At 55.1% G+C, this 57671-nt stretch carries 43 protein-coding genes (1 of these 43 only partly in view); 20 read left to right on the forward strand and 23 right to left on the reverse strand.

All coding sequences use genetic code 11. From position 1 onward, the window contains the following. A protein-coding gene (locus FF011L_RS11170) for a hypothetical protein (protein WP_145351748.1) crosses the window boundary here: on the reverse strand, positions 1-1805 show its 5' portion. It extends 487 nt beyond the left edge of the window; 1805 of the gene's 2292 nt are visible here — the first part of the coding sequence; it begins with the start codon at positions 1803-1805; the stop codon falls past the left edge of the window. Between the two features lie 716 nt (positions 1806-2521). On the opposite strand from FF011L_RS11170, the gene mscL reads away from it, so the two are divergent. Beyond that, positions 2522-2968 (forward strand): large-conductance mechanosensitive channel protein MscL, encoded by a 447-nt coding sequence (gene mscL, locus FF011L_RS11180; protein WP_218933141.1) that lies wholly within the window; start codon positions 2522-2524, stop codon positions 2966-2968. A gap of 3 nt (positions 2969-2971) precedes the next feature. Here the strand turns inward: mscL and FF011L_RS11185 are convergent, their stop codons facing one another. Beyond that, entirely contained in the window at positions 2972-3991 is a 1020-nt protein-coding gene (locus FF011L_RS11185) for a TIGR00266 family protein (RefSeq protein ID WP_145351750.1), read from the reverse strand. A 35-nt stretch (positions 3992-4026) separates the two neighbouring features. On the opposite strand from FF011L_RS11185, the gene FF011L_RS11190 reads away from it, so the two are divergent. After that, a complete protein-coding gene (locus tag FF011L_RS11190) occupies positions 4027-5028 on the forward strand; it encodes a D-2-hydroxyacid dehydrogenase (RefSeq protein WP_145351751.1) in 1002 nt (333 codons plus the stop codon). Between the two features lie 121 nt (positions 5029-5149). Further along, complete coding sequence (locus tag FF011L_RS11195; RefSeq protein WP_391560928.1) at positions 5150-6292, forward strand: serine/threonine-protein kinase; 1143 nt, start codon at positions 5150-5152, stop codon at positions 6290-6292. Between the two features lie 528 nt (positions 6293-6820). Here the strand turns inward: FF011L_RS11195 and FF011L_RS11200 are convergent. The 6 genes from FF011L_RS11200 to FF011L_RS11230 all read right to left on the reverse strand — a co-directional run bounded on the left by FF011L_RS11200 (position 6821) and on the right by FF011L_RS11230 (position 18508). Beyond that, positions 6821-7369: a hypothetical protein gene (locus tag FF011L_RS11200; protein WP_218933142.1), complete on the reverse strand. Its 549-nt coding sequence runs from the start codon at positions 7367-7369 to the stop codon at positions 6821-6823. Between the two features lie 1190 nt (positions 7370-8559). Next, complete coding sequence (locus FF011L_RS11210) at positions 8560-9459, reverse strand: TraB/GumN family protein (RefSeq protein ID WP_145351754.1); 900 nt, start codon at positions 9457-9459, stop codon at positions 8560-8562. A gap of 645 nt (positions 9460-10104) precedes the next feature. After that, positions 10105-10614, reverse strand: a complete 510-nt coding sequence (locus tag FF011L_RS11215; RefSeq protein ID WP_145351755.1) for a flagellar export chaperone FliS — start codon at positions 10612-10614, stop codon at positions 10105-10107. 42 nt (positions 10615-10656) lie between these two features. Beyond that, positions 10657-13731, reverse strand: a complete 3075-nt coding sequence (gene fliD, locus FF011L_RS11220; protein WP_145351756.1) for a flagellar filament capping protein FliD — start codon at positions 13729-13731, stop codon at positions 10657-10659. A gap of 214 nt (positions 13732-13945) precedes the next feature. Further along, entirely contained in the window at positions 13946-15988 is a 2043-nt protein-coding gene (locus FF011L_RS11225; RefSeq protein ID WP_145351757.1) for a flagellin N-terminal helical domain-containing protein, read from the reverse strand. A gap of 492 nt (positions 15989-16480) precedes the next feature. Continuing rightward, positions 16481-18508: a flagellin N-terminal helical domain-containing protein gene (locus FF011L_RS11230; protein ID WP_145351758.1), complete on the reverse strand. Its 2028-nt coding sequence runs from the start codon at positions 18506-18508 to the stop codon at positions 16481-16483. A 477-nt stretch (positions 18509-18985) separates the two neighbouring features. On the opposite strand from FF011L_RS11230, the gene FF011L_RS11235 reads away from it, so the two are divergent. Continuing rightward, positions 18986-20461, forward strand: a complete 1476-nt coding sequence (locus FF011L_RS11235; protein ID WP_145351759.1) for a sigma-54-dependent transcriptional regulator — start codon at positions 18986-18988, stop codon at positions 20459-20461. Between the two features lie 3 nt (positions 20462-20464). Beyond that, on the forward strand, positions 20465-20818 hold the full coding sequence (locus FF011L_RS11240; protein ID WP_145351760.1) for a hypothetical protein: 354 nt from the start codon (positions 20465-20467) through the stop codon (positions 20816-20818). Positions 20819-20968: 150 nt separating this feature from the next. Here the strand turns inward: FF011L_RS11240 and FF011L_RS11245 are convergent, their stop codons facing one another. Further along, positions 20969-21433, reverse strand: coding sequence for a GNAT family N-acetyltransferase (locus FF011L_RS11245; protein WP_145351761.1), 465 nt, complete (start codon positions 21431-21433; stop codon positions 20969-20971). Then, the gene (gene aroE, locus FF011L_RS11250) at positions 21430-22929 is read right to left on the reverse strand and encodes a shikimate dehydrogenase (RefSeq protein ID WP_145351762.1); all 1500 of its coding nucleotides are present in this window, start codon (positions 22927-22929) and stop codon (positions 21430-21432) included. The genes FF011L_RS11245 and aroE overlap by 4 nt, the downstream gene beginning before the upstream one ends. 242 nt (positions 22930-23171) lie before the next feature. Between aroE and FF011L_RS11255 the strand changes: the two genes are divergently transcribed. The 4 genes from FF011L_RS11255 (at position 23172) to mqnB (ending at position 26852) form a co-directional block, all read left to right on the forward strand. Then, positions 23172-24326 (forward strand): outer membrane protein assembly factor BamB family protein, encoded by a 1155-nt coding sequence (locus FF011L_RS11255; RefSeq protein ID WP_218933143.1) that lies wholly within the window; start codon positions 23172-23174, stop codon positions 24324-24326. Positions 24327-24425: 99 nt separating this feature from the next. Continuing rightward, entirely contained in the window at positions 24426-25739 is a 1314-nt protein-coding gene (locus tag FF011L_RS11260) for a coproporphyrinogen-III oxidase family protein (protein WP_145351764.1), read from the forward strand. Between the two features lie 17 nt (positions 25740-25756). Beyond that, complete coding sequence (locus FF011L_RS11265; RefSeq protein WP_145355237.1) at positions 25757-26230, forward strand: glycine cleavage system protein H; 474 nt, start codon at positions 25757-25759, stop codon at positions 26228-26230. Continuing rightward, positions 26223-26852: a futalosine hydrolase gene (gene mqnB / locus FF011L_RS11270; protein ID WP_145351765.1), complete on the forward strand. Its 630-nt coding sequence runs from the start codon at positions 26223-26225 to the stop codon at positions 26850-26852. Before FF011L_RS11265 ends, mqnB begins: the two co-directional genes overlap by 8 nt. Positions 26853-28005: 1153 nt before the next feature. Here mqnB and FF011L_RS11275 read toward each other — a convergent pair. Both FF011L_RS11275 and FF011L_RS11280 read right to left on the reverse strand, forming a co-directional pair. Further along, entirely contained in the window at positions 28006-28359 is a 354-nt protein-coding gene (locus tag FF011L_RS11275; RefSeq protein ID WP_145351766.1) for a hypothetical protein, read from the reverse strand. Positions 28360-28480: 121 nt separating this feature from the next. Then, a complete protein-coding gene (locus FF011L_RS11280) occupies positions 28481-30544 on the reverse strand; it encodes a prolyl oligopeptidase family serine peptidase (RefSeq protein WP_145351767.1) in 2064 nt (687 codons plus the stop codon). A 29-nt stretch (positions 30545-30573) separates the two neighbouring features. Between FF011L_RS11280 and FF011L_RS11285 the strand changes: the two genes are divergently transcribed. From FF011L_RS11285 to FF011L_RS11310, 6 genes are all read left to right on the forward strand, one after another. After that, entirely contained in the window at positions 30574-31263 is a 690-nt protein-coding gene (locus FF011L_RS11285; RefSeq protein WP_145351768.1) for an NUDIX hydrolase, read from the forward strand. A 209-nt stretch (positions 31264-31472) separates the two neighbouring features. Next, complete coding sequence (gene tkt, locus FF011L_RS11290; RefSeq protein WP_145351769.1) at positions 31473-33521, forward strand: transketolase; 2049 nt, start codon at positions 31473-31475, stop codon at positions 33519-33521. Positions 33522-34050: 529 nt separating this feature from the next. Beyond that, positions 34051-34911: a deoxyribonuclease IV gene (locus FF011L_RS11295; protein ID WP_246109870.1), complete on the forward strand. Its 861-nt coding sequence runs from the start codon at positions 34051-34053 to the stop codon at positions 34909-34911. 308 nt (positions 34912-35219) lie between these two features. Next, positions 35220-35804, forward strand: a complete 585-nt coding sequence (locus FF011L_RS11300; RefSeq protein WP_218933144.1) for a YceI family protein — start codon at positions 35220-35222, stop codon at positions 35802-35804. A 3-nt stretch (positions 35805-35807) separates the two neighbouring features. Next, positions 35808-36785 carry a hypothetical protein gene (locus FF011L_RS11305; protein ID WP_145351771.1) on the forward strand — a complete coding sequence of 326 codons (978 nt, stop codon included), beginning with the start codon at positions 35808-35810 and terminating at the stop codon, positions 36783-36785. Further along, positions 36782-36964 (forward strand): hypothetical protein, encoded by a 183-nt coding sequence (locus tag FF011L_RS11310; RefSeq protein WP_145351772.1) that lies wholly within the window; start codon positions 36782-36784, stop codon positions 36962-36964. The genes FF011L_RS11305 and FF011L_RS11310 overlap by 4 nt, the downstream gene beginning before the upstream one ends. Positions 36965-37159: 195 nt before the next feature. Here FF011L_RS11310 and FF011L_RS11315 read toward each other — a convergent pair whose 3' ends face one another. After that, complete coding sequence (locus FF011L_RS11315; protein WP_145351773.1) at positions 37160-38065, reverse strand: HDOD domain-containing protein; 906 nt, start codon at positions 38063-38065, stop codon at positions 37160-37162. 128 nt (positions 38066-38193) lie between these two features. Beyond that, a complete protein-coding gene (locus FF011L_RS26265; RefSeq protein ID WP_218933145.1) occupies positions 38194-38346 on the reverse strand; it encodes a hypothetical protein in 153 nt (50 codons plus the stop codon). A gap of 75 nt (positions 38347-38421) precedes the next feature. On the opposite strand from FF011L_RS26265, the gene FF011L_RS11320 reads away from it, so the two are divergent. Continuing rightward, positions 38422-38841, forward strand: a complete 420-nt coding sequence (locus FF011L_RS11320) for a hypothetical protein (protein ID WP_145351774.1) — start codon at positions 38422-38424, stop codon at positions 38839-38841. A 494-nt stretch (positions 38842-39335) separates the two neighbouring features. Here the strand turns inward: FF011L_RS11320 and FF011L_RS11325 are convergent, their stop codons facing one another. The 3 genes from FF011L_RS11325 to FF011L_RS11335 form a co-directional block, all read right to left on the reverse strand. Continuing rightward, entirely contained in the window at positions 39336-40799 is a 1464-nt protein-coding gene (locus FF011L_RS11325) for a DUF1501 domain-containing protein (RefSeq protein ID WP_145351775.1), read from the reverse strand. Between the two features lie 5 nt (positions 40800-40804). Beyond that, on the reverse strand, positions 40805-42994 hold the full coding sequence (locus FF011L_RS11330; protein ID WP_145351776.1) for a PSD1 and planctomycete cytochrome C domain-containing protein: 2190 nt from the start codon (positions 42992-42994) through the stop codon (positions 40805-40807). Positions 42995-43603: 609 nt separating this feature from the next. After that, positions 43604-44176, reverse strand: a complete 573-nt coding sequence (locus FF011L_RS11335; RefSeq protein ID WP_145351777.1) for a sigma-70 family RNA polymerase sigma factor — start codon at positions 44174-44176, stop codon at positions 43604-43606. A 92-nt stretch (positions 44177-44268) separates the two neighbouring features. Here FF011L_RS11335 and ruvB point away from each other — a divergent pair, with 92 nt between their 5' ends. Next, entirely contained in the window at positions 44269-45312 is a 1044-nt protein-coding gene (gene ruvB, locus FF011L_RS11340; RefSeq protein ID WP_145351778.1) for a Holliday junction branch migration DNA helicase RuvB, read from the forward strand. A 46-nt stretch (positions 45313-45358) separates the two neighbouring features. On the opposite strand, the gene FF011L_RS11345 is transcribed toward ruvB, so the two are convergent. The 3 genes from FF011L_RS11345 to FF011L_RS11355 form a co-directional block, all read right to left on the reverse strand. Then, positions 45359-48688 (reverse strand): DUF7133 domain-containing protein, encoded by a 3330-nt coding sequence (locus FF011L_RS11345; protein WP_145351779.1) that lies wholly within the window; start codon positions 48686-48688, stop codon positions 45359-45361. 204 nt (positions 48689-48892) lie between these two features. Next, positions 48893-49351 (reverse strand): nucleoside-diphosphate kinase, encoded by a 459-nt coding sequence (gene ndk, locus FF011L_RS11350; protein ID WP_145351780.1) that lies wholly within the window; start codon positions 49349-49351, stop codon positions 48893-48895. A gap of 694 nt (positions 49352-50045) precedes the next feature. Next, a complete protein-coding gene (locus FF011L_RS11355) occupies positions 50046-51299 on the reverse strand; it encodes a hypothetical protein (protein ID WP_145351781.1) in 1254 nt (417 codons plus the stop codon). Between the two features lie 291 nt (positions 51300-51590). On the opposite strand from FF011L_RS11355, the gene FF011L_RS11360 reads away from it, so the two are divergent. After that, entirely contained in the window at positions 51591-52862 is a 1272-nt protein-coding gene (locus tag FF011L_RS11360) for a putative sugar nucleotidyl transferase (protein WP_145351782.1), read from the forward strand. 200 nt (positions 52863-53062) lie between these two features. Here the strand turns inward: FF011L_RS11360 and FF011L_RS11365 are convergent, their stop codons facing one another. The 3 genes from FF011L_RS11365 to FF011L_RS11370 all read right to left on the reverse strand — a co-directional run bounded on the left by FF011L_RS11365 (position 53063) and on the right by FF011L_RS11370 (position 54741). Continuing rightward, a complete protein-coding gene (locus FF011L_RS11365; RefSeq protein WP_145351783.1) occupies positions 53063-53584 on the reverse strand; it encodes a 3-hydroxyacyl-ACP dehydratase FabZ family protein in 522 nt (173 codons plus the stop codon). A gap of 66 nt (positions 53585-53650) precedes the next feature. Then, positions 53651-53749, reverse strand: coding sequence for a 50S ribosomal protein bL37 (locus FF011L_RS27220; RefSeq protein WP_391560929.1), 99 nt, complete (start codon positions 53747-53749; stop codon positions 53651-53653). A 218-nt stretch (positions 53750-53967) separates the two neighbouring features. After that, entirely contained in the window at positions 53968-54741 is a 774-nt protein-coding gene (locus tag FF011L_RS11370) for an NRDE family protein (RefSeq protein WP_145351784.1), read from the reverse strand. Positions 54742-55058: 317 nt separating this feature from the next. On the opposite strand from FF011L_RS11370, the gene FF011L_RS11375 reads away from it, so the two are divergent. Further along, positions 55059-55325 (forward strand): FliM/FliN family flagellar motor switch protein, encoded by a 267-nt coding sequence (locus FF011L_RS11375; RefSeq protein ID WP_246109871.1) that lies wholly within the window; start codon positions 55059-55061, stop codon positions 55323-55325. A 435-nt stretch (positions 55326-55760) separates the two neighbouring features. Continuing rightward, positions 55761-57419 (forward strand): TrkH family potassium uptake protein, encoded by a 1659-nt coding sequence (locus FF011L_RS11380; RefSeq protein ID WP_145351786.1) that lies wholly within the window; start codon positions 55761-55763, stop codon positions 57417-57419. The last annotated feature ends 252 nt before the right edge of the window (positions 57420-57671 follow it).

Genomic DNA, 57671 nt, shown 5'->3' on the forward strand with positions numbered 1-57671 from the left:
GTGTCGTCCTTTTCTTGAACCAGACGCTGTGACACATTTGAATTGTTCTGAGAATGGTTTCGATAGGATTGGTGAATGTCTTGGCTAGGGACCGGGTAAATCGCAATTTGGTTATCGAACTTCAATCCTTTGCGGCTATCTAGTACGGCGTAATAGGTCTGTCGTGACTGAGTGTGCAAGTAGTGGCTGTGGGGATCCACCCAAGTCAATTGATAAACACGTCCGCGGGTTTGCACGCCATCGGCTACCAATGCATATAACCCGATTCCGATAGTCACGAACGTGGCGGCAGCAGGGGCGACAAAAAACAGCAGAAACAGACGTTCCTTACGACGTAGGTAAGCGTAGAAAAACGGGCCGATCAACAAGACAAAAATGGTGTTGAGGATGACGAAGGTTTTTACAGGGGGCTGGCCGACCGACCCCAGTAAAAAGTTCCAATAGGTTTGGCTGCCTTCATCCAGTTTCCTACCCGTTCGGTTGTCCTGTTTCAGCCGTTCTGGGTTGGTCGCTCGCTGAACCGTTTGCCAGAACTGATAGGATTCCGGAAAAGGGGCTTCTTGATCGATCGCCACGACCCTGCCTAAGCCAAATGCTGCCGTGCGAATTAGTGGAGTCATTTCCCCTGGCTTTCGCTTCAGGACAAACGGATGTTCGGCTTGGCTTAGTTTGTTATATACCTTTTGCCGCAGCGGCAGCGGTAATCCGGACGTCGAATTTAAAGAGACAACTGCACCGTTCAGATTGCTAGTCTGGCTGTAACTTTCTTCCTTTTCAGGGTCACCCCAATAGGTGTACCGCCAGGTGTTTGTGTTGTTGTCCTCCCCAAGGTTTAGCGATCCTTCCAGGTTTTGCGATTTCGAGACCACTGAATTGGTGATGTTCGAAAAAGGAACTTCGTTTAAAAGCGTCGCATCGGCTTGCTCCGTTGCGTAAACCCACAGCGTGCCTCCGCTGGCGATCCAATCGGTTAACGCGGTGTAGGATTGCGGATGGGATTCCAAGCGTTGCAGATAAGGAGCGGCAATCAGGACGACGTCTAACTGTGAATATCCCAGCCAGGAAGAATACAGTTCGTTGAAGTCTAAAAGTCTGAACTGCACTTTGCCTGGTTGGACACGCTGCAATTCCGCCATCGCTGCGTTGTGGCTCAATCGACCGGTCGAAGCGTCTTCGGGCAAGGGGCCTGAGAAGACCGTTTGAAGCGAACGTGTATCCGGGCAAATCTGCCACGCAGGCGGAGTCTTCGATGCCGGGGTACCAGCGGCGACCGAAGCGATGACAACTCCGATCTTTACATGAGGAAGGGGAAGGTTGCGTGCAGACGGAAGTCGGAACGTCCAGTTGCAATCCTTCAGGGGGCGTCCGTCTTCAAGCAGTTGGATTCCCACTTCCTCCCAGGCATAGTAGTACGGAATGAAACAGTCTTTTGAAGCTTGGTTTGCCTTTTCCGGCAGAGCGACCGATGTTTCGAAGGAATAATCGATTTCCGTAACCGCGTAGTCATGAGGAAGAATGCGGACGGTTAGGTTTCGTTGTCTCGCAAACGCTTTGCCTTGGGGCCTGAAATTCAGAGTCACCGGCTGGTAACCGCTACCCGGGACGGAATCGATACGAATGTCAAAGGTGAAACCGTGCTGAGTGGTTGCATTTGTCATCCCCAGCGAACTTGTTTCGGCTTGGAGGTTTGGAGAACACCCCCAGCCGAGAATCGTCAGTGTGAAGATCGCAAGAAAACGGTGTAAATCGTTTTTGGCTTGGACAAGCTGGTAAGCATGCCGGCATCCTAAGACTAGAGTTTTCATTCGTTCGACTCCGAATCGCTCGCTGACGTTGAAGCGGAGCCGTGAAGTGAATCTGGCTGTTCCGATATCTTGGGATCGAGAGCTTCCAGTCCCAGCGTAGGGGCCTGCTCCTTTCTGGGCGGAGTCACCAGCCCGGCCGCGTGCGCGAATGGTTGGAGGATTCTAGAGAAGAGCAACGTCAAAAAGAACATTGCGATATAGGATGCGAAGCAAAGCAAGGTGACGCAGATAACCGCGGAAAACGATTTGACCCAAATCCAGTTTCCTTGGAACCCGGTACGGAATGCCCAGGCAATTAAAGCGCTAACCGTGATCAAAATGATCAAGGAACGGATTGAAACCTTGGGGAAGAATCGCTCTCTGGGACTCTCTATTTCCGGTGGACGCGGATCGTCATGGGAAGACTCAAGGGCCATCGTTCGTTTCTGCTCCATTGCATCGCACTCTCTCATGAATGGGAGCGGATAGATAATCGTCTGATTGACGTGATAAGTAACCGACTTCGACAAGGGACCACGGCCCTCAGCGATGAAGGCGGTGGTAAAGCGGTAAGAAGCCCTTTTTGTTGACGAATTTAGGGGCTGGAAAGCCAGGTTCACGCCTCTGCCCCCTAGCGAAGGGGCCGGGACACGCTACAAACAACCGTCTATTCTGACACGTTCTAATTTCAGTCTGGGAACGCGTCCAAGACCACTATAACAATGAGGATTGCGGTCATGGGTTTGCTGAAAGAATTTAAAGAGTTCGCGTTGAAGGGCAACATGATCGACATGGCGGTCGGGATCGTCATCGGGGGAGCCTTCGGTTCGGTGATCACGTCGCTGGTCAAAGATGTGATCACGCCTCCTCTGGGGCTGTTGACCGAGAAGGTCGATTTCAATTCCTGGGTCTACACGCTGCGAGCAGCAGACGAGGCAAATGAAATCTCCGCTGTGGTGCTTAACATTGGTGCATTCATCAATGCGATGATCAGTTTTCTGATTGTGGCTGTCGCCATCTTTATCGTGATCAAAATCATGAACCGCGTTCGTACGCAGTTCGAAGGAGACACCGAAACCCCTTCACCCACCACTCAGAAATGTCCCGCTTGCAAGATGGAAATTCCGATCGGTGCAACGCGTTGCGGTCATTGCACCAGCGATGTTCCTGCAAAGGCTGCGTAAGCGTTAGTCTCCCATGAACATGTCGCCGATGCCTCCAAGGAGGGAGCCTTCGCCGACGCTTTTGTTCCCGGTGCTGGGCGAGGCCGCGGTAATCCGGCCTGCCAATCGCGAGAAGGGTAGTGACTGGAGCCAGACGGGACCGGGGCCAACGACGGTCGCCAGAAAGACGCCTTCGCCGCCGAAAAAGGCGTTCCTCAATCCGCCGACAAATTCGATGTCGTAGGTGACCGTTGGACCGACCGCCATCAGGCAACCGGTATCCAGGCGTAGTTTTTCGCCAGGCTGGAGTTCGCGGTGCATCATCGTGCCACCGGCGTGCACGATCGCGATCCCGTCGCCTGTCAGTCGTTGCATGATAAAGCCTTCGCCGCCGAACAGTCCGGCAGCGATTTTCTTTTGGAATGCGATATCGATCGATAGGCCACGTGCCCCACATAGGAACGCATCTTTTTGGCAAATGATTTGGCCCCCCAGTTCATCCAAATGAAGCGGGATCATGCGTCCGGGGTAGGGGGAACCGAAGGCAACTTTGCCACGTCGCTGGCTTTGGTTTGTGAAGGTTGTCATGAACAGCGATTCACCGGTCAGCACACGTTTGCCAGCTCCGAAAACCTTGCTGACAAATCCGCCTCCCTGATTCGAGGGATCGCCAAACACACTTTTCATTTCGATCCCGTCATCCATGTACATCAGGGCTCCCGCTTCGGCGAGAACCTGTTCGCCAGGATCGAGAGTGATTTCACAGTATTGGGCTTCGTGGCCAAATATTTCGTATTCGATTTCGTCGCTGCTTCGATGCCCCGTGTTGGCTTGACCGCCCTGGAAAGAGGCGACCGCTTCGTAGGGGCTGCTTAACGGAGTCGACGTGTCGGCTGAACGCGAGGCAGGGTAGGGTGGCTGGGGATCGGCTGGGGGGACCTGAAATTCACCTCCGCAAGCTTTGCAACGGATGACTTTGCCAACCAATTCGGGTGGTGCTTGATAGCGTTTTCCACATTGCGTGCATGCGATAGGATGTGTCATCGTTGTTGTCCTATGATTTGAAAAGGTCTGTTTTGATGCGCATTGTTCTTTGTTACCCAGTCGAGCCCCATCATATCGATCAAATCCAGGCCGCTGCACCAGACGCCGAGATCGTCGATGCGGGGCAGGAACGAATCGATGAGGAACTGCCGAATGCTGACATCTTTATTGGTCACGCCAAGGTTCCTGTGGACTGGAAACGAGTCGTCGACGCGGGGCGACTGAAATGGATTCAGTCCTCCGCTGCCGGACTGGATCACTGCTTGGTCCCGGAAGTGATTCCGACCGATATCGTCGTGACCAGTGCCGCAGGGCTGTTCGCCCCTCAGGTTACTGAACAGACATTCGCTCTGCTGTATGGATTGTTGCGTCGGATTCCAACTTTTTTTCGAGCTCAAGCGAAGCGCGAGTTCATTCGCCGCCCGACCGACGACCTCCGAGGCAAGACGGTCGGGATCGTAGGGTTTGGGGGAAACGGACGAGCGATCGCCAAGGGACTGGCACCGATGGACGTAAGGATTTTAGCCACCGACTATTATCCGGTGGACGCTCCTTCGTATGTCGATGCCCTCTGGTCGGCCGACCGGTTGCCAGACCTGTTGGCGGCCTCTGACATCGTCATTCTCGCTCTTCCCCTAAATTCGTCGACTTTGGGGCTGATCAACCGAGAGATGTTGGCATTGATGCCGAAGGACAGCTATTTGATCAACGTCGCACGCGGGCAGGTGGTTGTCGAAGCCGATTTGGTTCAGGCTTTGCAAAGCGGGCACCTGCAAGGCGCGGGGTTGGATGTTACCGAACGCGAACCTCTGCCAGAGCAAAGTCCTCTATGGGAGATGCCGCAGGTAATGATCACTCCCCATGTGGGGGCTCAGTCGGCGCGACGGGTGAGCGATTCCACCGATTTGGCCTGTGAAAATCTGCGCCGCTATCAAAACGGTCGTCCATTGTGGAATCGAGTTGACAAAACGCTAGGATTTGCGCATCCAAATGGTGTTTTTCGAGGGAATATTGCGGACGATCCTGCCTGTAGCTGATTTCGTTTTGAAGAATGTATCAACGGTCCCCCGAACAGGTGGTTTTGCGGGCTCTCGCAAAGTCTTTTTTTTTCCAACCAATCTTGCGCAATGTTTCTCGTTCTGCCGCTATATTTAACGAATGATTAATTCTCCAAAGGATGGGACGACCTTGCTGTCGACGACCAGGCATGAGCCGAACGCCACGCTGACCTTGCGTGGTACGACACGGACAATGAAAGACGAGCGTTTGCTGTCTCAGTATGAGGCGATTCTGAGCGAACGGAAACTTCACTGGACCACTCACCATCACTTGATAAAGTTGCTGGGCAGTGGAGGCCAGGGGGAAGTGTTCCTTACCGAGCAGCTCGGGACCGATGGTTTTACGATTCCGTTGGCCATGAAATTTTTCTCACCTGAGCGTTTTAATGACGTTCGGCATTATGAGGAAAACATGCAGCGGATCGCCGGCATCGCGGCTCGCGTTGCTTTGATCCAGCACGACAACATGTTGGATGTGCAGAACTTCATCGAGCGAGATCGGATTCGCGTGATGGTGATGGAGTGGGTCGATGGCTATGACCTTTGCCAACTGACCGATCCCAAATGCTTAGAGAGTTTGCAGGCTGTCGTTGCTCGCGGGCGGATGCAGTACATCCAAAACGTGATCGTCACCTACGGCCGGGAACACTTGCGTTTCAAGGCGGGGATGGCAGTGGCCATTGTCCGTGAGTGTTTAGCGGCATTGGGAGCGTTGCATCGGGAAGGGATCATTCATGGCGATATGAAGCCATCGAATATCATGTTGAAGCGGACGGGGCACGTGAAATTGATTGATATTGGATCGGCGATCGATTTCAATAATCCTCCTCGCGAGCGCGATTGCACCCCGACGTATGCGGCTCCCGAATTGATCGACCGCTGCGAATCGACTCCGCAAAGCGATTTGGCCAGTGTCGGATACGTGTTGATTGAATTGCTCAGCGGGCACAATCCGTTTGCTGGGGAACACGATCTTGGAACCTTGCTGCAATTGAAGCGGGAATTGCCTCATCGCTTAGAAGGGATGCTTCCCGACGAGGTGACGAGGAACGAATTACTGATGAGCTTCCTGCAGGATTTAATTGCTCCCGATCCAAATTACCGATTTGAAACGGCCGAGGCGGCGGAACATCAAGGTGCAGCGGCTTTCCATCGGCAGCTGATCCTAGGGGATATGGCGACCGAATACGATCACGATCTCCGGTTGTGGTTAGACGACCTGCGAAAGCTAGATATCGGGTAAGTGTGCGGGGGCCGGAGGGCTCGCGCCCTGCCGCTAGGATTTGATGCGGCGAGGCCTTTCTTAGCGGAACGGCGCAAGCCGTCCGGCCCGCTGCGCAGTAGACGTGCATAGGCCGGAGGGCTCGCGCCCTGCCGCTAGGTTTTGATGCGGTGAGGCCTTTCTTAGCGGAACGGCGCAAGCCGTCCGGCCCGCTGCGCAATAGACGTGCACAGGCCGGAGGGCTCGCGCCCTGCCGCTAGGTTTTGATGCGGCGAGGCCTTTCTTAGCGGAACGGCGCAAGCCGTCCGGCCCGCTGCGCAGTAGACGTCCACAGGCCGGAGGGCTCGCGCCCAATGCCGCTAGGTTTTGATGCGGCGAGGCCTTTCTTAGCGGAACGGCGCAAGCCGTCCGGCCCGCTGTGCAATAGACGTGCACAGGCCGGAGGGCTCGCGCCCTGCCGCTAGGTTTTGATGCGGCGAGGCGTCCGGCCCGCTGCGCCGGAAACGTTTGGCTCTTCAATTGCTTCCTTTGGACCGGTCGTAGCCGGCCTTATAATCCCGCTCTTGGACGCCGGGCTAGGTTTTCTGAGTTGGCGTGGTGCGGGGTTCGTACGACTCTCTGTAGCATTAAGAAGTTCTCGTTGCCGTATTCGGTCCATTGGCCCGTGATCGTCCAATGGTCGTCTCCGGCATCTTGTTTCACTGCGTTGGTGATCCGCTGCAGGGCCAAGTTTTCTAGGATGCGAAAACTTGTCCCGTCGGTGGTCGCTACAAATACCCATCTTCGACCAACTTCAACCAACCGACCTTCAACTTCGCGGACCACCGTTCCTTCACGTTGACGTTGTGGAGCGGTTTGCAGTCCGTTTGCCGGGGAGGGTTCGGCATTCGGTTCTGCATTTTCCGTCTCGACTCCTTTGTTACTCGCCCAGCTTGATCCGCCGCGGGGGTCGGCGTCTCGGAAGGTAGGAGGCTGGGCAGCACTTCCAGGAGTTTGCAACATGCTTACAAGACACAACGTCAACAGACACCAGCGCAGACGGGGAGGGAAATACATCGGCGCGCGGAGCCATAACAACATCAGAGGCAAGAACATCATTGGTTGGTTCCCAGCTCAATTCCTCTTTGGAATTGTATAAGCGTGTAAGGAAACCACGGCGCCGATAGCAATCAGTGCTAGCCCAATCCAACGGGGCAGCGGGACATGCTTCTTCGGGTTCGGATAAACTTGCATGATCAGCGATGACATCATGTCACTACTGGCTACGGGTTTTGTGTCTGTAACTCGAGCCAATGCGCGGGTCGTGTGTTCGTTGAGAACAACCGATTCAACCCAGCGGAATTGAAGCCCTAGAAGGATCAACAAAACCCCAACTAAAAATACTCGATTTCGATCCATGACCGTGACCTTGGGGTAAAGGAGGTTGCCACAGTTTCCGCGATCCAAGACGGGATCGGGGTGCGAAAGTAAGGATCGGCGTTAAGCTGGGTTCACTGTGAGTTTTTCGGTCGGTTTGCAGATCCTGCAAGCTGTAGCGATTGGGCAGAGAGTTCTGCGAGAGAAAGTGGATACCCGAAAATTAGATGCAAGTCCCCGGCGTTAGCCTCGCGAAGAGGCAATAAATCCTAGCGGCAGGGCGCGAGCCCTCCGGCCTGTTGATGTGTTTTGTGCAAAGGGCCGGACGGCTTGCGCCGTTCCGCTAAGAGGGGCTTGGGACGCAAAATCTTAGCGGCAGGGCGCGAGCCCTCCGGCCTGTTGACTTGTATTGTGCGAAGGGCCGGACGGCTTGCGCCGTTCCGCTAAGAAGGGCTTGGGGCAATAAATCCTAGCGGCAGGGCGCGAGCCCTCCGGCCTGTGGATGTGTATTGTGCGAAGGGCCGGACGGCTTGCGCCGTTCCGCTAAGAAGGGCTTGGGGCACAAAATCTTAGCGGCAGGGCGCGAGCCCTCCGGCCTGTTGACTTGTATTGTGCGAAAGGCCGGACGGCTTGCGCCGTTCCGCTAAGAAGGGCGTGGGACGCAAAATCTTAGCGGCAGGGCGCGAGCCCTCTGGCCTGTTGATGTGTTTTGTACGAAAGGGCCGGACGGCTTGCGCCGTTCCGCTAAGAGAAGAGGCTTGGGGCACAAAATCTTTGCGGCAGGGCGCGAGCCCTCTGGCCTGTTGACTTGTATTGTACGAAAGGGCCGGACGGCTTGCGCCGTTCCGCTAAGAGAAGAGGCTTGGAGCATCGGGCTAACGACCACTTGCGGGTGAGCGTCGTTATGCGTTTGGCAGTATTGCTTTTGCTGTTTAGTTGCGCTGGAGGTCCCAGGCCTGGAGCCATGTTGTTTCGACAGGGACCATCTGGAAGTCTCTTCGTAGGCGTTCGTCCATGTCCTTTAGATGGCCAGCGCCATAAAAGACCGCGATCGACTTGTGACCCTTTTTGAGCTCGTCTTTCATGACTTCAAAGGCTTTTTCATTACGTCCTTTGATCAAGGTATTGTCTCCATTCTCATCGTCCATGCCGGCGGTGGCGATTTCCATGTCGCTTAACTGTTTCGCCATGGCTCTTTTCAGCATCATCGCTCGGTCTTTGCTGAACAGGGCTGTGAGCAGGCCGACGTTGCTGTTGTCGGGATCGGACTGGGTGGCGATTCCTGCACCCATCATCCGGGCCAGCATGTTGGGCATCGAATCGCCTCGTTCTTCCATGTGCTGCATGAATTCTTCGGGGCTCATGTCTGCATGGCGAAAGTTCTTCGCCATGTAGTCAATTTTTTCCAGTTGGTATTCCAGGTTTAGCATGTCCTTCATTCCCGTCTGAAGGGACGCCAATACCGAGCGTCTCGCTTGTAGGTCTTCTGGGCGAATCCGAGTTCCATCGGGAGCGACCAATTCGTAAAGCACGACATCGTAGGTCGCCAATCGCTTTTTTAGATCTTCGTAGTATTCTTCCTGCCCGATGTGGACAACACCGATCAGGTCAATCGTGGTGTCCGCAAGAGGCGTTCCAGGCTCGCCTTTAAAGCGGATGATTGCCGTGTCCAACCCTTTCGGTTCCCCCGAAGCGGTCTTGGAAATCCGAACGTATTCGTCTTCGCCTGCAGAAGTCGCAGGCACGGTAGCGTTGCGTTGAGCTCCGAGAGAGCTGATGGCAAACAAGCTTACCGAGACGATGGCGGTTGCCAAGAAACGAGAACGGAACATGAAATCATCCAGAATGCAAGAAAATTGAGCGAGCGAGCTACCAAAACGATACGTCGAAACGATGCTCGCGACAACTAAACCTTAACAATTTCCGCAGCAGATTCCCATGTTCAGCGGCAATTGGAACTGCCATTTGCGGGAATCGCCATGGACCGGTTTTGATTCGGTTTGATGGCGGAGAGGAGAGAGCGGGGGGGGGACGCGATGGCAAGTGTTCTTGCTGCTTTCGCGTTCCGGTGTCGCCACGGTTGTTAGACGGTGAGCCGTTAAGAGGGGCTTGGGTTAAAAAGTCCTCGCGGCAGGATGCGAGCTCTCTGGCCGGTTGACAGGTCCCTCGTGCAAAAGGCCGGAGGCTTGCGCCGTTCCGCTAAGAAGGGCTTGGGGCATCAAATCTTAGCGGCAGGGCGCGAGCCCTCCGGCCTGTTGATGTGTATTGTGCGAAGGGCCGGACGGCTTGCGCCGTTCCGCTAAGAAGGGCTTGTGGTGCACAAAATCTTAGCGGCAGGGCGCGAGCCCTCCGGCCTGCTGACCTGTCTTGTGCAAAGGGCCGGACGGCTTGCGCCGTTCCGCTAAGAAGGGCTGGTGGCATTGGACGCCTGCGCTGCGGCCTTGCTGAATGATGGAACGCCTCGAGTCGGCCTTGCGTTAGGCTTCGAAATTGAGGGTTGGGCGTTGCGTTTGGTCGCGTAGGTGTGGCGACGGGGCGGACGCTGTTGAGGGAGAGGAAGGGGGCGCCGATGACGGGAAAACCGTTTGAGCTGGGAACCCTGGAGTCCCCTGCATAGCCTGTGCGCAGACTTCCTGCCAAGTGCCCTGTTCGACTTCTAACACGTGGGCGATGTCATTCCAGTTGTCCGGCGACGCTTCGGTTTCGGCTTGTGTGAGGTGCTGGAGCAAGAACACATAGAGGTCCGAGACCTGTTTGGCGACTTCGCTTTCGGTCGCGGTCACTCCGGAGAGCAGTTCACCGAGGATGTCTCGCAGGCGAAGGGACTGATTGCGATAACTCGCTTCATCGGCCACCGGGTGTGCAATCGATGCCAACGATTGAGCCAGTTGCAGGCCACGGTCGATCAGCATTAACCGCAAACGAGCTGGCGAGGCGTTTTGAACGCTTTGGGAGAGATATTTATCACTCGATTCGTATCGCTGCATCTTTGGTCTTTCCTGAAAAAGGCAACTTCAGCACCGGAATGCTTAGCTGGAGTACGAGAGGGGTTGGATGCCCGATACGTACTGCGAATTGCTTTGAATTTTCGCGATGGCCGATTCCATCGTGTAGAACTGGGTTAGCAGCCGTTCTCGTTCGTTTTCAAGCCGGACGTTCATCGCGTCGATGCGTTCGTTGTTTCGCTCGACGCGAGTTGTCAGGGCATTCCCGCGAGTCAGCAGCATGCCGTTATCGACTCCGGCCAATCGTTCGGCAAGCGAATTGAGTCTTGCGGCGACGCCCGTATCCTCGTTGGTAAAGAACTTTTCGACCGCTTCGCTGTCGGTCGACAGGCGTTCTGCCAATTTGGTTTCATCCACTTCCAGGCGTCCGGTATCGTTCAGCCGAATCCCGACTTCCGCTAGTGAGCTGATTTCGCCGTTGCCTTGCATGACTCCGGACATCAAACGGCTATATCCCATCTCGACGCGGAGCGCTTCGGTTGATCCGAACAACAATCCGGAGCCTGAGGATTCCGCATCGTAGAACGTCAACGCGTCCAGTTTGTCACGCAGGAGGTTGTACTGCGTGACCAGAGTATTGACCGCGCTGATGACCGCATCTGGATTTTCTTCCACACTGACCGATATCGGATCGTCCGAGAGTGCCTTGAGGGTTAGGTTCAGGCCGGTCGATTCGTCTTCGAAGACTCCATCGACGCTGGAAAGCAGACGCGAACCGCCGGTATCGTCGGCAAGTAGGACCTGAGCGTCTTGTCCGCGAGAGGTCGTTTCTGTCGGTAGCTTGAAACCGACGGAGTCGATACTGAATTGGCCAAGTTCGCCCCCTTTGCGGCTTGTCAGACGCAGCGAGTACCCTCCCTCTTCTTCGCGGACGACCGATGCTTTGACATACTGCTCCGAAGCATTGATTTTTTCCACGATCGTATCGAGCGAATCGGTCGCTTCGATCTGGATGGAAAGTGAGTCTCCGCCGACAATCGCTTCGACCGATTCCCCATTGATCGTTTGAGTCGTCGCCGAACCGGCGATTCCCAGCTGAGTCGCCGCTAAACCGTTGCCACTATTCTCGATCTTTAGGGCTCCGCCACCCCCGGCGGTGTCGACGATTTGAATCCCGTCGCCCTTCGCATTCAGCGAGGCCGTGATCCCCAGTCCCAGGTCGTTAACCTTATCGATCAGTTGCCCGACATTTTCGATTTCATCGATGGTCAGGTTGATCGCGCTGGCGGCACCTGTCGAATCGGTCACTTTGAAGGAACCGGCCGAGACCCCCAGACCTTGATTGAGGTCGCTCAGCAAAGTGTCTCGATTGACATATTGCCGACCAAGGTGGCTGCCATCGACGATGGTGTCTTCACTGTCCGTAGCAATTCCAAGGGCCGTTGCCGTCGCGTCGGAACTACTGACGGTGAAGTTCGAACTGGTGCCACCGGAAAGGTCTCGCAAACGAATTCCGGTTTTGGAATCGTCCAACTTTGCGACCATTTGCAGCCCACTGTTGTTGATCGAATCAATCACCTGTTGGACCGTTTCGGCGTTCGACAGGTCGACGTTTGCGGAGGAGCCGTCGCGAAGCGTAATGTCCAAGCTGGAAAGGGCGCCGACGCCTTGTCCGCCGTTCAGCTCCGACAAAGAAACTCCGAATAGGCTTTCTTCTTTAGGAGGAGTCTTCAGCGTTCCGGTCAGACTGGACGTCGGGAAGCCGAGGAGTGAACTTAGGTTGGAAGTTCCAAGGTCGCTGATCGTAAACGGATCTCCGCCGGATGTAAGGTCCGTCAGGACGATCTCCGTGGTTCCTTCGGCGATCTCTGCAGAGAGTCGACTTGGGTCCAGAGCGTTCAGCTGGGAGACCAATTCGCCGATGGTTTCCGGGTGAGGGACCGCGGCGATCGCAGCGGCTCCTTCCAGGACGGTCGTTTCGGAGCGATCGGGCATTCCCGTCCCGGTCCCTTCGACTTGGACCTGAAGTTTGCTACCCAAAGCGGCGTCGTTGTTGATCAGGTCGGCGATCTGAGTGGCAGTGGTGAGACTGTCGTTGATCGTGATTTCAAGCGTCTGCCCGGTGCCGCTGCCCGATAGCTGGTAAGAAGGATTCCCAGTTACCAGCAGGGCGTCATGATTAAACGTTACGGTCAGGCCTTCGAAGTCGTGTGCTTCGGTAAGGTCTGTGAAATCAAGCGAGGCGTTGGCGTTGCCGCTATTGGTTGATCCCGTGGGGGCGACCGCGGGGACCGCTTCCTGGCCAAGGTCAAAGGCAAGCGACGATCCGTCCGCAAAACCTATTTGGAGGTCGTTGCCGGTATTAAACTGGGCGCCCAGGTCGTTTAGGGTGGAACTGTTGAAGGCAGCCGTGTTGCCAAGAGTCAGGTCATGCCCGACGGCGGTGTTGGCGGCGACATTGATGCCGTACAAACCGAGGTCGGCCGCGGTTTCGCCACCGCCAACTTCGTCGACTCGGAGGTTGGACAGGGTCTGCCCCGTCAAATCGGTAAGCGTGATTCCATCGCGGTCGGCGCTAGCTCGGACGCTAACGGTGGTGTTTTGGTTGATTTTTTCCAGGACTTGTTCGATCGACCGCACATTGGTCAAGTCGATCGTCGCCGAGGCACCGCTGCGGTCGGTGATCTGGATCGATCCTTGCTGGACCCCCAGACCATCGTTCAATTGTTGCAGTGGGATCGATTGTTCCAGCTGCCCACCATTGCGGATGCTGAATTCACCGCTGAACCCCAGAGCTTCCTCGGTACTGGCAAACTGTTGACGCGAGGAAACCGAGTGCGTTGCTGCCAATTGCTGCGTGGTGACGGTGTAGTTGCCAAGGGCCGCGCCGCCTTCGGAGCTGACCGAGAGGGCCTCTTCGTTGGAGGAGGTGTCTTTTCGCGTGGTGAAAAGCGAGGCGGCACCCAAACGGTCTCCCGACAGTTGCACGCCGATGACCGAGGCAGTCAACTGGGAAATACTGTCCTGTTGTTGCGCAAGCGTATCGTTTCGCGATACCAGTTGGTCGCGAGGGATGGAACTTAGGGCGATCAATTGGTCAACGGTCCCTTGGATATCGGTCCCTGTAATCAATCCGATCGATGTTTGGATGCGTCCCATAATGATCTAGGCTGAGATGAGGAGGAATGGCGCCGTACCATTCATATGGAATCGGCAGTTTCTTCGGATCAGGTGAAGTTTTCTTGTCGCTTGCCGCGGTGTAATCAAAGAATTCTTGAGGGATTTCACGAAAAAACGGCCAGAGAAAGGTTCCCTGGGGACCCTCCTCTGGCCGATAATCGTTACTTCCGGTATCGCTTCGTTTCGATCTTAACTATCGAATCAGCGAAAGGACGTTCTGTGGGTTCTGGTTTGCCAGGGCCAACACGTTGGTACCCGACTGGACCAGGATCTGAGCCCGAGTCAATTTGGCCGATTCGGCAGCGAAGTCAGCGTCACGGATCGAGCTTTCTGCTTCTTGCAGGTTGGCGACCGTATCGTTCAGCGAAACCAGGTTGCTTTCCAAAGTCGTTGCCTGGAATGCACCCAATCGACCGCGAAGGCTGGTCACCTTGTTGATCACTTCGTCGACGATCTCAGCAGCACCTGCTGCGTCGTTGGCCAAGCTCTTTCCTTGTCCACTTCCCAGTTCGTACAACCGGCCCGAAGTGCCGCCCAGTTTCCCGGTGCTGACGCTGCCGATGCCCAAACGAGCTTGTTGGTTGCTGACAACCGATCCACCCAGTTGGAATTTGGCTCCACCACCGGTGATGTTGAAGGAGAAGTCGGTCGTTGACCCTTCGGTAACGCTTAAGGACAAATCCAAAGTCGCGGTATTAAGCGAAAGGGTGTTTCCCTTACCGCTTGCCGAGGTACCGTTGATCTGAGCGACGATGTCAGAACCGACGTTTCGGCGTGAATCGAGGCTTGCTGCGAACGATCCCGAAGCCCCTTCGCTGATGATGTCGATAGCCGCCAGAGAATCGCTACCGTAGGCACTGGTATCGAAGGAGAGCGAGTTGCTGGTGTTCGTTGCGGTCACTCCGGTAGCATCGCTAACCAGATTGATTGCGGCAGCGATTTGGTCCGCGTTGGCACCCGCTTTGAAGTTGAACGTTTCCGACCCCGTGGTTCCTGTCAATTCAAATACCAGGTCGTCATTGAGGATTTCACCACCGGTCGCTCCGGTCGAAATATCTTCGATCGGGGTGTTTGGGAAGTCCAGTTCGGCGGTGTCATTGGTTGCGACTGCGGTGAAACCAACCCCAGCGGCTCCGATGGCTGCTGCGATGTCCGCTGCAGTTTGAGGCGCCGTGTTGTCGATCGTCACCGTCAGCGTTTTCGCTGTTGCGTCGTAAGCTGCATCGTTTGTAGCTCCACCAACAAAGGAGACCGTAACGTCGTTGAATTTGTATCCAGCGGTATCGGCGGTAATGGTTAGCTCGGATTCGACGGCAGTCAGTGTGACATCGGCGGGAGTCGAGCTGTTGAACGTGACGACGGTAGCGGCCGTTGCACCCGATGCGGTAAAACCATCCAATCCGTCGACTGCGGTTTGGACGTCGCCACGTGTCGCCGTGTCGCCGTTGCCGCGAATGGTGACCGTATTGGTATCTTCGTCATAGACCGCTTCGACGTCCCCAGCTGCCAAAGCTGATCCATCTTCCTTTGTAGTCGAATCCAAAAAGGTGAACTCGGTTCCCGCAGCAATGGAGGAATCGGTGGTAATGTCGATGTCGGTTTCCAACGTTCCCGTTTGGGTTCCGAAAGTGAACGATGTGTTCGCTTGGGCGGAAGCCGAAAAGGCGGTCGAAGCACTGGTGATTTTAGCTTTTTCGGCTGCGGCTGTGATGTTGACATCAACCGATACCGTGCCGGTCGCGCCCAGGTTGGCTTGGTCGATCTGGGCGTCGGTGACGCTGGCGACTTCGCCGACGTTGCTGACGAAGTCAAGCGATCCGTCCAACAACTTTCGACCCTGGAAAGTGGTCGTCTGTGCGATTCGGTTGAGGGCTTCGAGCGAGCTATCGACCTGCAACTGGTTAGCTGCGATTTCGTCGTCGCTGAGGGCGCCACTATTGGCGGCTTCGACAACCAGTCCGCGGATGTCACCCAGCAGGCTGCTGACCTGACCGAGTGCACTGTCGGCGGTACTGATGATCTGGCTGGCACGCTTGGTGTTGCTGATCGCTTTGTTCAGACCGGTGATTTCGCTTCGCAGCGCTTCACTTGCAATCAAACCTGCAGGATCGTCGGCTCCCGAATTGATTCGCAAACCAGTGCTCAATCGAGTTAACGATTCTTGCAACGAGTTGTTCGAATCTTGCAGACGGTTTTGGGCGATCAGCGAAGGAACGTTCGTGTTGATACGTGTCATAGCTCTTAATTCCCTAAATTTCAGTGATGGGTGGGTCGGATTGATTTGTCAAACCGACCCACTCGTCGGTTGACAGGGACATCTACGAAAACTCGCAGAAGCCGCTCGAAATGCGGGTGAGCGTCGCTGCTCTTTACTCGAGAACACACGTCTCGAATCCCAAGCGGGTCGTCCCTGCAAACCAATGCTCGTCGGTTTCCGCCGTACCGAAACATCGGCCACTGTTAAGGTGCACGCCGCATGATTGCTAGCAATTCCGCGACGGAAAGCACAACGTGTCCGCGCCAGATGTCAGAATTGCTACAGAGCGAACGAAAGCGAAACCGCTCATCCCAAAAGGGGTGTCGGTTTGAGAAGATTCCCAAGATATTGGGAGGGCCAAGGGCCGTTCAGCAAAATGATTTTTGCGATTCGGGCATGGCGTAGAAGATGACTACCGTCAAAGGACCGGAGGCTCGGGGGCGTCGGGCGATCCGGTCCTGAGGAGAATGTTTACTGTAGCAGTTGTAGTACGTTTTGCGGGTTTTGGTTTGCCAGAGCCAACACATTGGTTCCCGATTGGACCAGAATCTGCGACCGGGTTAGTTTGGCCGATTCGACTGCAAAGTCAGCGTCACGAATCGAGCTTTCCGCTTCTTGAAGGTTCGCGACCGTATCGTTCAAGGACACCAAATTGCTTTCCAGCGTGGTCGCCTGAAACGCTCCCAAACGGCCTCGCAAACTGGTCACTTTGGTGATCACCTCATCGACGATCCGCGAAGCTCCGGCCGGGTCGGTGACCAAACTTTTCGCTTGCCCACTTCCCAGTTCATACAGCCGACCGTTGACGCCCCCTAGTTTCCCAGTACTTACACTGGAAATCCCCATGCGGGCTTGCTGGTTGCTAACGACCTCGGCACCGAGCTGAAACTGGGCTCCGCCGCCGGTGATTTGGAACGAGAAATCGATGCTTGATCCCTCTTTGACACTAAGCGTCAAATCAAGGGTCGAGGTGTTCAGCGATAACGTGTTTCCCCGGCCGTTGGCCAACGTGCCGTTGATTTGGGCGACAACGTCTTTGCCAATGCTGCGGTTGGACGACAGGCTGGTTTCAAAGGAGCGGGAGGCTCCTTCGCTGATGATGTCAATCGCGACCTTTGCGTCACTTCCGTAGGATTCAGTGGAGAACGTGAGGGTGCCGCCGACCTTTTCCGCAGTCACCCCAGTCGCATCACTGACCAAATTGATGGCGTCTTGGATTTGCGTAAGCGAGGCACCCGCTTGGAAGTTAAACGTTTCCGATCCGTCGGTCCCTGTCAATTCAAAAATCAAATCGTCCGAGAGAACCTCTCCGCCGGTGTCGCCGGTTCCGGCGCTGCTGACCACGGTATTGGCGATATTCAATTCGCCCGCGGTATCGACCGTGGCGTTGAATTCGGTCAAATCGATAGCGGCTTTAATATCGGCAAGCGATTGCGGCGCCGAACTATCGACGGTAACCGTCAGCGTTTTGCTCGCTTCGTCATAGGCCGCCACGTTGGAGGCTCCGCTGACAAATTCGACGTTAACGTCGTTGAATTCGGCACCCGTATCATCGGCGGTGATGGTGAGGGCGGGCGTCGTTGGGACAAAAGCCGTTCCGGATACGGTGGTTGTGCTAAAGCCAACCGTGCCCGCCCCTCCGGTCGCTTCGAATCCTTGGAGGGCGTCGATCGCAGCGGCGACATCCGCTTTGGTGGTGGTGTCACCGTTGCCCCGAACGGTGATCGTGTTGTTCGTCGAATCATAGACCGCTTCGGCCGCCCCAACCGCCAGGGCGTTTCCATCACTATCGGTTGCACTGTCAAGGAAGGTCAGTGTCGTGCCTGCCGCGATACTGGAATCGGCGGCGATGGCGATATCGGTTTCGACCGTCAGCGACTGATTCGTGAACGAGAAGGCAACGTTGGCGTTTGCTCCGGTCGTAAACGCACCGCCGGAACTGGTGATCGAGGCCTGTTCGGCAGCTTCTGAGATGTTGACGTTTACGTTGATGCTGCCGGTCGCTCCCAGGTTGGCCTGGTCGATGTGTGCATCGGTGACGCTGTCGACGGTTCCGACGGAGCTGATGAAATCGAGCGACCCGTCCAGAAGCTTCCGTCCTTGGAAGGTGGTTGTCTGGGCAATTCGGTTCAAGGCTTCTAGCGAGGAGTCGACCTGCAGCTGGTTGGCGTCAATTTCGTCCGGGCTGAGGGCCCCGGCATTGGCCGCTTCAACCACCAGCCCACGAATGTCGCTCAGTAGATTGCTGACCTGGCCTAAAGCACTGTCCGCGGTACTGATGATCTGGCTGGCACGCTGCGTGTTGCTGATTGCCTTATTCAGCCCGTTGATCTCGCTGCGCAAAGCTTCGCTGGCAATCAGGCCTGCCGGATCATCGGCACCTGAGTTGATTCGCAGCCCAGTGCTTAATCGTGTTAACGCCTCCTGCAAGTCCGAATTGGAAGCCTGCAATCGATTTTGGGCGATTAGGGATGGGACGTTTGTGTTGATTCGTGTCATGGCTCTACTACCCCGAATCCGGAGTTGGTCGTTCCGATTGCGAATTGACTTAAATGCTTTTTCCGTTACCCCCCACTGAGGGCTGTCACACCACTGTGACTAGAAAAGCACGTGAACAGGGACGGTTGCGATTGTGATGGTTAGCATCACTGTATCCCCGTCTACCGTGACATCGGCCATATCAGTAGCACACGATGCAAACCAGTCAAACGAAACAAATCGGATTCCTAGTTCTGGCCGGACCAAGCCCGATAATCGTTAAAGATTAGATCCCCCGACAGAGCTAAAACCCGCTAGCATTACCCATATAGGTGGTCTTGTGGACAAGAATTTGGGTCCGAATTTGGCGTTTCAGTAATGTCCGCAAACCCTCTATTTCGTCTGAAGTTGCGTGCCGATCGCTTGCCATCTTGCAGGCTGGTGATTTCGCACGACAATTGGGGGAACTCCATTCGCAATCGTTTAAGCTCATTTGTAATGCCAACCATATTAGTCATCGACGACGATCGTTCGATCCATCTACTTGCTCGCAAAGCCTTGGAGCCCGTCGGTGATGTCGTGGCGGCCGACACGGGCGAGAAAGGGCTCGCAGCGATGGGAAGCGAGACGTTTGATTGCGTCTTGCTGGACATTCAGTTGCCCGACCGGAGCGGATTAGCGCTGTTTTGTGAGATCCATGAACGGGATCGGAACCTTCCGGTCATTTTCATGACCAGCGAAGCGAACAGCCAGACCGCAATCGAAGCGATGCAGCTGGGAGCCTTTGACTATTTGGGAAAACCCCTTGCCATCGAAGCGCTCCGGGAACTGGTCCAGCGTGCGATCCAACAGCGGGTAATGAGTAGCGTCCCGGTCGCGATCAGTGCGGACAACAATTTCAGCAGTGCCGATGCCGAACTGTTCGTTGGCAATAGCCATTCGATGCTGGATGTCTTTAAGATCATCGGCAAAGTCAGCAAGCAGGACGTCCCGGTTTTGATCCGTGGGGAGAGTGGGACGGGGAAAGAACTGGTTGCGCGTGCCCTCTTTCAATACAGCAATCGGACCGATCGTCCGTTTTTAGCGGTCAACTGTGCCGCTTTGCCAGACAATTTGCTTGAAAGTGAACTGTTTGGACACGAGAAGGGAGCCTTCACCGGGGCGGACACGCGTCGTATCGGAAAATTTGAGCAGTGTCATGGTGGGACATTGTTCCTGGATGAAATCGGGGATATGGCCCCAACGGTGCAGGCCAAAGTTCTGCGGGTTTTACAGGAACAGCGTTTTGAGCGAGTCGGTGGCAACAAAGAACTGAAAACCGATGTGCGGATCGTCGCCGCGACCAACCAACCGCTGGAACAGATGGTCGAAGATGGCGACTATCGCGAAGACCTGCTTTACCGGCTGAATGGCGTTACCATCCAACTGCCACCGCTAAGGGAGCGGGCCGGAGATATCCCGCTATTGATGCAGTATTTCCTCAGCCAAGCGAAATCAGAGCTGGGAAAACCGGATCTGCAGGGAATCGCCCCTGAAACGGCTGAGCAATTGAACGCGTACCACTGGCCGGGAAATGTGCGACAGTTGCGGTCGGTGATCCGTCGGGCTGTGCTAGAAACCGTCATGCCCGTGATCACGCCCGATATCCTTCCTGCAGATATTTTGAAGCGTCAAGAGAACGACGTCGTCAGTCCGTCTGCTCCCGCTCAAGCCGAGCAAAACACCAAGGAAATCGCTGACGGAGCTGGATTGCCCGCGTTGATCCAGGAAAAGTTGGATGAGAAATCAACCGACATTTATGCGGCGGCTCTCCAGTACATGGAACGCTATGTGCTTATAAGAGTACTGCGGGAAACGGGTGGGAATCAGAGTCAAGCGGCTGAGATGCTTGGAATCACCCGCGGAAAACTGAGAGATCGTATTCAAACCTATAGCATTACGCTTGATAGTGATGTTTCCATTCAAACGACGTGATCTGTGAACGAGCAACAAAGGATCCGCTTTGCAAGTGCGTTGACCCGTATGGCCGGTGATGCAGACCTGTTAGCGATGATGGCCGAGATGGTGGCAGGGGATTCCCAGCAGGTCATGGCGGACCTTCAGTCGGCGACCGAAACGGCCGATTGCCCGCGAATCGCGGCGATCGCGCACCAGTTGAAGGGAATGCTCAGCACCTTCGAAACCGAGGCTCCCGTATCGGGACTGCAAGACCTTGTTGAAAGTGCCCGTCGCGAAGACGACAAAGAAGCTCAGCGGTTGCTCCTACAGCTTCAGCCCAAACTGTTCGCACTGATTGAAGAGATCGCAGAACTGCAACCGCAAGTCCGTTGAAGTAAGTGCCGATCCCCTCTCTTAGCGGAACGGCGCGAGCCGTCCGGCCTTTTGGGCAAAGCACGTTAACGGGCCGGAGAGCTCGCGCCCTGCCGCTAGGATTTTTTGCCCCAAACGCTTTTTGCGGTATGACGCAATCCGTTCGTCCTTCTAGTGATCGACTACTGGATCGCCTGTTTCGGATTCGTGGCGGGCCCGCAGCTGGAAAAACATTGCTCGTTTCTGGTCGGGCAATGAATAATCGAAGCCGCATCCTCTAAGGAATTCGTCCGATGCGCTGATCGCCATCACTTCTAGGACTCCCAGTTCTCGGGCTCGGTCGACGCACATTCCGACCAGTTCGCGTCCGACGCCTTGAGAGCGATAGGGCGGTTTGACGACCAGACACTGAATTTCGGCCATCTTACGGCTGTAGATTTCGACCGCACAAAACCCGATCAACTGGTCCTCATGATGGGCCACAAACCCATGTTTGGTCAGATCGTTCAATTCTTGGTCGGTGCGACGCAGCAATTTCCTTGCTTGGACGTCAGGGTCCATTAACACCGCGATCTCCGGGGTGTCATCAAAACTGGCCTGACGATACATCAGTGAAAAGGCGGGGGTGGATGTCATCGATTGATCCGCACGGGGCTGGTCGCTTCTTTGATGGCTTCTCGCATGGCGCGGGGGGCAGCCTCATTGCCGGTGAACAATTTGTATTGATAACAGGCTTGTCGGACAAACATGTCGACCCCGGTGATGACCCTGCACCCAATCTGACGTGCATGCTTGACCAGTAGCGTCTGCTCTGGGTTGTAGACCGTGTCAAACACGATCAGAGATTCGTCATGGATCTTGCGATCGAATTCAAACGGAGTCGCATCGACATTGGGGTGCATACCGACCGGAGTCCCGTTGACCAAAAGATGGGGTTTGCAGGTATGTCGTTGGTCCCATTCAATGAACTGAGCCCCCAGTTCTTGGGCTAGATGCTCACTTCGATTCAAATTGCGGCTGGTGAGGGTGACTTTGGCCCCTCGATTGTGCAGTCCCCAAGCGATCGCTCGGGAAACCCCACCGGCTCCTAAGATCAGGACTTCGCGGTCTTTGTAGGGGTCTGCCGAAGTTTCTTCGGGGGTGAGGATGGTGCCGATGCAATCCATGGCGGCTCGGTAGTCGGTGTTGTATCCGAGCACGGACCCTTCGGAGAAAACGAGAGTGTTGAGGGCTCCGATACCGGTGACAGCCGATTCGGCCTGATCACACAAGTCTACCGCTTGCTCTTTGTGAGGGATGGTAACGCTGACTCCCTCGATCCCAATTTTCGGGCAGGCCTCGACAAATGTCGAAAGATCCTCGGCGGGGACACGGAGCGGCAGGTAGCATGCATCGCGTCCATCGGCGATAAACGCCTTGTTATGGATCAACGGCGAATGGCTGTGGGCTACCGGATCGGCGACGACTCCGAATAGGCGCGTTTCGGGAGTGATTTCGTTGTACCGATAAAGCTCCGTCATTTGCCGCCAGTTCAGTTGCCCGGGCGCCATCGAGCGATCGGTGCTGAAGGTGGCGTACGTGAACGGAGCTCCGAAGCGACCGGCCAGGATGCGGGTGATCATGCCAATTTCACCCATGCAGATCCCGATGGTTGGCACTTTCGCATTTTGCAAAAGATCAAACATTCGCAAGTTGTCTTCGAATCGATTGGCCATCGTTGCAATTTTGACGATGTCCGCGTCTTCGGCCGCCATCGCAGCGTGCAGTTCTTCCAGGTTATCTGGCGTCTGCTCGAAATCGTGATAACTGACGATCCGTTTTGTGTTTCCGTAGCGAGGGATTTCCGAAGCGATATCGGCTTCCAGGTCGATGTAGTCGGCTCCTGCGGCGATCGCACTGCGCAGCAACACCAAGCGGTCGGCTTCGCTTTTCGACCAGCGGCCTCCGTCTTCGCGCCTGCGAGCGGTGAGGACCACAGGGCAGGGGCGGTCTTTTAGCAGACGCCCCAAATCGACGGCTCGGCCGATAAAGTCCAGCCGGAGTTCAACCAAATCGACTCCCTGGCTGGCCAGATGGTGAAATTCGACGATCGTATGTTTGTGGCGGGTGCGCCCAATACTGACACAAATCATGCAGGGTAGGGGGGTCTTAAGCAGCGAACAATGAATACAACAGAAATAAATACAACGAAGATGGTACAAGTAGCACTGCGAATACAATACCGTGCCTACTGACCGCAAGCACCCCGCAGCAACGACTGCAAGCAGATCGATCGCTGGTTTCCCTTAACGACGAATCGCTTTAGAAACTAGCACATGCGATTGGAGTCGTTTAAAAACGCCACCTGAATGGAATGCTCTCTATAATGGGTATCATGAATACGCGAATACCACTCCGTCGGTTCCGCACCGGCAAGTTTATTGTTTACAGCCTCGTTGTCAGCCTACTCGTCTGGTCGGATTCTAACTTGGTGGCTGAGGATTGGCCATCGGAACGTGGGAATTCTCAGGGGACCGGCGCAGTGGCGGCCTCATTGCCGGATGATTTGGTCGAAGTCTGGCGATATCAAGCCGAAGAGGCGATCGAAGCGACGCCGGTGAGCTTGGCGGGGCGTATTTTCTTGGCCGATGTCGAGGGGACGCTGACCTGCCTCGATTTGGCGTCCGGGAAGAAGGTTTGGTCGCAGAAAACCGAAAACGGGTTTCTCGCCTCGCCGGCGGTCGAGAAGAAGATGTTGGTGATCGGAGACTACGACGGACAGGTCCATGCCTTGGACGCGGAGACCGGAAAACCGCTCTGGACGTTCGCGACCGAAGGAGAAATCAGTGCGGGAGTCACCTTCTATGAGGATACAGTGCTGGTTCCTTCCCAGGATGGCAACTTGTACTGTTTGCAGGCCGACGACGGAAAATTGGTCTGGAAATACGAAACGACCGACCAGATTCAGTGCAGCCCTACGCTTGCGGGAGACCGGACCTTCCTGGGCGGTTGTGACGGCCAGCTTCATAGTGTGGCTTTGAAAACCGGTACGGGGGCGGCCGATCCGCTGCCTTTGGGAGGGCCGACCCTTAGCACCCCGGCCGTCCTTGGAAATCAGGCCTTTGTCACGACACATGCCGGATTGGTCATGGCTTTTGACTGGAAAGCCCACAAACCGCTGTGGCAGTTCGAGGATCCAGCTCGCGTGCAAGAATACCGCTCCAGCCCCGCCGTGACCGCGGAGGCCGTTGTGGTATCAAGCCAGTTTCGCAGCGTGTTTGCCTTGAATCCTCAGACGGGCGAACTGTTATGGAAGCAGACGCTTCGCCGGTTCGCGGAGGCTTCGCCTGTCATCGCTGGCAAGGATGTGTGGATCGCGGGGACCGATGGACGGCTGTATCGTTTCGCCTTGGCGGACGGTAAACTCTTAAAGCAGTTTGAATTTCGGGGATCCTTTATCGGCTCGCCTGCAATTGCCGGAAACCACTTGGTGCTTGCCAACGATGATGGCTTGGTAATTGCCCTGGGCCCAAAGCCTGCCGAATCGTAGGTTTGGGCCTCCATTCGTATTTTACATGCCGATCCGTTAACCTAGACCCTGCCGCGAATTGTCCCGCCTGAGCTAGGTCCCGCCGGAGAACATTTTCAGATGAGCACCGCAGACGAAAAAAAGACGGAAGTAGGTAGTTACTTCGTTTCCAACTACCCTCCCTATTCCCTTTGGAATCGGGATGACCTAACAGCCGTTCGCAGTGCACTGCATGAAGCACCGCAGGGGGATGCTCCTCTCGGGCTCTATTTGCACATCCCGTTCTGTCGCAAACGTTGTAAATTTTGTTACTTCAAAGTTTTTACCGACGTGAATGCGGCTACCGTGCAGCGATACGTCGATGCCCTGTGCACCGAAATTTCGCTGGTTAGCAAATTGGAAATCATGGGCGATCGCCCGTTTCGATTTGTCTACTTTGGTGGCGGAACGCCTAGTTTCCTCAGCCCCAAGCAACTGACCGCACTGGCGGATCGATTGCATGAACATGTGACCTGGGACGGTGCCGAGGAAGTTACCTTTGAGTGCGAACCTGGGACGCTGAGCGAAACCAAAGTCAAAACCCTTCGCGAGAAGTTGGGGGTTACGCGGTTGAGCCTGGGGATCGAAAACTTTGATGACAAAATTCTCGAAGAGAACGGTCGGGCTCATCTGAGCAAACAGGTCTACAACGCCTGGGAATGGATCGAAGCGGCTGATTTCCCGAACGTGAATATCGATTTGATTTCGGGAATGGTCGGTGAGAATTGGGATAATTGGAAAGTTAATATCGCCAAGACGATCGAATTGTCTCCAAGTAGTGTGACGATTTACCAAATGGAATTGCCGTACAACACGGTCTACAGCAAAGACATTCTGGGGAATCAAATTGAAACCCCCGTTGCCGATTGGCCGCTCAAACGGGAATGGGTCGATTACGCGTTCAACGAACTGGAGGCTGCCGGTTACAGCGTTTCCAGCGCGTACACGATGGTAAAAGATCCTTCGAAAGTGAACTTCTCTTATCGCGATAATCTGTGGCGTGGGAGTGATCTGCTGGCGACCGGAATTGCCAGTTTTGGACACGCCCACGGCGTTCACTATCAAAACGCTGCGGATATGAATGTCTATCAGGAAACCCTGGAAGCGGGCGAACTGCCTCTGGGCCGTGGGTTGGCACCGACGAATGATCAATTGTTGATTCGCGAAACCATTCTGCTGCTGAAGCGAGGGTACCTGGCGTTCCAACCGTTGAATGAAAAATTCAACACCGATGTTGGGACTCGCTGGGAAAGTATCTGGCAGGACTACACCGAAAAAGGTTGGCTGAATCGAACGGATGAGGGGGTCGAATTGACGCGAGCAGGTCTGCTTCGCGCCGATGGTTTACTCTCGGCGTTCTTCGAACCGGAGCATCGCGGAGTCCGCTACACGTGAGCGATTCGGGTCAGTTCATGATGGGGGAGCATCGAGCGGATTTTCCCGCCGATCGCTCCTATGCACGGAATCATATGTGGGCCCAACCGTGGCCGCAGCCCGAATCCGGGGAACCGGACAGCGGATCTTACCGTTTTGGTTTAACCTCCTACGCGGTGCGTCTGCTTCAAGATGTCTATTTCCTCGACTGGATTGTCGAAGCCAACACGGCGGTGAAAGAACGCCAGGAAATAGGTTCGATCGAAAGCAAGAAAGCGGAAAGCGATCTGTTTGCGCCCGTGGCGGGCGATTTAGTAGCGATCAATGATGAAGCTTTGGAGGATCCCTCCATCATCAATGTCGATCCCTACGGTGACGGTTGGTTGTTTCAGATCACGCCTTCCGATTCGATTTCACCGCTGTTGTCGTTGCCTGATTATCTATTGCATTTAGAATCGGCGTGGGAAGTGGCTCAGAGAACCATCAAAGGCCAAGCCAACACGAATGACTAATCCTGACGGTCCGTTACTGGTTCTGGTTCCGACCGAAAAAGAGCGTTCGATCATCGAGCCGTATTGGCTGAACGAGAATGATGGACAGGCTGAGGGACCGCTTGAAATTTGCGGTTTTGGTCCGGTTGCGGCGGCAGCCCATACGATGCGGCTATTAACCGAGATAGCCCCGTCAAAGGTTCTGCTGATGGGGATCGCCGGAGGTTATTCGGAAGCAGCGACCGTGGGCCAGGCTTACGTTTTTCAGGAAGTCGTGATGCACGGGATCGGCGTTGGTAGCGGCAGCGATTTCCGTCCGCTGGCAGCTTTCGATCCCTGCCGTTCGCTCTCTTTATCGGTTCCGGCCAACGTGCCTCACAGGGAAGTGCGTCAGACGCTTCTGACCTGTTGTGCAGCTTCGGCGGGACCCGACGATGCGGAATGGAGGAAACATCAAGTTCCGGGAATCAGTGCCGAAGAAATGGAAGGTTACGCGGTCGCATATGCGTGCCAGCTTGCCAAGATTCCATTAACGATCATTCGAGGAATCTCTAATCGAGTCGGCGATCGAGATTTTCGCAACTGGCAAATGGATACGGCGTTAGCAGCTGCGGTCCGTCTGGCCCACCGCACGATGCGGTAGCGAAAGATAGGTTTTCACGCACAGCAAAATCGAACCAAAACGACATCGCGATCTTCTTTGCAGCGGCAGCGCCTGGACGGCGGATTGGCGGACCGTTTACAAAACCGCTCGCGTATCGGCTGTGAAATTATGTTGCCGGCTTGGGCAGTGTAGCCTTTCGCGGGGGACGTGCCCCTCGAAAGTCGTTTTGATAGAGCGTTCACTCTGGGGGACGTGAAGATAGATGGGGCGAAAATCTGGCGTCCCTCGCCCCTAAGCAAGCTCTTTGTTGCGGAAGAAATCTTTGCTATCTCATTCCGTGATCTCTGTCTTTTGGTTTGATTTGGCGGAGCTTGCTTGGGGGAGAGGGGCTGGGGGAGGGGGGGGATTTCCAGGCGGCGATTTTGCATCGCAGGCCCGGTTAGCGCCCCGCATCTCAAGTGGTTATGCCACGCCTTGCCCACCTCTGTCGGCCCCCTCTCCCCCAGCCCCTCTCCCCCAAAACAAGCTCTTTGAATCGCAGACAATTGAACTAGCTGGCGAACCGTTGATTCAATATCAAACCTGTTTTATGCAAGCTTGTTTTGAGGGCGAGGGGAGCGAGATTTTCTTTAATGACGAAGGTCTGCCCCTTTCCCCAAAACAAGCTCTTTGAATCGCAGACAATTGAACTAGGTGGCGAACCGTTGATTCAATATCAAACCTGTTTTATGCAAGCTTGTTTTGAGGGCGAGGGGAGCGAGATTTTCTTTAATGACGAAGGTCTGCCCCTTTCCCCAAAACAAGCTCTTTGAATCGCAGACAATTGAACTAGGTGGCGAACCGTTGATTCAATATCAAACCTGTTTTATGCAAGCTTGTTTTGAGGGCGAGGGGAGCGAGATTTTCTTTAATGACGAAGGTCTGCCCCTTTCCCCAAAAGCAAGCTCTTTGAATCGCAGTCAATTGAACTAGGTGGCGAACCGTTGATTCAATATCAAACCTGTTTTATGCAAGCTTGTTTTGAGGGCGAGGGGAGCGAGATTTTCTTTAATGACGAAGGTCTGCCCCTTTCCCCAAAAGCAAGCTCTTTGAATCGCAGCCAATTGAACTAGTTGGCGAACCGTTGATTCAATATCCAATCTGTCTTAAGCAAGCTTGGAGGGCGAGGGGAGCTCGATTTTCTTTGCTTAGCCTACGCTGCTCGGCGTGCTGGTTCGCCTTGCGAATCCGAATCGTCAGCTGCGTGTCGCTCGGCCGGTTTCGATTCTGACATTTTTAGGGTGGTCGTTTCGTGGGCATCCGGCAGGCTTGCGTCTTCAAGGCTGCATGATTCCAGGAACGTACCATCCGCCGAATAGATCTTGAGTTCTTGCTCTTCGAAGAACCACACGGCTCGATGGTCTTTGAACCCGAATTTCCGTCCGCAGTAAAACCCGTCGTGAATCAGAATCGCTTCGGAGACATCTTCTAATGGGTCACCGCACCGAGCGCTGTACCAGTCCCGCAACATTCCTCGAACAACGGCTAATTGTTGCGAATTGGTCATAGATCATTACCACCCGGAGAAACTCTAAACATTAGGCATCAGTCACTGCTCTAGTGTTCGGCTTTCCGGCTACCGGATCTTCGCTCCATTCCGGAGGATCGTTACGGCACTCGCAAATTGCCTAGTTTGACTTGGCCTTCCATTTTTCATCAAAGAAACCGGCATCCGGAATGGTTCCTGGCAGTAAAGGTCCCTGCTCCTCAGACGTTTCGATGATGGCCCAGTCGGGCAGCATCGGAATTTGCCGTGAATTGCTGACGTTGGAAAACTCGCGGAAGGTCAGCCCGCTATTCAGGACAACGTAGCGATCGGGATTTAGGGGGTTGGGGTAGATCATTGCTGCCGCGTGATCGGCGGGATCATAGCTTTTTCCGTTCATCACCAGTTGCTCGCGTGTCCAAACAATCGGTAAGCGGTCAATGATCCCTCCCAGGGTGCGATTGGCGTGGGGGTCTCCGAAGAGAACCAGATTAAAATCTCGAATCATTTCGGCGTCTAGATCGCGATCAAGGACCGTACGCGCTTCACCTCGCATGATGTCGTGCCACCGCTTGATGGCGATTTCCGTTTCGGCACTCACCCAACGTTCAACGCTCCCGTGCCAGCAAGGGCGGCTAGGCAATACGATCAGGAATGGTTTGGTGAAGGCATCATCGATCGGACCTTGCAGCCCTGGCCGTTTACGAAGGCTTTGATCGGGCGCCCCCGCGACGGACCATCCTTCTGGCGTGAATACCAAATCGCAGTGATACGGTTTGCCTGCAACCGCGTCCGGAGCGGCCAAGCCACTTTCGCCGATACGGATGGTGATCGCTTCGCTATCGGTTGGAAGTTGATCGGCGGGCAGGTCGATCGCTAGGTGCGTGACTCCTGTGGCATCGATGCTAATCGTTCCTCCTTCAACTTTCCCTTGGACTCTTCCTGGGGACCAATGACGCTCAAGCCCATTGACCGTTAGCCAGTGGCAACGTGGATAACGCAAGAAGTAGGTCGTGAAATCGACGTTAGGGATTGCCGGTTCCGCTTCCGCCGCCCACTCCGACAGCTGTTTGTCCATGATATCGGCGGAATTCGGATCGATTTTGTGTCCCATCCCTGGGCCGATGATATGCAACCATTCCAGCCCCAGCTTTTTCGATGCGGCCACCATGGTGTCGGCAGCCAATTTTTGTTTGTCGATTTCGCCGCTGTAGGCCAGGACGTTTGTGTTCGCAAGGTTGCCTGCCCAGGGAGGGCAGTCGTACCAGTTCAGCAGTTGGATCTGGTAAGGAGTCATCGGATAGGCCGGTTTGGAATCCCAGCCCTGATAGAGGACGGTGTCGGCGAAGCCAGCTCCTGGGTTGGCGGCAAACCACATTCCCGGATCGTGGACGGCAAACTGCCAGCAGCCGGCGCCTCCCATCGAGAATCCGCGAATACTGATCTTTGATGGATCGATGGAATATTGAGCCGCGACAGTCTGGATTGCCTCGTAGACGTCGACTTCGCCAGCAAATTTAAAAGCGTTGCAGTGCCGTCCAAAGGGATGGAGGACGAAAGTATTGTCTGGAGTAACCGGACCGGCGGAATTTAAGCGTCCCCGCACGAATTGCATTTCGACGTTGCTGTCGCCGCGGCCATGCAACCAAACATCCAGTCTTCTCGGTTCGGATGGTCCCGCCTCCCATCCGGCAGGCAAAACCAGGCCGTAAGGTTGGACCGAACCGTCGATCTTGGAAACAAATCCGCCAACGATCGAGGTCGGTTTTTCTAATGGAGACGTCGGCAGGCCCGTATGGCGAGCCGTCGTCGCACCCGCTTGTAAAGCCTCTAGCCTCGCTTTTGCAGTCTGCAGGATCTGCGCGGCGGACTTGGCATCGCTATCGCGATAAAATAGGTGATCCTGGATCGCTAGGTCGACGGAGCGAATCAAGACTTCGATATCCGCTGACTGGTCTTTTGAGTCCGGTGGTAGAAGATCGACCGCGGCGCGAAGTTTTGCAATCGAATCCTGCAGCTCATGCACCACTTCCGGTGCCGGCAATTTCCCCTGTTTGGGCAATGATGGAAATCCGCTATCCTGCGCAACCGCAGCGGTGCTACAGCTGATCAGTCCGGCAAGTAGGAAAAAAAATATTTGTCGGAGGGCCGAAAGAGGGGCTTTTTGGCAGGTTGCCGTTGTGGGCACAGGTAGGGCAGGACGCATTTGGTTACCGTATTAGGAATGGAGGGCCGATGTCAGATTCCGATTTTATCTCGCAATTGCAAAGGAAGCTAACGCAACCTTTGCCTGGCCGAGAAAGTCAGCGAATTTCGATGCCAGGATTGACCTATGGCCGGCATCAGGGACCGGCCCCGAGGGCGGCTAGGCAGGCGGCCGTGGTGGTAATGCTGATGAGGAAGGAGGACCGGTGGATGATCCCCGTGACGATGCGTCCCTTGACGATCAAGCACCACGGGGGGCAAATTTCATTGCCTGGAGGACGGATTGAGGTGGGGGAGAGCAGTGTGGAGGCGGCGCTGCGGGAATTCGAAGAGGAGCTTGGTCTGTCACCGGTAGATCCCGTCTTATGCGGGGAACTGTCGCCACTATACGTCTATGCGAGTGACAACTCCGTCCAACCGATCGTGATGGCCTGCCAGTATCCCAGCGAACCGTGGCGGCCCGATAAGGTCGAAGTCGCCGAAATTATTGAATTGGCCGTCGAAGATCTTCGTCGGCCGGATGCTTGGCAAACCGGAATCGTCCAGAAGCCGATCCGAGCCTGCGGTCACCGCGATGTTCACTCGCAGATCTCTTCAAAACACAGCCATGACCCGGTGGGCCATATTTCTTACAGGGCCCCCGGATATTGTTGTTCGGGGCACCGCGTTTGGGGGGCGACCGGCATGATTTTGGCGGAACTGGTTGCGTGTCTTCCCTGAATTGGGGGTGGGGAGGTGCTGCGAAGAGGATCGCCGTCGATAAGCGGGCAATCACTCCAATCGTAATATCCTCTTTCGATCCATCGGGCTGCGACGCTAGCAATCGGCGTTGCTGGTGGATTCCCCGCTGTCCGGGGCTTCACTTCAGCCCCGTTTCCGCTTACCTTTTGGGCCGAACAATAAACCTTTAACCCAAAATGGTGAGTGCTATGTCCGTCGCGACTGACCTGAAAAAAACCGCAATCGACACGATTCGCACCCTAAGTATGGATGCCGTTCAGGAAGCCAATAGCGGGCATCCAGGGACCCCTATGGCGTTGGCTCCGGTTGCTTACCAAGTCTATAACGAAGCGATGCAGTACGATCCTGCAGAGCCGAACTGGCCAAACCGTGACCGCTTTGTGCTTTCCTGCGGCCATGCTTCGATGTTGCTCTATTCCATGCTTCATCTGTGTGGTGTCAAAGCGACCGACGCCGACGGCAATCCAACGGATAAACCGTCGATCACGTTGGACGACATCAAGAAATTCCGCCAACTGGACAGTCCTTGTGCTGGGCACCCTGAATTTGGGTTTGCTGCCGGGATTGAAACGACAACCGGACCGCTCGGTCAGGGTGTCAGCAACAGCGTCGGGATGGCGATGGCATCCAATTGGTTTGCCGCTCGTTACAACACGGCCGAACAAACCTTGTTCGATTACAACGTCTACGCTCTGTGTAGCGACGGCGACCTGATGGAAGGGATCGCCAGCGAAGCGGCCTCGATCGCAGGGCACCTGAAACTGTCGAATCTGTGCTGGTTGTATGATGACAATCACATCACGATCGAAGGGGATACCGATCTAGCTTTCAGTGAAGATGTTGGCAAGCGTTTTGAAGGAATGGGCTGGAACGTCCTGCACGTTGCGGATGCGAACGATACCGATGCTTTGGGTAAAGCGATCGATCAGTTCAAAGCTTGCGAAGATCGCCCAACGTTGATCGTTGTCCGCAGCATCATCGGCTACGGGGCTCCTCACAAGCAAAACACGCATGGGGCTCACGGCGCGCCGCTCGGTTGGGACGAAATCGCCCTCGCCAAAGAAAGCTACGGCCTTCCTGCTGACAAAAAATTCTATGTCGCCGACGGGGTCATGGAACACTTTGCCGATGGCATTGGCAAACGAGGCGCTGCGGCTTCGGCAGCCTGGAACACCACCTGGAGTGCCTATCAGAAAGCGAATCCCGAAAAGGCTGCCGAACTGAAGCAAGTCTTTGCTGGTGGGCTGCCTGCTGACTGGGACAGTCAAATCCCGACGTTCGAAGCAAGCGAAAAAGGGGATGCAACCCGCAACAGTAGCGGCAAGGTTTTGAACGCGGTTGCTTCAAAAATTCCTTGGATGATTGGTGGCTCGGCCGACTTGGCACCAAGTAACAAAACCAACCTAGATTTTGACGGTGCCGGTGACCTTTTGCCAACCAATTACGGTGGGCGGAACTTGCACTTCGGGATCCGTGAACACGCGATGGCCGCGATCTGTAACGGCCTGTCGTTGTCGGGGCTGCGAGCCTATGGTGCGACTTTCTTTGTCTTTACCGATTACATGCGTGGTGCAATGCGGCTGAGCAGCATCATGCACCAGCCGGTGATGTACATCCTGACGCATGATTCGATCGGCGTCGGCGAAGACGGACCGACCCATCAACCTGTCGAGCATTTGTCGGCATGCCGAGCCATCCCAGGACTGAACGTTTTCCGTCCCGGTGATTCGAATGAAACGGCCGAGTGTTATCGTGCTGCGATGAACATTTCCGATCATCCCTCGGCCTTTGTGCTTTCCCGTCAGAACATGCCAACCTTGTGCCGCGACAAATACAGCGCAGCATCTGGATGTGCCAAAGGTGGCTATGTGCTGGCCGACTGCGAAGGAACACCTGAGGTCATCTTGATGGGCTCCGGCAGCGAACTGTCGTTGTGTGTCGATGCTTACGAAACGCTGACCGCCGAAGGGGTCAAAGCCCGAGTCGTCAGCATGCCATGCATCGATTTGTTCGAGCAACAGGATTGCAGCTATAAGGAATCGGTTTTGCCGATCGCTTGTACCGCTCGCGTTGCCGTCGAAGCCGGTCTGCGTCAGTCTTGGGATCGTTACATCGGCTTGCACGGTAAATTTGTTGGTATGATCGGTTACGGTGCTTCCGGCCCGTTCGATGCTGTTTACAGCAAGTTCAACATCACGACCGAAGCGGTCATTGAAGCCGCTAAGAAGCAGTTGTAGGTTTCGCGGTTTCGAAAATCGTGTTCCTTGCTGACATCGTACGCGCTCAATCGTTTGGATACGGTTGAGACGCTCCGGAGGGATTCCGCAACGATCCTGCCAATCCTTCGTTCTTGCCAGCAGATGACCTTAGGTCCGCGGGCATATCGATCGACCCCACATGGTTACGTGTCTGCGTGACTGTTCCTGGTGGTGAGCCAGCAACGTTCCTTTTGAGGGATGCAAGCTGGCGCATCCATTCGCGAAATTAGCGTGATTCGCGGGCAATGTGCGCGCATTTTGGGCCCGCCAATCACGCTAATCTGCGCGAATGACTAGGCACGAAATAGCTGATCGACGCCAAAGCGTGAGGTCGCTGCTCCACAATCGGGGCGTCGCCTATCTCTTCTCGACTCACCTTAATCCGATGGGTTTGCTTGGTTGCGATTGTCTGTGTGCGTTGCCCTCCTCCGCACCCTCCCAAACCTTGCTCGGAGCCGTTACAACATCTCTTCTCGCTGTTTCAATCGCTTTTTGATGAGGTAAATCGATGGCCATTTTTGGAGCCCACATGTCAATCGCTGGTGGGCTGTATAAGGCCATCGAACGAGCCTTGGCTGTGGATATGCAGACGCTGCAGATCTTCACCAAGAACAACAACCAGTGGGCTGCAAAGCCGTTGACGGATGAAGCCATTGATCAGTGGAAGACGGCTTTTGCTGAATCGAAACTCAAACAGCCGATCGCACACGCTTCGTATTTGATCAATTTAGCGGCTCCCGATCCGGCACTTTGGCAAAAGTCGATCGATGCCTTGGTGATCGAATTGCAGCGAGCCGATCAGTTGCAGATCGACGGGCTGGTCCTGCACCCGGGGGCCTTCACGACCAGTGACGAAGCGACCGGGATCGCGCGAGTCATCGAAGGGATCTTGGCCGCTTTCGAAGCTTACCCACCAGAGCATTGCCGACTGCTGTTAGAGAATACTGCGGGCCAAGGTTCCTGTCTGGGACATACCATGGATCACCTTGGCCAGATGATTGCCGGGCTTCCTGAAGACGCGCCGATCGGGGTTTGTATCGATACCTGCCATGCGTTTGCGGCCGGGTACGCGATCGAAACGAAAGCCGGTTTCAAGCAGTTGAAGGCGGATATCAAAACGCATTTGCCTGCTGGCAGTATCCGGGCATTGCATTTAAACGATAGTAAGAAACCGTGTGGGTCGCGTGTCGATCGCCACGACCATATCGGTTTAGGGCTGATCGGAATCGAAGGTTTTCGCAACGTCCTGAACGATGCGATGTTCAAGAAACTGCCTGGATATCTGGAAACCCCCAAAGGTATCGACGAAGAATCGGGTGAGGACTGGGACGTTATCAACCTCCGTGCGTTGCGGGAAGTCGTTAAGTAGTTTGCGGCTGGGGATGCCGACGCAAACCATGAATCGCCGGCTCGATTCCGCGTTTCACTCCTGTCGGGAATGTTCGGCAACGGTCGCCCCCTGCTGATCGGGATTCTGCTTGGATTTCCGTCAGACGCATGTACCTGGTCTGATGCCATTGGTCACCTATTATTGGTCGGCTGCCGGCCGATATCGCTTTCTGCTTTACTCGGGCTCTGCCGGGTAATAGGATGGAGCCACGTCGCGATCAGGATACGAATGGACGTTCGGATTCGGCGACTCCCTCCCTTTCCTTCCTTACAGAAAAGTTCTTTCCGATGAAACAATCCTTCTTGATTTACGGCCTGACATTGGCCGTTACAGCTTGTCTCAGTTTGAATGCTTCTCGTTGTTCGGCCGCCGACGAATATGACTATGACCTGGTTCATTCGTCCGTCAGTTTCAAGGCTCGCCATCTGGATATCAGTTGGATTCACGGTCGTTTCAACGATGTTTCAGGAAAGTTCTCGCTCGATCGCGAAGACCCTTCCAAGTCAACTTTTTCATTGACGATCAAAACCGATAGCGTTGATACCGCAAACGAAGCTCGCGACAAACATCTTCGCCAGCCCGACTATTTCGACACTAAACAGTTTCCGACCATCACCTTCAAAAGCACCAGCGTCAAACCGATCGAGGGTGGCTATGAAGTAACCGGAGACTTCACCATGCACGGCACCACCAAATCGATCACGATCACGCTGATGGGTGGCAAGGAACATGTTATCAAAGGGACGAAACGAGTCGCCTTTTCAACGGAAGTCGCGCTGAAACGCAGCGACTTTAATTTTGACCCCGGTGCGATCGGGCCGATCGGTGACAAAGCGTTGATCATGATCGACTGCGAAGGCGTCAGCAAATAGCGAATGCCCGATCCGCTGCTGTATACGAAGGCGTTTGCCACGACGGGGATCGTCAGCGCATTGATTGTGCTGGCGATCGTCCGCTGGGCCGACGCCAAGCAAGTGAATCGGAGTTTGGTATGCGTGCCAGCCTTTGCGGTTGGTTTACTGTTGGGGTTTTGGGGTTTAGGTTTTCGCTGGTCGTGGCCTCCCTTTAGCGCAATCGATCGGCTGATCGTGATTGTTCTGCCGGCAGCGATTTTGGTCGAGTGGGTTGCCGCCATGCGGCGGACGCCTGTCTGGCTTGGCTGGGGTTTCCGGGGGCTACTTGCCATTGCCGTGCCGCGAATTTTGCTGCACCAGTCGGTCTATCTAAGTGAAGCGGGCGAGTGGTCGCCGTTGCAAGCCGTCCTGGTGATGGTGGCTAGTAGTTGCCTGCTGATTTCTGTTTGGGCGGCGCTCTGTCGATTGTCGAACCGGTCCCAAGAAGGTCTTTCGATACCGCTGTCGCTATGCATGTCGATTCAGGTCGCTGGAATCGCGGTCATGTTGGCGGGCTATATCAAAGGTGGGGCGGTAGCGATTCCTTTAACCGCCGCGATTTTGGGAACGTCCCTTGCCGCAACGCTTGTTTGGAAACCGCTTGTCGGCAAAGGGGCTGTGCAGGTTCAGAGCGTGATTGGATTCGCCGTGCTAAGCCTCTTCTCCGTCCTGTTTGTCGGATGCTTCTTCGGCGAGATCGGGCTAACCATGGCACTGGTAATCCTGATGGCGCCTATGCTGAGTTGGGGCAGCGAGCTGTTCGGTTTCGCAGCGGATAAACCGTGGCGAGGCGCTCTTTTGCGAGTCACGTTGGTTGCCATCCCGTTGATGATCGTTTGTGTCATTTCCAAGCGAGAATTCGACCGCACGCTGGGGCCATTGGTCCAGCGTCAAAACAGCGTGATGCCAACGGTTCGAAGCGCGGTCGCTGGTGCGATACACCTGCAAAGATCGGAGTGATTTTGCTTCGTGCCTCTAAGGCGGTACGTGACGTCCGTCGCTGCCATCGCCAGACGGTGGTTCCCAGGCGGAAACCGTCACCCATCGATTTCACGTCCTTCACCGGCAAGCACGGTTTGGTAGGAACGGGGGGAGAGAAGCCTGAATCGTTCGATGCGTTTTTAGCGATGCGTTTTTAGTGATGCTTTTTGCTGGGACGTTTGTCGCGGTGCATCGGGCAGATGATCTGCGCCGCTCGGAAAAGCAACCGATTGACGGTTTTGGGGGCGTCGATTCGCGTGAGAGAATGCTCGTTATCGGCTGGAGCGGCCGAGAGCGAATCCCAGGGCAGATGGAATAGCTGCCCTGGGATATCGAAATCGAAATGCGGCTGCTTAGTTCGATTCTTCGTTCCAGTATTCGGTCAACGAACGTGTTGGCACAGGAAGCTTCAGCAGTGGTGCGAAGTCGGCCGTTTTTTCGTCGACTTCGGTTAGCAGTTCGGCCAAGTCGACTTTGTGCTGTGCCGTTAGTGTGTCAAAACCGTCGCTGAACAGGGTCCGTTCGCTCCAGTCTTGATCGGTGCAACTTGGCAGTAAGGAAGCAAGGGCAACGCACGCGCCGCCACGAAAGGCTTCACCGCGGGAGAGCAGTTCATCCAGTTGAGTATGGTCGCGGATCAGGTCGACAAATTCGGTTGGAAGGCACCATTTCTGAGCCAACCAAGCGGCTGCGTCTGCGTGGTCCCAGCCAAATGCTTCTCGTTCAAGTCCACTCAGGCGGCGTCCTTCGGAGGCGCGACGTTCAACCAATTCTTGGTATTGCTCTGGCATCTCTTTCAAGAGCAATGGGATTGCCATGTCCTGAAGCAACGCTCCGGCAAAGAGGTCTTCTGCATTGGACAGAGACATCCGCTTGCCAAGGGATCGAGCCAACAGGGCGCGGCGTAGCGAATCCTGCCACAAACCTTTCAGGTCAAACGGCCCGAACTTAGGATTGGGGATAACGCTGAAGACCGCATTCCAAAGGGCGAAGTTCGCGATCGACCGGGTGCCGACCAGCGTGAGGGCTTGTTGCACGCTTCCGATTTCGCGGCTGAACCCAAAATAGGATGAGTTCACAAAGCGTAGAACTTGCCCCATCAATCCTGGATCGGCTTCAATTGGACGCGCGAAATCGGCAGGCCCAGCTTGTGGGTCCTGCGAAAGCTGTAGTAAGGCGATTGCGCTTTGTGGCAACGCGGGTAGCTGACCGAGACTTAATAGTTTCTCGAGATCTTGGGTCGAAGTTGCTGTCGACATTTTCGTAATTTTCCTAGAGACGCATGTAAAGTTGGGTGCCCCAGGCCGCAACAGCCTTGTTCACGGCCCTCATAAAAACCTAGCTCACATTGGCTGTGAGGCGGAAAAAAAACGAACATTCGCGGAGACTAGCGGTCGCTGGAAATTTTTTGGCTACCGTTGGCCGGTTGGTATCCCCCGGTAGGTCGTCCAAAGCAGGGACGATCGGCAACGTTGTTGCATACATGCAACCTGTCGATGTTGCCTGCAAGCAACGCTCGGTCAATCAGACGAGTCTTCATTTGTGCGTAAGTGATTGGTGAGTAAGGGTTTAGCGATTCAGGTCCGGTTCTTGGCACATCCCGTGCTTTCCCTACATGTGGAAGCCACCGCAGGAAGGTGGTCAAGGATCGGATACTCTGACGCTGGATAGAATTTTGGACCGCAGGCGAACCATTGCTGTTGGCGTCCTCTCGCTTTGCCTGCTTGGTGGCGTTGCGGTACGTCCCATGCCTGCCGAAGCAAATTCGCTTTTAATCGCGCAAAGCGAAATCGTCCCTCCGAACGGTTGGCGGCATACAACGCAGGGGTGGGAGCGGATCGAAGAGCAACCGGGCTGGGCAATCAACTATTGGATACAGATTCAAGAGCAGGAAGAATCGGCCAATTGGTGTTTGGGATTGTTCAGCACTCTCGCGGTGGTCCATCCGATCTCGTTTGCCGCCGGGCAGTTAGCGATCGCTTTTTTGTTGGCGTCGGTGACCAAGCAAGAGCCTGTTGGCGTTTCGTCTGTATAGAGGCGGCAAATAAACCACCGGCTGGCGCGACACTAGCTATGTGAGTATCGTCGCTACGCTGGCCAGCGCGTGGGCAAGGTGGCGATATTTCACGGATAGATTTCCATTTCCCTAGCGAAAGTGGCCTGGAGAGGAAGGGATTCCGCGAGGCGATTTTGCAGAGCAGGCCCAGATAACGCCATGCATTTCAAGCGGTTATGTCATCCCTTGTCTACCTCTGTCGGCCCCCTCTCCCCCAGCCCCTCTCCCCCAAAACAAGCCTTTGAATCGCATTCAACTGAACTAGCTGGCGAACCGTTGATTCAATATCCAACCTGCTTTAAACGAGCTTGTTTTGAGGGCGAGGGGAGCCAGATTTTCTTTACTTATTCTTTGCAAGTTCGCGACGGGATTGGTGTCGCAGGAACCAGCGTCTGGCGACGGTAGCTACGTGAGTGTCGTAACTGCGCTCGCCAGAGCTTGGGCGGGCTGGCGACAAACAATCCATTTGCTGCTTATCCAACTAATTCGTTGACCACCCGCCCATGCACATCCGTCAAGCGAAAGTCGCGTCCTAGGTAACGATATGTCAGTTGCTGATGATCCAAACCGAATAGCTTCAGTTGGGTGGCGTGTAGGTCGTGAACGTGCACCGGATTGTCGGTCACCTTCCAAGCGAACTCATCGGTCGCCCCGATGACTTGGCCCCCGGGGACCCCGCCGCCAGCCATCCACATGCTGAACGCTCCGGGATGATGATCCCGCCCAGTTACCTTGCTCTTTTTCCCATTGCGGTTCTCGCCCAACGACGTGCGACCAAACTCGCTGGCCCAAACGACCAGCGTCTCGTCCAACAACCCACGCTGTTTGAGATCTTTAAGCAGAGCCGCGATGGGTTGATCGACCATTCCCGAATTGTGGGTTAACTGGGCATCCAGATTGCTATGATGGTCCCACGAGGAGTGGATTATATTGACGACGCGAACACCCCGTTCGACCAATCGGCGGGCCATCAAACAATTGCGAGAGAACTCTTGGTATTTGCCAATTCCTCCCAGGTTCCTTTTGATGGGGGGCTCGTCTCGGTTGACACCGTATGCCGCTAAGGTATGGGCCGATTCATCACTGAGGTCGATCAGCTCTGGAGCTTTGCTCTGCATCCGAAACGCTAGCTCATACGCTTCGATGCGGCTGTCGAGTTCCGGGTCTCGCATCCGTTCGAAACGCATTCGGTTGAAATCGTTGATCGCTTCGATCGATTCTTTTTGAATGCCCGCCGAAACGCCTCGTGGGTTTTTAAGATTCAAAATGGCATCCTCCCCATTGCCAAACAGGACGCCCGAATGCGAGGAAGGCAGAAAACCGCTGGACCAACTTGCTGTCCCCCCCGGAATACCGCGGCCGGTTGTAATCAGAGTGACAAATGCCGGCAGGTTTTCCGTTTCGCTGCCCAGCCCATAGGACAACCAAGATCCAACGCTGGGCCGACCAGCCAGCTCCGAACCGGTATTCATTAACAGCTGTGCGGGGACGTGATTGAATTGATCGGTATGCATCGATCGAATCAATGCGATATCGTCGGCGCACGTCGCTAAGTGGGGCAGCAGATCGGACATTTCCATCCCGCACTGACCCGCGGGGGCAAAGCGACGTGGGGACCCCATTACCGTGGCGGTCTCTTTCTGCAAAAACGCGAACTGAACGTTTTCGGTAAAGCTGTCCGGCAACGGTTGACCGTCGCGCTCGTTAAGCATCGGTTTGGGATCAAACAGATCCATTTGGCTGGGGCCGCCCTCTAAATAGATATAGATGCACGCTTTGGCTTTGGCCGGAAACGCCGCCGCACCCTGCGGGGATGCCCCACCTTCGCGGCCAATCAGCTGGCTGAGTGCAAACGCCCCTGCGCCCCCCATGCCGTGGGTCAGGAAACGCCGCCTTGCCGATAAAGACGACATCGCCGGTTGATTTAAATTATCCATTATTCTTACTCTCGGGTGATCGTTTCATCAAGGTTCAACAGGCACCGTGCGACCAGGCTCCGCGTTGCCTGCTCGATCGGTTCAACACCCTCTGCGGCGGGCTCGCTCCAACGTGCCAGTTCATCGGCAGGGGCGTCTTGCAATTGCTCACGTATATTGTGTTGCAGACGTTCCAGTCGCGCCGCTTCGTCGTCGCTTGGTTGGCGCCCCAGCACACGCTCAAATGCCACCGCGGGCCAATTGTCTTGCTCGATGTTACACAGCAGTATACCGAGCGATTTGGCACAGCGGACGAAGACCGGATCGTTCAGCAACGTCAACGCTTGTAGCGGTGTGTTGGAACGATCTCTCACCGCACAACTGGCTGTCGTGTCGGGAGCATCGAACATCAGTAACATGGGGTAGAGCGTCGCTCGCCGAAGCACCACATACATGCCGCGACGAACTTGATCCCCTCCCTTACTCAATTTCCAACCCGTATTTCGCGCAAACGCGTTTGAGCTGGCCGACAGCGGAGGACGAATACTCGGGCCCCCAATCGTTGCATCCAGTAGCCCTGCTTGGGTCAACGCCATGTCGCGGACCACTTCGGCATCCAGTCGGAAACGAGACTGACGGGCCAACCACACGTTCTGCGGATCCGCCAACGCATCGGCTCGGCTGGTCACTGACTGTTGGCGATAGGTGGACGACATCAAAATCCTCCGAATCATCGTTTTGCGACTCCATCCGTCGCGGACAAACTGGGCCGCAAGGGCATCGAGCAGTTCGGGGTGAGACGGTGCGGCACCGGAGATGCCCAGGTTATCGACCGTGTCGACCAAGCCGCGGCCAAAGAGATGTTTCCAATACCGATTGACGGCGACTCGGGGTGTCAACGGATTGGCCGGATCGACTATCCAGCGTGCTAAATCGAGCCGATCGGGTTTGTCGCCACGTGGATGCATCGGATGCAAAAAAGCGGGCACCCCGGGTTCGACCTCGTCGCCGCGTTGGTTGTGATCACCCCGCAGATGAACAAACGTTTGGCGTGGCGACTTCTCTGCGACGATGATCGGCAACGCGGGTGCCGCATCATCTGCGTCCTCCGCAGGCATCTTCAGATCGAGGTCTTTGGCATTGTTGAAAAAAGCATAGAGTCCATAAAATTCATGGTGACTGATCGGTTCGAACTTATGAGAATGGCACTGGGCACAACCGACGGTCAGCCCCAACCAGACCGATCCCACCGTGCTAACTTGGTCGACCACATGGGTCACCCGGTTCAATTCCATGTCCGCGCCAGCCTCCTCGTTTTTCATCGCGTGACGATGAAACCCCGTCGCTACCTTCTGCCAAGGCGTTGCATCCTCAATTAAATCGCCCGCGATTTGTTCGATGGTGAATTGGTCAAACGGCATGTCTTGATTGACCGCATCGATTACCCAGTCGCGATGATGATATGCCCCTGGCCGAAATTTGTCGCCCAGATACCCACCGCTGTCGGCATACCGAGCGAGGTCCAACCAGTGTCGGCCCCAACGTTCGCCAAAGTGGGGCGACGCTAAAGCCTGATCCACCATCCGCTGGTAAGCGTCAGGTCGTTGATCGGCTACAAATTCTCGTACCTGATCCGTCGTCGGGGGCAATCCGGTCAAGTCCAAGTGAACCCGCCGAATCAAGGTTGCCGCATCGGCCGGCGGAGAGGGCGTCAAACCTTGACGGTTCAGTTTCTGACGGACATGCGAATCGATCGTTGACGCCGTCATGTCGCTCTGTGATTCGCTCAGCGATGCGTTTGGTTCGGCGGCGACGGTTTGGAACGACCAATGACCTTCCCGCGATGCGCCCTGATCGATCCACCTGCCAATCAATTCGATCTCTTCGGGCGACAGAACCAAACCGCTATCGATCGGCGGCATGCGAGACCCTTGATCGTCAAGCAACCTGCGATACAGTTCACTCCCTTCCGCATCGCCCGGCTGAATAAAGGTGTCGGCCAATGCCGAATCGTCATCGGCAAGCTGATCCAAACGTAAATCCGCTTCCCGTGTCCCCTCGTCCGGCCCATGGCAGGTAAAGCAGTTGCGCATCAAGAGCGGGCGAATCTGCTCGCCAAAATTGACCGCTGGCTCGGCCGCATTCAACGGTGCTAAAAGCACGCCGGAGTGCGCCAGTAGGCAAATCCAAACGAGTCCGACGAACAACTTCGACATCTCAACCTTCCCAAATTTAAAGTTTCTAACGGCGCTCTATGTTAATCATTTTACGTAGAGGCAGTATGCGGCGACCTGCCCATCGCTGTCCGGCTTGTTGATTTAGTGATTGTCGCCTTCCGTTCCGCAAAATAACGCTCCCTTAAAGCGACTTTCGCGGAGCGGAAGGCGACGATCTTTCTCCGCTTTCGAATCAATCAGCAAGGCGTGTCGAGACGGTGAAAGTGGTCCGTTAAGCACTGTCAGGACGGAACGCCGCTGGTTTAAGTTGCTGAAATCAACCGGGGCCTAATACCGATGTTTTGATGACACGCACCACGGTGCCACCGATCGCTTTTCGGATTTCCGCGTCACTGTGGACGATTGGTCCACGCCATGCTAACAGTATTCGACTTGGTCGTCTTGAAACGGTCTTTTGGCAACAGCCTGCGAAACTTTTCTCGCTGTTTAGGAAGCCGCTGCCCGTGAGGTAATAGCGTGAGGTAATAGCGGTGCCGACCTTCTGTCTTGCCTGACCGAACCGGCTTCCCTACCTCTATCGCTCGCCAGAGCGTCGGCAAGACCGCTGGCTCCACCGTCTAGTGACGGTAGCTACGTTCGCCCTCCGCACTAGGAAATACGAGATTGTGCGGCCAGTTCGCTGCGGAGGGATTTCATTCCACGGTGCAGTAAACCAGCAACGGCACCACTGCTTTTATCTAGAACGCTGCCGATTTCGGCCAGTTTCATTCCTTCCAGGTAATGCAGTTGAACGGCTTCACGCTGTCCGTCGGGCAGTCGCTCCAAGGCTTCAGCCATTCGAATCACATTTTCACCGACCGCCACATTTTGGCTTGGCGTCGGCCCATCGCCTGCTAACCAGCCTTCCAGCCGCATCGACGACTGCTGCAAACGCTCTTCGATCGACCTCTCCCGGCGGATGTCTCGCTTGTCGCGATGGAGGTCCCGGTCCAGATGGACAATGTTGCGGGCCAGGATTTGGCGAAGCCACCCCCGCAGCTCCGGTTCGCTTTCGCCGCGGAAGTCTTCTACGGATTTGATCGCCTGGAAGAGGGTTTGTTGAACGATATCGGATTCCCCGATCTTGGCCTGGTAAGCCTTGCGCATCTTGATTCGAGCCAGCATTCTTAAGTAGGGCTCGTACTTTGCTAGGCCATCGGGGTCACGGAGGGAGTCGCTCATTGTTTTTTGACTCGTCAGCAAGCAGGAAAACGGGTAGATTGTGCTGATTATCTTGCAAACCTTGGTACCTCTGCAACGGACTGCTGCCTGCAATGGCTCGCGAAACGATATATCAATCCGATCCTGACGAAGAACGGGACAATGACGGCACCCATGAGGGGGGCCTGGCCGACGCTCCGCCGAAACCGGCGGAAGATAACAAACTGCGACCCAAGAAGATCGCTGAAATGGTCGGGCAGCAAGATGTTATTGAGCGTCTTCGTATCGCCATCGATGCGGCACGCCGTCGTGGAGAGCCTCTTGGGCATATCCTGTTCGATGGGCCGCCAGGACTGGGGAAGACGACGTTTGCGACGGTGATTCCCAACGAAATGGAGACGGTTGTTCAGTTCGCCAACGGTGCTGGTTTAAAAGCGCCAAAGGACCTGATTCCTTACCTGACCAACGTCTCGGAGGGGTCCGTTTTATTCATCGACGAAATTCACCGACTGCCAAGCAGCGTTGAAGAGTACCTGTACACGGCGATGGAAGATTTTCGAATCGACATCGTTCTGGGCGAAGGGGTTAGTGCTCGGACGCTGAACCTGGATCTGCGTCCCTTCACCATGATTGGGGCAACGACGCGTGCGGGGATGCTAAGCGGCCCGCTGAGAGACCGTTTCCAGATTCGCGAACATCTGGGGTTCTACTCGGTGGTGGACCTTTGCGAGATCGTCTGCCGGAATGCAAAAAAATTGAACATCGGGATCTCCGTCGACGCGGCGACCGAAGTTGCCCAGCGAAGCCGAGGGGTTCCACGTATCGCGAACAACCGCCTGCTCTGGATTCGCGATTACGCGCAAAGCAAAGCGAACGGGACGATCGATCTACAGGTCGCCCAGCGAGCGATGGATATGATCGCTGTGGACAGCCTGGGGCTGGATAAGCAGGACCGAGCCTATTTGCAAACGCTTGTCCGAGTCTTCGCCGGAGGGCCTGCTGGACTGGAAGCGATCGCCCATACGATGAACTGCAGCAGCGATACGCTGGAGGACGAAGTCGAACCGTTTTTGCTCCGCTACGAATTGATCGTAAGAACTCGGCGCGGTCGAATGGCAACCCCGAAAGCCTACGAACATCTAAAAACCGCGTCCTAGAACGCGGGTGAATATCGATGTCTGGTGACTCTCGGCTTGCTTTGTCCTACTTCTTAAGCGTTCTCAGGTAGGCGACCAAGTCGCGAACTTCGTGAGGCGTTAAGACGTCGGTCATTTCGGGCATCAGCGATATCTTCTGCTCGATCACCTCTTCGATCTGGTCCTGGTCGACTTTCAGCTCTTTGCCCGTGCTGTCGATCAAGATCATCTGATCATCGTCTTCGCTTTTGATCGCCCCTTTCAGGATCTGCCCATCGTCTAGCAGGACCATCTGAGTCATATATTTCTTTTCGATGTCGACGCTCGGTTGGACCAGTGCTCGTAAGAGATGCTCGGCGTCGCGTGTCTTGGCGATTTTGCTCAGGTCAGGACCGATGTCGCTGCCTGTTTTGCCGATTTTGTGACAGCGACTGCATTGGGATTGCAGATGCGTTTCGAATAGTTTTTTGCCGCGATCGCGATCGCCGCCGTCAAGGGCGTACGTAAAGCGAACGGCTTTGGGGGCGTCCGCGAACCGACGAGGTTGAGCTTTCTGAATTTGGGAAAGCAAGGAATCCCATGATGAATCGGTCTGTTCGCTGCGTTGTTCAATCGCCGTTAACACGTCCAGTTCTAAACCTCGTTTTAGTTTGCGATCCGCCAACTGCTTTCCAATGTTCGTTAAAAACAAATCCGCTCCGGCCGACTCGATCGCCGCGACGGCCTGAACCCATGCTTGTTTGACAACCAGAGGTTGGTCTTCGTTGATTTGGTTGGTCGCTGTTGAAATAAGCAATTCTGGATTTTTGACTGCCAGCAAGTTAATCGCGCGAATTGCTAAATCGGGTTCTTGGGATGCGGTCAACATCCGAAGGGTTTCGTCGAAGTCGGGAAGGTCCTTGCCAGCCAGTGTGTCCAGTGCTTCGGCGCGGAGGGCTGGAGGACCCTTCGGATCGGCTAGCAACGCTTGCAGTGCTTGAACCGGCAACGAGACTCCGATCTTTCGAGCGGTGATTACCGCAGCGATGCGGACGGCACTGCTGGAACCATCGATGATTTCAACCAGTTTGGAGCCGACATCGTCGGCGCTGAGGATGGCACGTGATTCTTGATTCTGGATCCCGCGAGCTCGCCCGTCCACACGATCCAAGGGTTCCGGTGAATTCCAGGCTGCGAGGGCTTCACACGCATCGACCCGAAGGTTGGTGGGCCAGTTTTCGTCGGCTGCCAGTTCTAAGACTCGGTTTGCGGCTTCTTTGCTTCCCAGGCGGAAGTTGGCGTTGGTCCAACGCCGAACGAGGGGCTCGCCGTGGATCTTTGTATCCAGTTTCATCGATGCCAGATCGACAAGTGCGTCCTCGATCGAATCGTCGTCGTGGATGGCGCGGGCCGCCGCATTTGCAACGGCCGCGGTCGAATCGGTTAGATAGGCGGCGACCATGGGGCTTCCCTGTCTTCGCAGTGCCAAGGCACAAACCAGACGCCTGGAATCAGAAGCAGCATCGCGTTCCTGCTGTAAAGCCGCCGGTTTTGCACAAGCGGCCAGTGCGGTCACCAAGGCGTGACGCAGATAGTATTGGTTTGTTTCCAACCGGTCTGCCGCAGCAAACAGGATCGGAACCGCTGCGGCCGTTGGTTGGCGTCCAAGTGCCAAACCGGCCATCACCTGAACGTGAAGGTCTTTGTCATTGAGAAGCGGGATGATGTAGTTTCCGTCCGCCTGGCGAAGCTCGCCAAACGTTTTTGCGAACTGGGCTCGAACATTGGAATCGTTCGCTTGTCGTCCTTGTTTCAAGGCTGTCGCTGCCGTTTCGTCACCACCACGAGCCAGTTGACCAAGTCCCCAAACCGAATGCAGAAGCGCGAACACGTCGTTGTCGTCCGACCCTAGGATCTGAGCGAAGATGGAGGTTTCCTGCAGATCGACCAAGCGGAACTGGGCACCCATGCGGACCCGCATGTCGGGGTGGGAAAGCAATTCGACCAGGCGTTCGGTTGAAAGCTGAGCAAACCCTTCGCCGAGGATCCGTTTTACTTCCGCACGCACCGATGCGCCCGCTTCGCTGTCGCCATCGATGCGGATGACAGAGCCCTTTTGATCCAGCGGGTAGCCTCCATCCCAGTCGGCGCCGTAAAGCCCTCCATCGGGTGCAAACGTTAAACCAACGATTGCGTAACCCTTACCGATCTTGTGTTCGTCGACCATCTTAAACGTGTCGCCGGTCGGTTCGACGCGGAAGGCATGTTGGTTGCCGTTAGGGGCTCCGGCAATGAAGAAGTAGTCCTTGTACTGCGGGTCGATCGCGGTCCCGGGATTAAATGCGAATCCAGCCGGTCCGTCGATGTAATGTCGGATTGGGGGGATGATGTAAGCAGGGTGTTCGGTCCCTTCGGGCAACAAGTGAAGGCGTTCGGCAGTCCAGGGGTTGTAGCCCGAACCACGGTATTGGTAATTGCACCGCCAGCCTGCGTCCATTTGGTTCACGATAGCGCAGAACCGCTCGCGTTCTCCCGGGAAATCGGCATCGTTGTCGACGCCAAACATGTTTCCGTACTGGTCGAAAGCGACCTCTTGGACGTTTCGCAAACCGTGGGCAAAGACTTCAAAATCGCTGCCGTCGGGATTGCAACGCATCACCCCACCTTGGTTGGGATATTGGAAGGATCTTCCATCCGCAGTTTTGACGCTGATTCCTTTGTCGCCAATCGACCAGTAGATTTTTCCGTCCGGTCCACGGATCAGCCCGTGCATGTCATGACCGGCATAGGCGATGTGCAGCCCAAAACCGGTAGCCATCACTTCGCGTTCGTCGGCGATTCCATCTTGGTCGCGATCGACCATTCGCCAGACGTCCGGAGCGATCGTGGCCCAGACCGAATCGTCGAGTGCTAAAACCCCCGCTGCGATGCCGGTCACTTCGGTTTGGAAATTTTCGGCAAAGGTTGTGATGGTGTCGGCTTTCCCATCGTCATTGGTATCGACCAGCTTGTAGATTTTTTCGCTGACGACGGTCAGGTCGCGCCAGTCATGATGCCCGTCACCGTTGTGGTCAGCGACACGTTTCGATTGTTGTTCGTCATCGCCGCCGATCGCCATTTGCTGCCGAAAGAACTGACGCTTGTCTTCGACACTTTTCAGTCCAACATCGTTGGGGATCCAGTCGCGGTTGGCTCGGATGTCTAGGTCTTGGATCTTGCGACGCTGGGTCTGGGTGATATAGACCTGTCCTTTGTGATCGACGCTGATGGCGACCGGATCGGGAACGTTGATATCGCCGCTCCAGATATCAAACTGAAGAGGGACCAGCGGAGCTACTTTGGACGACTGTGCGGTAACCGATAGTGGGTTCGCACAAAGTAACATTAGGGTCGCACAGAACCAGCGACTTGCAGACATGGAAAACACTCAATGGGCAATGAAAAAGCAAAGAACCGGGAGGAAAGCCGGTGCACCCATTGTAACAAGAAAACCCTCGATTACGTTTCTCTGGCGAAGGAAAAGTCACCTTCGGATTCCGCGTAATCGACGACGGCCGCACGGGGAAACCGGTGCGGCCGTGTTGTGCCAAGAATGCTGGCGTTGCTGGCTTCCGACCGACGATTACTCGTCGGTTGCTCGTAGGAAATTGACCAGGACAGGGGAGCTGTCGCAAAAGTCGTCTTCGCCGAAGTACAGTTTCAGTTCGCGGGCAGCCGATTCCAGGCTATCCGATGCGTGAACCAAATTCATTTGGCGGCTGGAGCTGAAATCGCCACGGATGGTGCCCGGAGCTGCTTTCAGTCCGTTGGTGGCGCCCAGCATATCGCGGACAACCGAGATCGCTTCCAGGCCTTCCAGGGCCAGAGCCACAACAGGCGCCGAGGTGATGAATTCCTCAAGGCTGGGATAGAACGGTTTTTCAGCATGTTCTGCGTAATGCTGCTTGGACAATTCCGGTGTTACCTGAATCAATTTCATGGCAACGATGTTCAGGCCCTTGTTTTCAAAACGGCTGATGATTTCGCCAACCAAGCGGCGTTCGAAACAATCAGGTTTCAGAAGGATTAAGGTGCGTTCCATTCTTGCGGATCTCTTAAAGAAAAAAGGGGGATCAGGTTTTCAGAACGGACGATTGTCAACACAAATGCAGGCGGCGCAAAGGGCAGACGGACCGTCTGAACCTTCATTTTTTTGTGAAGCAATTTCAAAGGGCAGAAGCGAGCAGCGTTCGGTCCAAACCAGGATCGGTTCCTACCGGCTGTCGTATGCGGCAGGCGATTGTGCGGAAAAGCCACACGACTTGATCGTTAGGTCAGCGGCCGGACGGTCCTGGGGCGATGCCATCCACTTTGGCGTCTGCGGGCGGTATTCCTAGCGGATCGGCGTAAGCGGATCAGCAAAATCATTGGGTTTTCTATGCGATTGCCGGACGGCTGGCGGCCTGTTGATTTAGTGATTGTCGCCTTTCGCTCGGGACGTAAAGTCCATTGGTGACGGTTTCCGAGGCAGTCACGTTGCTACGCTCGCCAGGGCGTGGACAGACTACAGCAACGACCGTTTGGCGACGGCACCTACGTTAGTTACGCTCGCCAGAGCGTGGATCGACCGATAATGCGTCACCATTAAATTTCACGTCCCCCGCGTAAAAACGCTCCCTTAAAGCTGCTTTCGCGGAGTCCTGTCGTTGTCTGCTCAGCCATCCACCGTGGACTGATTTTCATCAGTCCAGGACGGTGCTGTATCGTGGCGATTGTGCTGGTCGTGTGGTGGGCGGTCAGCGGGAGCTCAGGTCCAGCCGTTTGCGAGCGGCCTCGTGGGTCCTTTTTCGCTCCTGGTCGGATGAAAAACCGATCGTGTGATCCTGATAGATCCAGTATGCGTCCGCTTCGATATCGGTGAATCCAACGTCTCGTGGATCGATGCCCTCTTGATGCAATAGCAGGGCAAACGCGATATCGTCGACCTGCGTAAGGACTCGCCTGCGGCTCCGCGCAAGGATTCGCCAGGTTTGTGCTGGGCGATGGTCTTCGAGAGCTTGAAGCAGATACGTTTTTCCTTCGTCCGGAGCATGCCTGGCCAGGAAAGAAAGGCTGGTTGAAACCGTTCGAGGCGAAGCGGTCGTATGCGGAGCGAGGGCTAGGCGGGCAAGTCGAATGCCGCTGGATTTGCAGTTCCAGCGTATGGCGATTTGCAGTAAAGCCGAATCGACCGATTGTTGGTGATCTAGGAAAGCGGCGACAAGCGATCGAAGCCCTTGTTCGTGTTGGCTTTTGTGTAACCGTTGATGGACCCTTTCGGTGCACAGGCCGTTCCGCAGGCGATGGGTTCGAACGCACTTAAAAGGGGCGTCTTGGCAGACTAGATAGATTTGCCATGCCCATTCGATCGGGTCGATTTTGCTCGCATCGATTCCAATTCGCCCCGACAAAAAGGCGTGTGGGTCTTCCGGCCAATTCAGATCCGATAAGTCACCCAGATTTGTGGTATTCGATTCCAAAAGTGATAATTCTTGCCGATAGCGGCGTGCGAATTGTCCAAATAGCTGACGTGTTCCTTTCGAATCCCCAACACTCTGACGAAACGCGTCCCAGCCATCCAGTTCATATTCCAGCCCCGCTTCGTCGGACTGGAGCATGCGTTGAACTTCTCTTTCGTAGTTTGATACCTGCAGTTCTTTCAGCAGGGAAGCCGATTGTTTGCGAATTTCCAGGTCGGGAAATTGGATCCCTTTATAGAGCGCCGGAATCGCGTCGGTCGACATGCGAAGCAATTCATCGCGAGCCCGGATTCGGGCATGAAATTGAGGAGCACCCAGGTCGTGGACCCAGTCCATTGGCGACCGGGGGGGCTGTGCTGTGCTGGTAGGGGCGATGACCGAGCGTGGGTCTTTCGCTTCGCTTAGCGTCGGAAACAGACAAACCAGTCCTAAGGTCTGAACGGCATAGGCAACGATCAATCGTGGTGCGGAAATGCGTGAACTGAACGTATTCGCTTTGCTTTTCGCTTCGGAGTCGATTTTGATCGCCATAAACGCTCGCCGCTGGTATCGGTAACAGATAAGGACCGGAGATTCTGTCGATATTTACAGTCTTTTGATTGACCGATGGTCCCTGTAGGCTCTGCGTAGCGGTGCTCGTTGAGCGGACTTTTGCGGAGTCGACGGAGACATTCGTTCTGCGATTTCGACGAAATCAACCGCTTGTTTGAGCGGCGGTTCTGGTAAATATGGCTTACGAAAATCGATTGAACCAATACTTTGGATCAAATTCCCGGTAAACTGCCGGCCCTCTTAAAACTCCTTTTGTAGATGGTGTTCGCGATGCGAATCTTGTGTTTTGAAGACGCTGCAACCGCCAAATTGGCTCCGATTGTGACGGGGCGTCCGGCTTACGCGATTAACTGTGCCTCTTATCATTTGCTTGACTGGCTGCAGCGACTGGAAAGAGTGGTGCTGGGAAGTGTCCGCCCCCATTTGCATACCATTCAGAGTCTTGACTATGGCTTGTCGACGGCCAATAGCGAACTTTCCGGAAAACCGCTGCTGCTGGTCAATGCACGGATGGTCCCCTCGAAAGCCAATTACCAGGCGCTGAAATCGCTGCTCGACCGTCCGACAGGATGCCGAATCGAAGATTCGCAGGGAATTGTGGCGGCGGTTCTGCCTGAAGGCTGGAAACCGTGTGATCCGGAACATGAGGCACCGGTTGGCCAGGTCCATTTTGACGAGACGATTATGGCCGCGGCGGCTGGGCAACCTCTTTTGGACCAAAGCGAACTGTCGGCGAAATTCTCGCTGTTTGAGTGGCCCCATGAGGTGGTTGCTTGGCACATGAAATTGATGCCCGAGAATATGGAGATCCGGATTGCTGAAGACGATTACACGCAGTTGCAAGATGGCCTTTTCGTGGCCGATGATGCGGTCCTCGGAGAGTATGCGATCATCGATAGCAGTGATGGGCCCATCCTGCTCGATCGCAATGTGAAAGTCGGCCCCTTCTGTTATTTGAGCGGACCCGTTTATGCGGGGCCAGGAACGCGAATCATCGAACACTCAGCCTTAAAGGACGGAGTCGCTTTGGGGCACACGGTCAAAATTGGTGGCGAGGTCGAAGCTTCGGTGATCGAATCGTATTCCAATAAACAGCATCACGGTTTCTTAGGGCATAGCTATTTGGGCAGTTGGATCAACCTAGGGGCGGGAACCTGCAACAGTGACCTGAAGAATACGTACGGGAAGATCAACATCGAATACCCTGGGGAACGGGTCGCGACCGACATGCAGTTCATGGGCTGCATCATGGGAGATTACGCGAAAACCGCGATCAATACCGGAATCTTTACCGGAAAGATTATCGGCGTAGGAAGCATGTTGTACGGGTTTGTCACCAGCCATGTCCCCAGTTTCGTCAACTACGCTCGGTTGTTTGGGCAGATGGCCGAAATTCCGCCCGATGTAATGATCAATACGCAAGCTCGAATGTTCAGCCGGCGATCGGTCGAACAACGCGACTGCGACATGCAGTTGATCCGTGACATGTTCCGGCTGACAGCGGAAGAAAGAGAGCAGAGCGACGATCTGTCGCTGCTGTAGCCATTTGAAATGGCGGCGCGGTCCGAGTGGCTTTCGCGGGGAATTTTCACCGCAGAGTCACCCAGGCGAATATACGCCTGCAATCGGGATTCCGTATTTCGCGGTTTCTTCGGTTGCCTTTGCGGTGCCTTGTTTCGGAGGCAGACCACGCAACACGTACCGGAATACGAGCGATCTTGTTCAGCATTAGAGAGCTAGGTCTAGGATTTAGACATTTGCTCGTTGAGTGCTTCGACTGGAATGGGAATTCCTCGTAGAACGCCTTCGGCGACGAGGGCTCCATTAACCACCCCTTGGAAAGGGGCAATGATCATACGTCCGCGACGGACTCGTTCCAGTCGGACCATGACGATCAAGCGGTCACCTGGCGTCACGACTCCTCGGAATCGTACATTGTCCAGGCCTCCGAAGCCGACCATTGCGGCTCCAAGAAGATCGTACTTCTGGGTAAAGAAGCTGGCTAATTGGGCGGCGGATTCCAGGATCATCACTCCTGGCATCAGTGGCATTTGAGGCATATGCCCGCGAACCCAGAACTCTTTGTCGCTTAGTTCCTTAACCGCCGCGCAGCACTGGTTCTCGCGATCTTCGTATAAGATCGCTGACAACTGCTCCATCTCGTGGCGCTGAGGGTTGTACTTGCGGATTTCGTTAATGTCAGCAAGTGGTGGTGCGTTCAAGTCGAGCTGTGCAAGATCGACAATGAAGTCAGGGGATCCCACGAGCGGCACTCCGGCGATGGAAGCAAATTCAGGCAGAGGAGAAGGGAAGGCTTCGGAAAACCTAACTTAGGTTTTCAGCTTTCGACGACGCATTTTACGAGCTTTAGCGTTTGCAGGACGCTTTCCGTGGTTCGCTTTTTTTAGTTTGCGGTGTGGCTTGGCCATCTTACGTTAGCTTTCGTTTTCTGACAGGTAAAAAAATTTCGATTGAGGGTGAGACCCGCTTTGGGCTTGCCTCTGGCAAACGTGGTTCCAGGTTTACTGGCTGGTCCCCCCGCTCCGTCTGAATTGGATGGAGCAAAGGGTAGCAGGTTCTTCGCTGTAAGAACAGCCGAAGAGAATTCAGTCTTAGGTTGTCTGGATTCGAAACCGGAAGGAAGAAACTAGACGCGTGTTTTTGCTCGAGCTTCCCGCAGCCCGCGGCTGAGGATGTCTCGAAGCATTGGCGAATAATCTTCAAATTTCGTTTGATCCGGGGCTCCGTTTGCAAACTGATAGATCGCGTCACGGGGCTTTACCCCTAACGCTATCAAAGTACTGCTTACAGTGCCATGCTCATTTCCACGAATCACCATGCTGGGACGACCCGGCCCGGTGGGGGCTCGAGCGAAGACTCGGCTGGCAACGGCGAGGAATTTAACCGGCGAATCAAGCATTTGCAGCGTCAGCAGCCGGCGAGCCATTTGAACTCGCTCGTCGGAGGCGTCATTGACGTCGCGGGCTCCGATAATATTCAGCCCTTCTTGCAGTTCCGCAACTTCGGTCTGTTCGTCAACATGGACCACCCAGCCGTTCTTGGCGTCAGCGATGCAGATGTTCACCCCTTCGTACCGGGTGTTTTCGACTTCGGCGAGTGCTTTATCAAGCGCCTTTTTGGCCGAACCACATCGAAGGAGGTCCATTCCCAAAAGGCCGCGAGATCGTTGCCCAAATAAGGGCATCGGTGTTGCACGGTTACAAAGGCCGACAAACAACCCGTTTTGGTTGACGCCCAGCCAAGTACCTCCACCTCTTTGGTCAATTCCACTCAGCACACGGGGTTTACCCGACTGGATCGAGGGAGGAAGGCTAGGCCGATCGTAATATTCTTCACGATTGGCTGCGACCAAAATTGGGCTTTCCGGAACCAGCCGGTACTGCACAGCGAGGAGGCACATCGCTTTTACTTTCTTTTCAAAGATCGGTGACGTCTTGAAGTTTCATAGTCGTATTAATGGCCGTTGTCCTCTTCTAAAAAGGGCAACGTTTCCACGACGCTGAACAATCTAGCGACAAAATCCCCACTCCGTCACCCTCTGCGGAGGGGTTTGTGTGCATAATTTCAGCCTTTTGCACCAACCGTTGTCAGGAACTGCCGGTTCTGTAGGAGTTTACGCTCGGAGACGGTTCTGGGGTTCCGCCTCACGAGCTCCCTACAGTTTGCCGATAAGGAATGAACAGGACATTCCTTACGACAATCATCAGTGCACCGAGAATGCAAACTTCCTTAACCGAAACGCCTCAAAAGAAGCATTTACTGGCGATTAAAGCCCCGGTATCGGTTGTGCTTGCACAGAAGCGAGTGGCGCTCCACACGATCCTTGACTTGGTTCCTGGAGCCATGTTGATGTTCGAAAAGACGTGCGACCAGCCTCTGGAGCTGGAGGTCGGAGGCCATACCGTCGCGACGGGCGAAGCGGTTAAAGTTGGCGATAAGTTTGGAATTCGGATCCGATCTCTAGGCCCTTTGCCCAAAGATTGATAGCTAAAGCCAGCAGACTCGCTCCAAATCAAACGGACAAGCCCCCGCGGAGCACCAAAACCTCAAACACAGCCGCCCGTTGACCGGCTCTTCCACTCAATGCCGTCGACTTTGGCATCTGCGGGCGGATTAGCTAGCGGATGGGCAAATTCATAGTGGTTTCTATCCGCTTGCCGGACGGCTCGCGCCGTTCCGCTAAGAAAGTAGATGGCATCGCCTCCCCGAGCCTCCGTGTCTCCGTGCCCCCGTGCCCCCGAGTCTCCGAGTCTCCGAGTCTCCGAGTCTCCGTGTCTCCCCACCTCCCCGTGATTCCCAATCGCTCTTCGCGCCTTAGACTATCGGGCCTCTCTGGATATCAGGCCCACTCTCACCAGGTGCCGGCATTTCTCGAGGGGGACTTCGTTTACTGTCGATCGCTGAACGGATGGAGACCTCATGAACTACGCATTGCTTTGCCGGTTGCTTGGAGCGGTTTGTCTGCTGATTGGTGGGTCGATGGTGTTCAGTCTGCCATGGGCGATTCCTGGCATTGCGCAGCGGACGTATGCGCCCGAAGCGACGTCGGTGGAGTGGCAGGCGGTTTTTGGGTTCGGGATCAGCATGGCTATTTGTGCGATCATTGGATTGACACTCCGCCGCATCGGTAACAGTGCGAAGGGGCATACCCTTTATCGCAAGGAAGCGATGGCAACCGTTGGCCTTAGCTGGGTGATGGCGACCGTGCTTGGAGCCCTACCGATTTTTTTAAGCGGGACTTCGATTTCAAATGATCGACCGATCACCTTCATCGAATCGATGTTCGAGGCCCAGTCGGGGTTTAGCACTACCGGAGCGACGGTACTAACCGAACTGGAAGATCCCGAGCTGGTTTCGTACTGCGTTTTGTTTTGGCGCAGTTGGACGCATTTTCTTGGCGGACTGGGGATCGTGGTCCTGTTTGTGGCCATTCTGGGGCAGGGGTCTGCGGGAAAGGCGATGATGCGTGCCGAGATGCCCGGCCCAAGCAAGGAGGGAAGTATGCCACGGATGCAGCATACAGCTTTGGTTTTTGCGGCGATCTATATCGGCTTGAATTTGATTCTGGCGGTGATCTATCTAATGGAGGGAATGACCTTCTTTGATGCGCTTTGCCATGCGTTTGCGACGATGGCGACGGGCGGGTTCAGTACCTACAACGCCAGTCTGGGCCGTTTCAACAGTGCTTTGATCGAGTACACGACGATCTTCTTTATGATTTTGGCCGGTACCAATTTCACCTTGTTGTACTTCTGTTCGATCGGATCCCCGCTTCGTCTTTGGCGGGATGTGGAATTTCGAGTTTTCATCAGCATCATCGTGTTGGTAACGGTCGGCGTGGTGCTGTTTGGAATGGAGTACCAGGATGACCATTTTGAGACGCTCGGAAGCGCAGTTCGCTACGGACTGTTTCAGGTCGTGTCGGTGATCACGACGACCGGGTATGGCACGGGCGATTTTGATGCCTGGAACAACTTTGGCCGCGGAGCCCTGTTGTTGCTGATGTTTGTCGGCGGTTGCGCCGGCAGTACCGGAGGTGGAATGAAGGTCATTCGGCATATCCTGTTCGCCAAAATCCTCCGGTTGGAAATCGAACGTTCGCATCGGCCTCGAGTCGTTCGCCCCCTGCGACTGGGCGGGCAGGCGATGGAAGACCCCGAAGTCGAACGAGGCATCCTTTTGTATTTCAGCTTTTTTTTGGCGATCTGTGCGGCGTCGTGGATGTTGTTGGTGACGTTCGAACCCGATCGAACTTGGGGCGTTGTTCGTACGGCCGAAGGGGCTGCCGATGTCGCGACGGATACCGATAGTCCGCGGGATTTGGAGCCTCCGATGATCACGACTCCGGAACAGCGACTAAAAAGTACGCTCGACGAAAAATTGCTCGATTCGGCCAGTGCGGTAGCGGCGACTCTTAACAATATTGGTCCCGGCTTGGGCGTCGTGGGGGCGACGAAGAACTATGCAGGATTCAGCCAGCCAGCGAAGTTGCTGTTTGTCTGGCTGATGATGCTGGGACGTGTCGAGTTGTTCAGCGTTCTGGTCTTGTTGTCGCCAAACTTTTGGCGCCGCCATTAACGGTTAACCGATTGTCGCCTTTCGCTCGGGACGTGAAATCTAATAGTGACATCTTAACGATCTCCGAAGCGGTTCGTATTGCTTCGGCCCCGCATTTAATGAGGCCGACTCTCCGGGCTCGCAGGCTATCGAAATCCCAACCCGCTGCGGAAGCGAGGGATTGCAGACCGTGCTCCTGGTCCCTCGCTTACGCATCGGGTTGGGATTTTCTCATGCTTGCCGCACAGCAGCCATTTTACTCAGAAACCGTCA

This window comes from Roseimaritima multifibrata, assembly GCF_007741495.1.
GTDB classification, from domain to species: domain Bacteria; phylum Planctomycetota; class Planctomycetia; order Pirellulales; family Pirellulaceae; genus Roseimaritima; species Roseimaritima multifibrata.

Excerpts from the sequence above, each read along its gene's own strand:
- FF011L_RS11260 (WP_145351764.1), top strand. The coding sequence starts at position 24,426 with ATGAGCACCGCAGACGAAAAAAAGACGGAAGTAGGTAGTTACTTCGTT.
- FF011L_RS11285 (WP_145351768.1), top strand. The coding sequence starts at position 30,574 with ATGTCAGATTCCGATTTTATCTCGCAATTGCAAAGGAAGCTAACGCAA.
- FF011L_RS11335 (WP_145351777.1), bottom strand. The coding sequence starts at position 44,176 with ATGAGCGACTCCCTCCGTGACCCCGATGGCCTAGCAAAGTACGAGCCC.
- FF011L_RS11255 (WP_218933143.1), top strand. The coding sequence starts at position 23,172 with ATGAATACGCGAATACCACTCCGTCGGTTCCGCACCGGCAAGTTTATT.
- ndk (WP_145351780.1), bottom strand. The coding sequence starts at position 49,351 with ATGGAACGCACCTTAATCCTTCTGAAACCTGATTGTTTCGAACGCCGC.
- FF011L_RS11360 (WP_145351782.1), top strand. The coding sequence starts at position 51,591 with ATGCGAATCTTGTGTTTTGAAGACGCTGCAACCGCCAAATTGGCTCCG.
- FF011L_RS11330 (WP_145351776.1), bottom strand. The coding sequence starts at position 42,994 with ATGTCGAAGTTGTTCGTCGGACTCGTTTGGATTTGCCTACTGGCGCAC.
- FF011L_RS11185 (WP_145351750.1), bottom strand. The coding sequence starts at position 3,991 with ATGACACATCCTATCGCATGCACGCAATGTGGAAAACGCTATCAAGCA.
- FF011L_RS11320 (WP_145351774.1), top strand. The coding sequence starts at position 38,422 with ATGTGGAAGCCACCGCAGGAAGGTGGTCAAGGATCGGATACTCTGACG.
- FF011L_RS11200 (WP_218933142.1), bottom strand. The coding sequence starts at position 7,369 with ATGATGTTCTTGCCTCTGATGTTGTTATGGCTCCGCGCGCCGATGTAT.
- FF011L_RS11325 (WP_145351775.1), bottom strand. The coding sequence starts at position 40,799 with ATGGATAATTTAAATCAACCGGCGATGTCGTCTTTATCGGCAAGGCGG.
- FF011L_RS11225 (WP_145351757.1), bottom strand. The coding sequence starts at position 15,988 with ATGACACGTATCAACACGAACGTTCCTTCGCTGATCGCCCAAAACCGT.
- FF011L_RS11305 (WP_145351771.1), top strand. The coding sequence starts at position 35,808 with ATGCCCGATCCGCTGCTGTATACGAAGGCGTTTGCCACGACGGGGATC.
- FF011L_RS11380 (WP_145351786.1), top strand. The coding sequence starts at position 55,761 with ATGAACTACGCATTGCTTTGCCGGTTGCTTGGAGCGGTTTGTCTGCTG.
- FF011L_RS11280 (WP_145351767.1), bottom strand. The coding sequence starts at position 30,544 with ATGCGTCCTGCCCTACCTGTGCCCACAACGGCAACCTGCCAAAAAGCC.
- FF011L_RS11265 (WP_145355237.1), top strand. The coding sequence starts at position 25,757 with ATGATGGGGGAGCATCGAGCGGATTTTCCCGCCGATCGCTCCTATGCA.
- FF011L_RS11235 (WP_145351759.1), top strand. The coding sequence starts at position 18,986 with ATGCCAACCATATTAGTCATCGACGACGATCGTTCGATCCATCTACTT.
- FF011L_RS11300 (WP_218933144.1), top strand. The coding sequence starts at position 35,220 with ATGAAACAATCCTTCTTGATTTACGGCCTGACATTGGCCGTTACAGCT.
- FF011L_RS11195 (WP_391560928.1), top strand. The coding sequence starts at position 5,150 with ATGATTAATTCTCCAAAGGATGGGACGACCTTGCTGTCGACGACCAGG.
- FF011L_RS11315 (WP_145351773.1), bottom strand. The coding sequence starts at position 38,065 with ATGTCGACAGCAACTTCGACCCAAGATCTCGAGAAACTATTAAGTCTC.
- FF011L_RS11230 (WP_145351758.1), bottom strand. The coding sequence starts at position 18,508 with ATGACACGAATCAACACAAACGTCCCATCCCTAATCGCCCAAAATCGA.
- mscL (WP_218933141.1), top strand. The coding sequence starts at position 2,522 with ATGGGTTTGCTGAAAGAATTTAAAGAGTTCGCGTTGAAGGGCAACATG.
- FF011L_RS11345 (WP_145351779.1), bottom strand. The coding sequence starts at position 48,688 with ATGTCTGCAAGTCGCTGGTTCTGTGCGACCCTAATGTTACTTTGTGCG.
- FF011L_RS11370 (WP_145351784.1), bottom strand. The coding sequence starts at position 54,741 with ATGTGCCTCCTCGCTGTGCAGTACCGGCTGGTTCCGGAAAGCCCAATT.
- FF011L_RS11215 (WP_145351755.1), bottom strand. The coding sequence starts at position 10,614 with ATGCAGCGATACGAATCGAGTGATAAATATCTCTCCCAAAGCGTTCAA.
- FF011L_RS11210 (WP_145351754.1), bottom strand. The coding sequence starts at position 9,459 with ATGTTCCGTTCTCGTTTCTTGGCAACCGCCATCGTCTCGGTAAGCTTG.
- fliD (WP_145351756.1), bottom strand. The coding sequence starts at position 13,731 with ATGGGACGCATCCAAACATCGATCGGATTGATTACAGGGACCGATATC.
- mqnB (WP_145351765.1), top strand. The coding sequence starts at position 26,223 with ATGACTAATCCTGACGGTCCGTTACTGGTTCTGGTTCCGACCGAAAAA.
- FF011L_RS11295 (WP_246109870.1), top strand. The coding sequence starts at position 34,051 with ATGGCCATTTTTGGAGCCCACATGTCAATCGCTGGTGGGCTGTATAAG.
- FF011L_RS26265 (WP_218933145.1), bottom strand. The coding sequence starts at position 38,346 with ATGAAGACTCGTCTGATTGACCGAGCGTTGCTTGCAGGCAACATCGAC.
- FF011L_RS11355 (WP_145351781.1), bottom strand. The coding sequence starts at position 51,299 with ATGGCGATCAAAATCGACTCCGAAGCGAAAAGCAAAGCGAATACGTTC.
- FF011L_RS27220 (WP_391560929.1), bottom strand. The coding sequence starts at position 53,749 with ATGGCCAAGCCACACCGCAAACTAAAAAAAGCGAACCACGGAAAGCGT.
- FF011L_RS11275 (WP_145351766.1), bottom strand. The coding sequence starts at position 28,359 with ATGACCAATTCGCAACAATTAGCCGTTGTTCGAGGAATGTTGCGGGAC.
- FF011L_RS11190 (WP_145351751.1), top strand. The coding sequence starts at position 4,027 with ATGCGCATTGTTCTTTGTTACCCAGTCGAGCCCCATCATATCGATCAA.
- ruvB (WP_145351778.1), top strand. The coding sequence starts at position 44,269 with ATGGCTCGCGAAACGATATATCAATCCGATCCTGACGAAGAACGGGAC.
- tkt (WP_145351769.1), top strand. The coding sequence starts at position 31,473 with ATGTCCGTCGCGACTGACCTGAAAAAAACCGCAATCGACACGATTCGC.
- aroE (WP_145351762.1), bottom strand. The coding sequence starts at position 22,929 with ATGATTTGTGTCAGTATTGGGCGCACCCGCCACAAACATACGATCGTC.
- FF011L_RS11375 (WP_246109871.1), top strand. The coding sequence starts at position 55,059 with ATGCAAACTTCCTTAACCGAAACGCCTCAAAAGAAGCATTTACTGGCG.
- FF011L_RS11245 (WP_145351761.1), bottom strand. The coding sequence starts at position 21,433 with ATGACATCCACCCCCGCCTTTTCACTGATGTATCGTCAGGCCAGTTTT.